Here is a 57,671-nt window from a genome sequence, read left to right as displayed (position 1 = left end):
ACCCTATTGAAGCACGGAGTTTTTGCAAATCATATGTTTTAACATTTATTCCATCTATACATATTTCACCTTGATCCACATCATATAGACGTGGTAACAGTTTCGCTAAGGTAGATTTACCACTTCCAGTTGATCCAATAATCCCTACTTTTTCACCTTTTTGTATGTTAAACGAAATATCTTTTAAAACGTATTCATTATTTTTCGTATAGCTATAACTAACATTTTTAAATTCGATATTCCCCTCGATTTTCTCAGGTTCGATTGCATTCGCTTCGCTTATTATATCAACCTCGGTATTTAACACTTGCTGTACACGATCCGCAGATGGAAAAGCTCTCGCAATTTGAATAAATACCATGCTAATCGACATAAGTGACATTAAAATGATATTCAAGTAATTAATAAATGCCAAAATCGCTCCTACTTGAAGCGTTCCATTGAATACTTTTTCTCCACCAATCCATAATGTTGCGACAATCCCGCCACTTACAACTAGCATAATGATTGGCATCATTAAAGAAATAAGCTGCACAGCTCGAATATTTATCTTCGTTAAATTTGTATTTACACTTCCAAATTGAGCGATTTCATATTTTTGTCTTACATACGCTTTTATAACACGTACACCAGATAAATTTTCTTGTAACTTTGTATTCACTTTGTCCAATGCCTCTTGCACCTTTTTAAATGTACCACTTGCTTTACTTGCAATTAAAATAATCGCAAGTAATAAAATCGGAACAACTACAAGTAATATTGGAAATAACTCTCTTGCTGTTACAAAAACAATAATTATACTTCCGATAAATAACAGCGGACCACGAACGAGAACACGTAATGTCATCGTCATTGCTGATTGAATGGAAGTGATATCATTCGTCACGATCGTTAATAATTTACCTGTTCCAAATGAATCACGATTATTACTAGAAAATGTTTCTATTTTCGCAAACACATCTTTTCGTATGTCAGTAGCGAAATTAACAGCTGCTTTTGTAGAATACATCATACACCCAAGCCCTCCAACTAAACCGAGTGCTGCTGCTCCTATCATAAGAAGCCCCATTTTTATTACATAATTTAAATCCCGATTTGCAATCCCAACATCAATGATATGTTGCATAATAGTCGGTTGAATTAAGTCCATCGCAACCTCAAGTACCATAAATAGCGGTCCAATAATAGCGAAGAACATGTATGGTTTTAAATACTGTAATAACTTACGAAATGATTTCATACATAGTCTCCTTTTCCCATGAAATTACCACTGAATAATTCATATCCCTCCTTATTTAAGCGATATTTTTTGTAATTTCTTCATTACTTCTATTATATTATGTAAATTAATATTTAACATTATTAAATGATAAGTATTAATGACTTTCTGGTCAATACATATGCTTTATATTATGTAAATACAAAAACCGCATTCTTAATGAAAAGAATACGGTTTTTCATCTATAATTCTTCAATTGTAAAATGTAAAAACTCAGTCTCAAATCCCTTATTTTTAGAAGGACTACACGTGTAAAAACCTATTTTAATAGGCTCATTTCCTATATCCTCCATTAAATGAGCGATTCTTATTTGTTCCCATTGATGTCTCTTTTTCACATATATTGTATAATCACCGCGTTTTCGAATAATTCGAAAACGAAGTTGTTGCTTAGCTGCTTCAGTTGGATAATCTTGCGTTGACCAATCAGAATATCCATTATTCGTTACGACAGCACCTAAGTGAGATGGCCCTTCGGGGATATATTCTAAAGATGTTTTTAGCCAACAGTTCTCCGAAATCATAACAAAAAGACCTGCTTGATCGAATTTTGAATTTGGATTCATACGTAACTGAACTTCAGCTTGAAAGTCTGTCATCATCTCATTATAAAATACATGACCATTCATTACTTCAAAACCATAATGTGTTTTAAGCCAAAAATCAGTTTCTGCTTTCGAACGGACAATAAACGCATGATTATCATTAATTTTATAGTATTCAGGTACATTCATTATAGTGAGTTGCTCAATATGTTCTGGTATATACGATATATTCATAGCTCCTCCATAATAAAGCATTTATATAGACATTTAAAACTCCGCTAATACTGGGAATTTATAACCTTTAAAATCTAACTCTTTATCACTTCGAACCATTAAATACTTGCTAGACTGTACTTCTGTAAACTGTACTTCCTCAACCCCTAATTGATCCGGAGAAAAATAAAATTCGATTTCCGTAAACCTTTCATTGATTTCTCCACATAATTCATCTAAAACCGGAAGTACTGGCGCAAATACTCCAAATAATTTCAACTTTTCATTTTCTACTTCATAAACGATTAGAGCATCTAGTTTCTCTGAATAATACAATTTCTCATTCCATTCCGAATCATACATATTCAAATAAAATGAAGGATGGAAGTTTAAAGTTGAAAAACTATTTGAAAGTCTTTGGCTACTATCAATAGTTTCATGTATTAACTGTCTATTCTCTATATTATAGTAATCTAACTTTTTAAGTAGTGAATCGTTATTATTAATATTTTTATCATATGGTATAGTCATCAAATATTCCTGCACAACTTTAAATCCAAATGCTGTATATAGTTCAGGGTTTTCCGTAAACAATAATGCACATTCACATTTCTTATCGATTTCTTCTATCATTTTACCCATTAATTGTGTCATTAACCCTTGTCTACGAAAATTAGGGTGTGTCATTACTGATTGAATACCCGCTGCATTTATTTTTTCACCATTAATTAATAATGGGAGTGAAAATGCCGCAACATTTGCAATCACTTTATCTTCTTGTAAAAATGATAAAGCTTTATATGTATCATCCCAATATCCTTTATCCGAAAAATCATTCAATGTTTGAGTTGTAATTCCAAACACTTCTTCAAATAAAGGAAATAACTGCTCTCTTTTCGGTTCTTCTATTAGAAGACTTGCCAATTTTTCAACATTCCCCATGTTGTACCTCCAAATGTTAAATTCCATTAAATTAGATATACTTATATGACCTACTCTTAAAAATAGAGGTCTTACCAATCAATATACTATCATAAAACATAAAAAAAAAGTCTAATTAATTTTATGTTTCGACTATTTGAAAATAAGTCGAATAAAAAAATATTAAGATTTTCGGATATTAATTAGTTTATTTTATAAAAATAGCGCTTTCTAATTAGCTTTTACTAATAGAAATACACTATTTATAATAAAATATTTTTATTCTTTTATCCCTTCAAGTCTTTCCTTCGTATTAATTTCTTCTCCACTTATACGCTTTTCAAAAGACTTTCTCCAACTATTTGAAAGTGCATTTACTTCTAATATCCTTTTTACCCCTTCAATATTTTGTTTTTCCTTATGCATGATACGGTTAGCGAATGCTACTGAAACACCTTTTGGATCAGACTGTAGTCTTTTTAAGGTGTCGACTGATGATACCCATCCTTCTTTTAATACACGAAAATAAAATCCTGTATATCCTGTTTCTTGAAAATATAGTGGTAACTTTGGAATATTATATTTTTTTGCTAATTTAAAACAAGGTTGCCTTGGTTGTGTTACCTGTACGATTGCCTGTCCTAGCTCAAACGTATCACCAATACAAACATCCTCTTCGCTCATACCACTAACTGTTATATTTTCTCCGAAAGCCCCATATACAAGATCTTGATTCAATTCTTTTTCCCAGTATGGATAGTGATCACCAGTATAAACACAAACTGCTTTATCTACTCCTCCATGATGAACTAAGTCAGCTTGTCCATCCCCATTAAATTTTACAAAGGATAAATATACCGGTTCCTTTACTTGTTTCTTATTTATGCCTGTATGAATTACCTTTCCACCGTATGTAACCTCTTTTGGTAATCCTATATTTAAAGATAATAATTGATATTCATTAGCCATTCTATTTCCTCCTTTACAGGTGTTACATGTATTTTCTCTCGATTAATTTTTACAACCCTCTCTGCTATATAAAGATGATTATAAAACCTTTAAAATCATTGTTCAATTCAATTATTTATATAATAATGATAGGTATAACCTATTATTATACTTGAGGTGATTCCAATCGAATTACGACAACTTGAATACTTTTTAGCTGTTTCAAAAGAATTACATTTCACAAAAGCAGCTGAGAAATTAAATATTTCACAGCCTTCACTAAGTCAACAAATACGTGCATTAGAGCATGAAGTAGGAATGCCACTTTTCGATCGAATTGGTAAAAAAATATCTTTAACTGAAGCAGGGAAGATTTTATTATCACATAGTAAAACCATTTTTCATGAAGTCGAACAAGCTCGTTCAGCTATTCAAGATCTAAACGGATTACAGCAAGGTTCCTTAAGAATAGGGGCTTTGTTAACCGTCGTAAATTATTTACTACCAACAGCGATTTTAAATTTTAATAATTTATATCCCAATATAGAGCTTTCTGTATTAGGGCTTCGCACAGGAGATATTCGTGAAAAATTATTACAAAACGAACTAGATATTGGAATTACATTTCTCCCGGTGCAAGATAAAGAGATTATCTCCATTCCTCTATACAAAAGCGATCTTATATTAGTCGTGCCCACTGGTCATCGATTAGCTGAACGTAATCATGTATCTATTGCTGAATTACAGAACTACCCTTTAATTCTTTTACCTAAAAATTTCTTTTTAACCGAACTAATTACATCTCATTGTCAAAAATTCAACTTTAAACCAAGGCCAATTTTAGAAATTAGTACGATGGAATCTTTAATCCAGATGGTTTCTAAAGGAATGGGAATTACAGTGTTACCCAAACCATATATAGACTTTTTACAAAATAAAAACATTCAAGCTATTAAAATAGAAACCCCTACTCCAACAATTGAAATAGGGCTAATTTATAGAAAAGATAAATATATGTGTGCTGCAACTCGAGAATTTATTGAGCAACTAAAAATCACAGTACGTTCTTTCCAAAACTAAACAAAAGAGATTATCCTATGAAACCGTTTCACAACGATCTAGTAGAATAATCTCTTTTCAAAACAAAGTAAACATTATATTTAACTCTTATAAACTTTAATGTACCTTTTTAGATATTGGAATATATTTTGTAAAATATGCACCAACTAGCAATAATACAATTGAAAATAACCAAGTAAAAGCACCGCCAAAATGAAACCAATATGCAAACATATTTAAGATTGCAAGTGAAAAGAAGCAAATAGAAGTTAACGCACTTTTCAATCCTTTTATCCCAGATTTTTTTCTCTTTTGATAAGCAATATACATCGCAATAATAAGAAAAAAGATAAGAACAAATGGTAACATAACTTTTAGCATTTGTAATCCCTCCAGTATAAACGCGCTCTTTACATCACCATCTTATCCCATTTATCTTTTAGGTATCAATTCATTCTTATCTTCCTTCCAAAAGTCAGTATAAGTTTTATTTTTAAAGTTCACGTTCATCTCAGAAAACGGCATACTTCCTCCAACTTTCAATGAGTACCAGTCGTTTAAAAGTGGTGAACCGAAACAAATCTTCATTGTACGATCATGTAAATCGAATAATACAGAATGTAAAGTTCCAAACCATTCTTCATAGTTATGTACAGTTAGTCCATCAGGATATTCTTCTTCTACTAACTCTTTTAAAGACTCTATGCTCACTTGTTCATATCTATTTAAATGCTCATGTAAAACGTGATATCTCTTTGTAGATTGTTCTAATTTCCTATTATTTAATTTCTGAATTGATGAACTAACTGCATGGTTTGTTGATACAATAAAAGCTTGGTTGTCACCATCAATCGTTGTTGTGGATTTATGACCGTCAAATATTTCAATATGTACTGCGTTTAAAGGATCAGCTACTATTAAATTAATATTACTAGCAATTGGTATTTCTTCTATTAGTAACTTAGCTTTCTGCACATTTTTACATTTCTCCAACAACAGTCGAATTACTGCAAAACACTGTAAACCATTTACCATTGGCTTTCTTAAACCTGCAATGTTTCCTACTGGTTGACCACATGCTGAAAATGTAACAGATAATCCATGTTCGTTAACCCCTTCTGTTCGACCAAAATATTGAGTAGAAAAACCACTATGTGCATACGCACCTTCAACATGCGTCGAGCAAAAACGCATATCATCTATTACTGGTGACAAATCATAATTCCTTAATACATATGTGTGCTCTAAATCGGTCTTTTTAGGTAATACTGCACAATGACTACAACCTGCTTTCAATAGTGTTTGATAGTAATACATCATATTTTTTGAAGGAATTTTTAACACTTCACAAAACCCTTCAATTTCTTCATTTATGCCTGGACAATGTTTGTTTAGTATATTTCTCGATTCTGTCCAATGGTTATTAGATATTACATTTTCTTCGTGTATAAATTGCGGGATGAGATATGGATTTTGTTTCACGAATTCCCCTTGTTGCTTTCCAATCTCATAATAACTTCCTTTTAATGATGAAAAATACCCCTTTACTTGATACATCAAATCCCCCTCACATTGGATATATCCATATCATACCAAATGGATTCCATTCATCCTTGATGTTTTTTACTATCTTTCTTTAACACCATCCCATATTAATATCTCCACTAATAATTATTTACTAGACAATTAAAGTTTTGTTAATATTGCTGTAATAGCTTTATTTCAAAATAAAGTAGTTTGGATATCAAATGAGCAAAATACTTTGTTAAACCCACTTATAAGCAATCATCTAATTCATGAAATCAAAAAACTTATTTATCAAAATAAAAGGAGAATTTATGTATGAGTAGTTGCAAACCAATTGATAAATTAACTATTGAGGACCTAAAACAAAACCCCATTTGGGAATGGGCAATAGATGAAGAGGAAAACGAAGAACATGACGAAACATGGGTAAAACCAGCGGCAACTACTAATTTTACAGAAGAATTAAACGGTTCAATCGTACTAGGCGAATTATTCTTACATAATGGTGAAAAATTCCCTATGATGTGTGAAATTGATATTGAAGGTGACGAGGCCGTAATTCGTTCTGTTGTTTATTATAAGGAAGCAAAAAATGAGTATATTGCTATAGAAGATATTGTGAAAGCGGTCGAAATGCCGTTATCGATTATTATTAATCTTACAATTCATGCAGAATCCAAAACCTTACGCTTCACTGTACATAAAGTAGATATTTATAAAAATTCAATAACGACTAATTTTAATTAAAGTTGGCCGAAATAAAGAAAACAATTATGAAATAAAAACTGGGGAATCATTAACGATTCCCCAGTTTTTTAAACTATATTAAAGTACCCCCTTTTCCACTAAAGTCTCTGCGATTTGAACTGAATTCCAAGCCGCACCTTTTAATAGGTTATCGGAAACAATCCAGAGGTGGAATCCGTTTGGCGTATCAGGATCTTTACGTATTCTTCCGACAAATGTATCTATTTTCCCTTCTGCATATAATGGCATTGGATACAGCTGTTCACTAGGGTTATCCTGCAAAATAACACCTGGTGCATCCATTAGTATTTCCTTGATTTCCGCAACGCTTGCTTCTTTTTTCAGTTCTATATAAACCGATTCTGAATGCCCCGATACAACTGGAACACGTACACAAGTAGCTGCCATTTTCAGGTTTTCATCTTCTAATATTTTCTTCGTTTCTTGAATCATTTTGACTTCTTCAAAAGTAAAATCATTGTCTGTAAATATATCTACTTGAGGCAGTACATTAAATGCTATTGGATAATGTTTTTTATCTTTTTTCACCGGTAATATATTACTTTTCACTTCTTCACCAGCAAGTATAGACTTAGCCTGCTCTTGTAATTCATGAATCGCATGAATGCCAGAACCCGATACAGCTTGATATGTTGAAACGATAATTCTTTCTAAACCGAATGATTTTCGAATCGGCTGAAGTGCTGTTACCATCTGTAATGCTGAACAATTTGGAACTGCAATGATACCTTTATGCTGTTTTAAAGTGTGCGCATTCACTTCCGGAACAACGAGCGGTACATCTTGCGCCATTCGGTACTCACTTGTGTTATCAATTACAATCGCACCACTAGAAACTGCATGAGTTACAAATTGTCTAGATACTTCTCCCCCAGCGCTAAAAAAGGCAATATCTACACCTTCAAAGCTAGTTGTTTTTGCCTCTTGTATAATTATCTCTCGTCCTTTGAATCTTACTTTCTTACCAGCGGATCGTTTTGACGAAAGCAATGTAACTTCAACTATATTAAACTTCATTTCATTCTCTAACAGTTCAATAATTTTTTGCCCTACCGCACCTGTAGCCCCAACAACAGCTACATGATAGCCCTTTTTGATCATCTTTTCTCCTCCAATATCACTTGAATGAATATTTCTACAATTTCATTTTATACAGAATTTAATCATTTGGAAAATTAAAATACATGATATAATCATTCACAAATCATGATAATAAAAGAGGGATCGCTTATGGAAATGAGACATGTTAAAACATTTTGCGCCATTGTGAAGTATGGTAATTTTTCTAAAGCTGCGCATGCGCTAGGTTATGCGCAATCTACTGTTACAGCACATATGAAAGCTTTAGAGAACGATTTACATATTCCTCTTTTCGATCGGTTAGGGAAAAAAGTGCTACTCACAAAAGCAGGTCATCAATTTCATCCTTATGCATTAGAATTACTTTCAATATATGAAAAAGCGCAAGAAATCCCCCAAAATACAGATTATTTAGAAGGTACATTAAGTATTACATCTAATGAATCATTAGCGGTATACCGATTACCAAAGTTATTACGTACTTACAAACAGAAAAATCCGAAAGTAAATATCGTACTTGAAACAAACACAAATGAACAAGCATTGCAAAAATTACGTGAAGGAGAAACAGACGTTGTCTTCATAATTGGAGAAAGTATAGAACATAATGATTTTATTACGCGAACTTTTAGTAATGAAACATTTGGATGGATTTTACCAGCTTATTCTGCTGCACATACAAATCCATTCCAGTTATTACAGGACACCCAGTTCATTTTTACAGAACAAAGCTGCGGCTATAGGCCAATGGTAGATTGTTTTTTACGTCAAAGCAGGAATATTCCAGATAAAACATTTGAAACTTCCAATGTTGAAGTCATTAAACAATCCGTCATGTGTGAGTTAGGCATTTCAATTCTTCCTTATATCGTTGTACAAGAAAGTTGCCAAAAAGAACAACTATGTTTTCAGCCTATCGAAACTCCATCCGTTATTCAAAGTCATGTAATCTATCATAAATCTAGATGGATTTCCCCGGTATTACAGTCGTTTCTTTCCTTACTTGAACGAGATTAAGAAATTAAGAAATACATATAAAAAGAGTAATTGCCTAATAAGCAATTACTCTCTTTCATTAATTAGTATATTATTTATTAGTCTGTCCCCCACCTGCAATTAATTTACTACCTGAATATGTACCTTTGTTCATAAACACTTGATTAATTAATTCTTTTTGCTCAGCTTCCGACATTACTCCTTTTCCTTCTCCTAAATTCCCACTTTGTAATTTCCAAATCTTATTGTGATCCCCATCAACCTTTTCATATTTTCCTTGTTTCCATCTTTCTAAAATTTCTACATATGTACTTCCCTGCACAAGATCATTACTCTTTACAATATCAATTAAGCTTTCAATCCGCTCTTGTGTAATAAAAATATAACCCCACTTTTGATCAGCTTTCGCTTTTTGATGTGCCATTTCATGTAATGCTGTCTGTATGTTCTCATCTGTCCACTTAAAATTTTTATTAAAACCACTATTTGGCAATGAATAATTGCCATTTTCTAAAATCTTTGCATCTTCTGCTTTTACGTTACTATCAGCTAATACTTCTACTGCTGGAGCAGCTGGTGATGCCTTTTTCGCAGCTGGTTTACTATTATTCAAATAATGCAGCATACCATATGTTAAACCTACTCCGATTACCGCCATACCAGCTATAACACCTATTATTTTCAAAAATGTTTTCATCTCGCTTGTTTCCTCCCAAATATCTCTGTTCTGACTACCTAATTATTTCTTATATAAAAACTGTTACTTCATTCAAAATATCGCATCCCCTATCATATTATTTATATATACTTGCTCATATTGTATTTCTTTTCCTTTAAAATTGAAAGATTATTCTGTTAAATAATGAAAATATTCTACAAATTTTCCCTTTATATTTATAAAGAAACAAAAAAACAACGAGCGCGTTCTACAACACTCGTTGTTTTTACTTTATGCACGATTTTCTTTTAACCACTTCGTAATAGCATCTAACCTCGAAACATCAAAACGTCTTTCTTCACACACGTTCAAATTTTTTGAGTTTCTCACTATTTCTAATTCATTATTTCTTACACTTTTCGCCTCAATTAATTTACAATACTCATCTGTAACAGTATTTAAATTTTCATAATAACGCTGAAACGATTTTGATATATGTAAATGTTTTTCAAAGTTTCTTCTTCTTTTCGTCTCATCAGATACTTTCCGCTTTCTAAGTTCTTCATCGTTCGTATATAAATAAAAATATTGATCCGGAAAACCAATTTCCCTATTTATCATCTTTTCTTTATAAAAATTTTCTATTAAAGATAATGGCTGATTAAATATATCAAAATGAAAGCACCAATTATAACTAAGTGGTTGATATATATCCCCATCGAGTATTACTAATTCATATTGCTCTGACTTCTGAACAGCTATATTCCAGCGCTCAACTTGTTTTTCAAAATACCATGTTCTATGTTCATTTTTTGGCCTTTCAAATAAAGAATTCACTTCAGGTATTATATAAGCACCATAATTCTTTTCTAATTCACGGCACGTGGTACTTTTACCAACAGCGCTTGCTCCCTCAAATGCTATTATCCCCATAGTTTCCCCCTCTTTCATTAACTAAAATTTCGTTGTTTCGCTTTTCTTCCCCATAACTTTCTCCATAAAACAATTGAAGCGATAGTGAGCATGATTGTTGTAATGATACTACCTTCAATTCCGAACGTGCCTCCATGCAATGTTTCTGGTCCATTTGTTATAGACTTAAAAATTGGAGTAGAATATATAGTTGTGCCACTAACTGCAAAGCCATATACATTATATTGAGCCCAGTTCCAAATTGAGTGCCATGCACATATTCCCCACAGACCATCTTCTTTCAATACGTATAAAGCTGCGAAAACACCCACTAATATTATATTCGATATAGATAATATTGTAATTCCCGGATTAAGTAGATGAAGAAATCCAAATAAAAATGAAGTTACAATTATTCCAACCCATATACGACTTCTAACAGAAAGAACCGGGAATAACCAACCTCGTACAATAATTTCTTCCGTTGCCCCTTGTATTAAAAATGCAACTAGAGATCCTACTATTCCTACTATTACTGTTGAGGTAATATGTTGTACTTGCAATTTCATACTCCCCATTAATAATAGTAGAATAACTGGCGTTGAAATAAATACAAACCCTATTAACGCACCTTTTAAATACTTTCTCATCCATTTCTCTTTCCAAAAGCCAATGGATGAAAAAGGTCTTTTTTCTACAAAACGAACCCATATAAATAAAATAAATATAGCTCCGCCAAACGTTAACACCATTCTAACATTGTCATAAATACCTTTCATGAATATCGTTTCAGCTTTTGGTAAAAATAACATAAATAACATAAAAAGTTCGCCTAAAGTCAAAAATATAATGGCTAATATTACAGCAAAGACTGGATGCACCTTTTTTCTCCCTGCTTTTGCTGCTTCAATTATTATAAATGAATTATTTTTCACTTTCTTTTCTCCTTTTATAATATTTAACTACCAACAGTTAACAACCATATTTTACCATAAAAAATGCAATATTAATATTTACTCTAAGTTTTTCTTACATGATTTTGCATAAATCCAAATTAGGAATAATATATAAATAAAAGAGGTGCCTTTGTGCCTTTACTATTATCACCCAGATTACTCAGTGGTATTACCAGCACTTGCTATTTCCCACCATTTGTTGTAAGATAGTAATTAAGGTCAATTTAACACTATATTTTCTTTGCATATTATCAAGTATCAATCAGGGACATTTTGTACTCCTTATGGGTTTTTGATAATATGTGAACTTTTATTTTCATTCAAATAAGGCCGATCATATTGTAATTTTTCTACTTTTAGGAGGCATTACCATGACATTAACAGGTAAAGTAAAATGGTTTAACAGCGAAAAAGGTTTCGGTTTCATCGAAGTTGCAGACGGTAACGACGTATTCGTTCACTTCTCAGCTATCACTGGCGACGGCTTCAAGTCTCTTGACGAAGGTCAAGAAGTTAGCTTCGAAGTTGAAGAAGGTAACCGCGGACCTCAAGCTAAAAACGTTGTAAAGCTATAATTCAAACAATAAAAAGGTTGTTACCAGCAAGGTTAACAACCTTTTTAATATATAACTAAAATTTTTTACATAAAAGGAGTGGTTACATGTATCGCAATCGAAAGAACGATGTAGCAGAAGTACCACCAGAACAAACCCCTGTTTGGGAATGTGAATCAGAGGATTGTTTAGGATGGATGAGAAAGAACTTTTCATTTGAAGAAGAGCCTAAATGCCCTTTATGTAAAAGTAGCATGAAAAGCGGAGAACGTTTATTGCCTAAATTAGGTTAATTTATAATAAAAAAAAACCTCTTTTAATTAAGAGGTTTTTTTTTATTATAAATTTATGTCTTCAATATCAGTTCGCACTATAGAATACAATAATGCATCGTGTTGCTTATTTCCTTGATGAATATATCCGCGCAATAGACCTTCCTTTTGAAAGCCGATTTTAGATAACATTCTACAAGAAGTAACATTTTCAGGATATGTAATAGCTCCAATTCTAAACAAACCCAAATCTTTAAACCCATAATCAATAATTTCTCGAGCCGCTTCTGACGCATAACCATTTCCCCAATAACGAGGATGCAGGTCATATCCAATCTCAGATCGTTTACTCCATAATTGTAAATTGTTTAGTCCAATTGTTCCTATTAAAACGTTCGTTTCTTTTAACACAATTCCCCATCGTATTGCCTTTTTCTCAAAGTAATTTTTCGAAAAAGATTCGATCATACGTGAAGCTTGTCCAAACTCCGTAAAAGAATTCATACCGTAATAACACGTTACTTCATCCAATGAAAAGATTTCATATATTTTTTGACAATAAGATTGTTCTATTTCAACTAAACGTAAGCGTTCTGTTTCTAATATAGGAAATGCCATAGGATCACTCCTTTCTCTCTACTCATTCATTATATCAGAAAAAATATTTATAATTACTAAAGTCCTTATTGTTCCATAAATCAAACATTTCTAATGACGCATTCCCTCTTTATTCTATATACACGAATTGGATACCTTCTGATTACTACTCAAACATGACGCTATAATTTCCATAAATCGAATTTCAAATTATCAAGAACTGTAAAAAAAATTGTTTCTTCATTTTCTCCTTCCAAACAACCACCCTACCCCATACATTTATGGTAAAATATAGTTAATATATTATTTTATTGTGGAGGTGTAAATTTCCTATGTATATATTCATCGGCTTATCCCTCTTACTCATATTACTTATTTTTTTATTCGCAAAAAAATTCACACCAAACTCTTTCATGATGACTAACTTTAAAGGCAATAGCTTTAAGACATTTTCAATCGGTATTTTAATCGCTGCCATACTCTCACTTTCATATGGAACTTATCATGCAGTAACATATCAACCTAGTTATTTAGATATTAAATTAAAAAATCAAAACTACACTGTTTTCGGTAATGTAGGCGAATTCGGTTATTTCTCCGAAGAATTATTAAAAAAAGATACTGAAGTTCAACTATATTTCGTCTCTTGGAAAAAAATGCAGTTAAAAAATCCGGTAATACTTATAGAATATCCTTCAGGAAAACAAGAAACATGGAAGCCAAATATCGTATTAATACCGATAAGTAAATTACAAGAAAAACATGATATAAAAGATATTTATCAACTATCACCGTATTCATTTAAAGAATCTGGAGAAATAACATTAACAATAAAAGAAAACAATGTAAAAAACAATAAAATTTCCATTCAAATAAAATAAATAAAAACTGTTCCTTCATTTTGCTGAAGGAACAGTTTTTATTTATTCTACAGTATTATTTATTTAATGTAGCCATTATTTCATTGGCAATATTCTTTCCATTTCCAATACACGCACCAATTCCAACACCGTAATATGAGGCACCAGCTAAATATACATTTGGATAAAGATTTGTCATTTTTTCTTGCAATGCTTGAACCGCTTGATTATGTTCTAAATGATATTTCGGCATTAAATCTTTCCAATTTGTAACTTCAACTACTTCTGGTTCACCTTTAATTCCGAGACTCTTTTCAATATCATATAAAGCTACTCGTACTAATTCTTCTTCATTGTAATCCTTGATTGTTTCATATACCGGATTGGTACTCTTATAAAACATTCTAACTAATAATTTTTGTTTACCCGATGTATGTTTCCACTTTCGACTTGTCCATGTACAAGCATCACAATGTAAATCACTGTTTTCCGTTACAATAAACCCCGTACCGTCAGCTGGTAGTTGTTCATCTAGTATGTCAAATCCTAAATAAATACTAATAAGAGATGAGTTTTTAAATGTATTAAACTGCTCATTTAACTCATTAGACTGTAATAAAGTTTGTGCTATATCATGTGGAGCTGCTAAAACAACATAATCAGCTTGTATTGTTTCATGATTTGCAAAAGAAATCTCATATCGATCTTCTTGTTTACTTACAGCCGTCGTTATAGCACCTTTTTTTACGACAGTTTCAGTCAGCACTTCTTCTAAGCGATTAATTATCGTAGATAGTCCACCTTTAAATGATACGAATTTTTTATTTCCTGCTGATTGAAATTGTGTTTTATTCTCTTCAAAACCTTTAATAATACTTCCATACTTATTTTTATAATCCAGTAAATATGGTAATGTAGATGCCATTGTAAGCTCATTCAATTTACCAGAATATACACCTGAAAGCACGGGAGCAATTTGTCTTTCCACTAACTCTTTCCCTAAGAAACTTTCTAAAAATAGAGCAAGTGATGTATCTTTCGTAAACTCTTTATTTTTCGTTATAAAATCTTTTAAAGCTACGATTTTCCCCTTCGTTGAGACTAGCGTACTGCTAAACAACGACCGGGCGCTCATCGGTATCCCAAATATAGTATCAGAAGGAATCGGATGTAACATGTTTTCAGAATATATGTAAGAAATACCCGTTTCATTATATACCATTTCATCTTCTAAATTTAAATCTTTTACAAGTGGCATAACATATTCATTACGAGCAACGATTGAATCCGCTCCTGACTCCATAATGAAATCCTTTTCTTCCACACTATGGATTTTACCACCTAAATACTCTTCTTTCTCAATAAGAATTAAATTTAAAGCGATATTATAATCCTTTTTTAATTTTTCTAAATAAAACATAGTAGAAAGTCCCGTTATACCTCCACCGATAACAACAACTGTTTTCATATGTGCTGCGCTCCTAACCGATACAATTAATAATTCCTTTTTATTATAACCAAAAGTCCTTATATTCGACTAGCAAGTTGTGCATTCTGTAAGAAATTAGACAATATATTTGAATATATTGTCTAATTACCTAATAAAAAGAACTATAACATTTACAAACCCCGTCATAGTTCTCTTTATTTTAAAAACATAAAGTAATTGATTAATTTATCTAGTTCTTGACTCAATGCCAATACTTTTTCATGTTGAATTCCATAATCCGATACTAAATATAAAAGTTCTTCTTTTTTTATTTCAATTACTTTTTCCAATTTCGCTAGTTCCATGTCGTTTTACATCTCTCCAAAAATAAAATGTATGTATTTCAGTATAGCCTACTTACATAATTAGTAAAAGTAAAATACGCATGTAAAATCTTACATATTTGAAAAAATAATATACTACTAACAAAAAAAGAAACTAGATTAAACATCCTTTTACAGATCATTAACATTCATTAAGAATTAATAACATAACGGAATTTTTCTAATGTGATATCTTTATAATTTGGAGCTCTCTGTATATGATTAAAATAACTATATGAGAATTTAAATACATGACCAAAATCCCAATCGAATTCACTATAGTCTTTTATCCAAAATATATTTTCAGTTGGTAAAATATTTGCACGTTTAGATTGAATTAAAGGTAATCGATCTATAGGTGAGTGTAAAGTTATTTCCGTATTCAGCTTGAGCTTTTGGCTAGCTCTTAGTACGTATACTAGTTTTAACAGCGGACGTATCCCTCGTTGAAATATATCTATATGTCCTAAATCGTACATTATATTAATTGCGTGGGAGTATGTAAGCAAATGCCCAATTAAATCATGATGTGATTCCGCTCGATAAATACTATTAAATTTCGATAACTCATTTAAAATGAACTGAGATACTTGTGTTGGATTACTCAATTCACTTTGTATCTCCTCTTCAAAACTTAATTGTTTTACTTCTTTCGTCGTATAACCAATCCACGATCTACCCGGAATTGTTTTTCGAAATGATAAAATAAGAGTAGTAATCCCTTCAATTGCTTGATTATCACCCCATTTTTGTAGCTCTTTCATAGCTAATAAACTTAATGACGCATAAATGACGTTATGCCCCACCCAATGAAGCTCATCAATCGTTTGTTCTAAAGATTTTATAATCATATTTTCCGCAATTTTAAAATCTATTTCTTTTTTATCATCAATCATCTCACCAATTTTTTTCTTGTTCAGCATCATCCTTGTTTGCGAATACATATTACGAGCTGTTTCTTCATCAATATTATTATCTTTCATAAAAAAATAACTAGCAATTGCAGCTGCTCCAAAATGTGCATGCCAAATATCATTTGTTTCTTTTTTACATTGAGAAATAATTGAAAGACCGCCTTTTAAAATACTTTTGTTTTCCATTGTTTTCCATTGTTTTCCATTGTTTTCCATTTTTTCCTCTCCTAATAAAAATCACTATATTTTCATCCTAAAGATGGTGTCAGGACAAATAAAATGTGATTCGATTCATCACTTTTATTCAAAAATCGATGCTTCACATTCGGTGGAATACGTACAACATCGCCTTCTTCTAAAAAATATTCTTTTCCCTCCAATTCCACATACACTTCCCCTTTCATAATAACAGCAATCTCTTCCTTATCTTCATGGGAATAATGGCTTTCTGTTGTATTTGCTTGTTTATTTAAATCCATCATTAACATTTCAATACGTGCTTTCATAAAATCAGGTGTTAATACATCATATACAATGTGATCATTGTTTTCCCGATATACTTTTTTTCGATCTTTTTTCTTAGAAATGAGCGAATCTGTATCAATATCGTTAATAAAAAGTGTAAACAGCGGTACATTTAATGCTTTTGCAATTAATTCCAAAACATTTAAAGAAGGATTAGCATGTCCTCTTTCAATTTGGCTAATTAGTGATGTACTAATCCCCGCATAATCAGCGAAATCACGAATTGTCATATTATTTTTCTTACGATAACTTAATACTGTTTGTCCAAGCCTATCATGTATCATAGTAAAACTTCCTTTCGTCCATCATAATGCATGTTTCGTTGTCTTTGTGCTGACATACTAAACAAAGGCAAATAACCCTTCCCTATTATCTCCGGGACTTATATACTTACTTTTGTACATTATATCGCATTAAGTTTATTATAATAAACATTCTATCGGAGGGACAAACTTTGAAATCAACTATTCTTTCATATTGCATCTTATTTTTTGGTGTATTCGCCTTATCAACTTCAGCAATTTTTGTAAAATTGGCAGATGCTCCTGCGACAATCATTGCTTTTTACCGATTATTCTTTGCCACACTAATTCTGTTACCGTTATTACTATTTAATAAAAATAGTCGAAATGAGCTAAAAACTTTAACGAAAAAACAATGGGCACTTGGATTCGTATCTGGGCTATTTTTAGCTGCACATTATGTACTATGGTTTGAATCATTACAATATACTTCTGTAGCAAGCTCTACAGTTATCGTAACGTTACAACCTTTGTTCTCAATGATTGGTGGTTATTTTTTATTTAAGGAGAGATTTACGAAAGGAGCAGTTATTGGTTGCCTCATCGCTATTTCAGGTAGTATCATCATTGGCTGGCAAGATTTCCAAATTAGTGGAGAAGCTTTATATGGAGATATTTTAGCATTTATTGCTGCCGGTATCATTACTGCTTATTTTTTCATTAGCCAACACGTTCGTAAAGATTTGTCACTTATACCCTATTCAGTAATTAGTTATGGAAGTAGTGCTGGCTTTCTTGGCATATTTGCTTTCACGCAACAAGAATCTTTCATCCATTACTCTACACAAACTTGGTTGTGCTTTATTGGATTAGCTTTCATTGCTACAATTTTAGGACAAACCATTTTTAATTGGTTATTAAAATGGATGAGTGCTACTGTAATTTCAATGAGTATTTTAGGTGAAACAATTGGCACTTGTATACTAGCGTACTTTATATTACATGAGACCATTTCTTTACAACAAGGACTAGGAATTACCGTTATTTTTATTGGTTTAGTATTATTTTTATTGCAGCCAAGTTCTAATAAAAAAGCATGACAGTATACTGTCATGCTTTTAACTATTCATTATGTACAATTAAACCATTCGGTCTAAAACGACTCATCATAATTTCATTAATAAACTTTCCATGAGCTTTCAAATTCCCTATCTTTACTCCCTCTTCTACAAATCCAAATTTTTCATATAAAGCTTTTGCTTTTGGATTCGTTTCTAACACACCTAGTTCTACTCTCTCTAACATTAACCAATTATCAGCCAGATCAAGCATCTTCGTAAGAAGTGCTCTCCCAATTCCTTTATTATGATATTCACTGTCTACTCCAATGAATAAATCGCCTGAATGAGATCTTCGGCCCGGACTTTGTGTTAAACCTACAAACCCAACAACTTCTCCATCATATTCTGCAACAAATTCAAATTGATTTGGTGCTAAATTTCGAATTCTATTTTCCATAGCTTCTACACGCATGCTAGGTAAGAAAACCATATACGGTAAAACGTCATCCTGTATACATATACGATGAATTGCTCTAGCATCTTGTATTTCTACTGCTCTAACGTTGATTCCCATCTTTCTCTCCTCCATATAAATAACAATATATTTGTGTGTATTCTAGAAACGTTCACGAATGACCTTCTCGCCCGTATTTCTTTATGTCATTTTTACATAATTATTTCGATATAATACTTAATTTCCAAAAATATTAACGACTATATGGATTTGGTTAACTTTTCACCTTGTTATATAAATCAAGCAAATTTTCAATCAGAATACCATTTAGTTTCATGCCGACTATATCACAATTTTCTATTTCAATATTTTTCAGATTACTATTACTTATAGTGCTACCTTCCAAATCACATTTATCGAATACAATAGGTTCCTTCTCATCTCCGAGACTTGTATTTTTAAATTGCACTCCACCTAAAGTCACCAAATTAAATTTACTGCCAGAAAGATTTAAATCTGCATATGATGACCTTCTAAAATTTATATTTCTAAACTTGGATTGACTTACATTACAATTACTCATATTCATATTCATTATATTGCTACCAACAAATGAACTGTTTTTTAAATTCACTTGATAATACTCTGTATTTGCTAAATTACAGTTTTCGTATTGACTATTTTTCATATCTTTATTTGTAACTACACTCGCTTTGTTTGAGCTTGTTTTTATTCTTTTCACGTAACAATACTCATCTTCCGATTCAAAAATCATTTGGTAACCCATCTTTTTATAAAAGTGATGATTGTTAATTTGTCTACTAGATGTTTCGAGATCCCAAATCTTTATGTTCGGATATTCCTTTTCTATTAATTTCATAACATGTGATCCAATTCCTTTTCCTTGATAAACAGGATCTACAAAAATACGATCAATTCGACCGTACGACTTACCAGAAATCGTAACTATTATCCCTCCGATTATTTCTTTATCCATTACAACTTTGAAAGAATCCAATTCTTCAATGGAATATTCCATCATTTCAACTGAAGAATATCCTGGCGGTTGAATGTTATAATCAATGACATCATCTTGGCCGTATAGCCATTGTTTTGCTTCTGCATCAAATGTTCTTTTCATTATTTCTGTTAATTTCTCAGCATCTAAAATTGTAGCTTTTTCTATAGATATTTTCGTCATTTTCGTTTTCCCCTTCATTATTACAAACCAACCATTTTTGTGAATGGCATAATTATCAATTCACTTTATTACCCCCTATTAAAACATTTATATCCTTATTTTTTTAAAAACAAAGAAAATTAACACTAATCACCCTCTTTACTATTAAACTACAAATCACCCTATATTTTCCACGATTACTTAATATTAATGAATAATAAAAAGAGACCATGTAATATAAACATGTTCTCTTCTTTTATTCATTTTCAATTTTATCCCGCTATTTGCCGGGCAGTAGGACCCCCACCTCAAAATTCAGCGAAAGCAAAGAAGTTAGGTGGGGGTCGGGCTAATAATCAGCGGGGGCTGACACCCCACTGATTAAAGTTTCACTTTATATAATTAAAAATTAGATATTACTTAAGCCACTCGTTGCAAGTATTACTTAACTGCTGTAAATCTTCTATAAATTGACTCGCATCATATCCATCACAAACCGAATGATGTACTTGTAATGAAACTGGTAGCATAACCTTGTTTCCATCGTTAAAATATTTCCCACAAGTTATAATTGGCAATAGAAAATTTTCATCATTATTAATATTAAGATTAAATCCAGTAAAACTAGTCCAAGGTATGCTAGAAATCGGAAATACATTAGGCGGAATATTTTCTTTCGTGAAAAGACCATGAACACTAGCATAGCATCTCATATCGTCTTCATAATTATTATAAAAAGTGCGGAAATCACTTGAATAATCCGTCCATATACTTGAAAAAGACTTATCATCTTTATGAAAGATTGTATAACTCGGTATCATTTCCTCCCAATAGCCTACAACTCCTTCATCGTTAAAACATGTTCGAAATTTTTTATGATTATTTACTACTCTAGAAATTAAATATATAAAAACGGGATAAAATTTTATTCCCTTTTGATATACTTCCCCTAATAACATCGTGATATCAACATTCACAGTCATACTAAATGTACATTTCAACTTTAAATAATGCTCAAAATGCTGCTCTCTATTCCAATCTTCTCTATCAATTACATGAAACTTCATTCTAATAGCCTCCTAAAATTTTCTTTTTATTTTAGAAGGCTAATTCCCTTGCTTTCACCATAATTGTTCACTCCTAACAGTTTATACATTTGACCCTAATTATTTATTTAATTATATAACATATGTAAGAATCAATTCACATATTTCTGGAAATCCATCCACATACTATAGATAAATCAAATGAAATTTGGAGGATACATACATGAATGACAAAAATATGAATAAAAAAGAAAATGTTACTGAAAATACTACATCTATTCAAAATAATAATACTGCAAACCTTACTATTGAAGAACAAGCAATGAACGGCTTATACGGAATGCCCGAAACAACAATTGAAGATGCTGATCACGCTGCAGCTGATGATTTGACTTCAAAAAATTAATTAACTACATTGAAAAAAGCCAAGGGAAATATCCTTGGCTTTTTTCACTATGCATCCACCTTTTGTATTTCTTCACTCTTTCTTGAAAGTTTACCTGGCCAAAAAGCAAATCGACCTAAAACTACTGTAATCGCGGGTACAAGTAACGGTCTTACGATAAACGTATCTAGTAATACGCCAATTGCAGTTACAATACCAAATTGAACTAATACTTGAATTGGAAGTGTACCTAACACAGCAAAAGTTCCTGCTAAAATTAAACCTGCCGATGTAATAACACTACCTGTTTGTATTACACCATTTTTTACTGCATCCAAGTGATTTTGTGTCTTTCTGTTTTTCCATATTTCTGAAACCATAAAGATATTATAATCTTCACCTAAAGCAACTAAAAATACGAATGCGTACAACGGTATCGCACCTTGAATGGCCGGCGCTCCCATACCGTAATGAAGTAATATCCATCCTGCTCCTAACGCTGAGAAGAATGATAGGACAACAGTTACAATTAAATAAATCGTCGCAACAACCGATCGTAAATAGACAAGTAATAGTAAAGCGATAATGCTAATCATTACTGGAATAATTACTGATTCATCACGTTCCGTAATTTGCTTTGTATCATATAATGAAGCTGTTTCTCCACCAATCCACAATTGCTCTTCAGCATTACTAATCCCAGCATCTTTTAATACTTTTTCTACACTGTTTTTCAATTTAGGAATTTGATCTAACGCTTCAATTGAGTATGGATTTTCCGCTAAAGAAACTTCATACATTTGTATTTGCTTATTTTCTTTTCCCTCTTTTGGCTCTTTCACTGTATTTACGAAAGAAAATTTCTCTAGTTCTTGTTTAATAGGAAGCTCTTTGCCTTTCGTATCAACAACAACTTTTATTGGTGCTAGTTCACCAGCTGAGAAATGATCACTAATTAACGTAAACCCTTCACGAGAAGGCATATCCTTTGGAAACGACTCTAATAAGTCATATGTGTATTGAATACGTGGTACGAATGAAGCCAATCCACCTAATACAAATACAGTTAGCATAATTATTGTCCATGGTCTTCGTACTACAATATCTCCAAGTTTTTTACTAAAGGAGCCTTTTGATTTTTTAACTTTTACAGCCCTCTTTTTCTTTCTTGCAAACTCCTCATTCATTGAAGTTGTTCTCGGTATAAACGGGAAAAATGCAATTCTACCGAAAATTAATAATAGTGCTGGTAAAATTGTTAAAGCCGCGATTCCCATTATAAATACAGCAACACTAAATGGTACTGCAAATCGATGAAAGGCACCATAATGAGCAAGTAATAATGTTCCTAATCCAAGTACGACAGTTAACGCACTCATTATAATTGCACCGCCAGAAGCTTTAATCGCAAGTTGCAATGCTTTATACTTACTTTCTTCTTCTAACAAGTACTCTCTATATCTCGAAATTAAAAATAGACAATAGTCCGTTCCAGCGCCAAACAATAATACTGTCATAATTGATATCGCTTGGGCATCTACTTTAATCCATCCGTGATCAGCTAAAAAACCGAGTGTAGGACTAATAATACCGTATGCAAAGCCAACAACAAGTATAGGTAAAATCGCTAAAATTGGTGAACGATACAGTAAAATTAACAAAACTAACACTAGTAGTACAGTAGCCACTAACAATTTCACATCTGCTTGACTAAATAAACTAACTGCATCCGTTTGAATACCTACAGGTCCTGATAATCGAACATGTAAACCAGATTCACTTATTTTTTGTTTAAATGGATCTTCATCCACCTTACTATTCACTATTTTTCTAAACTCTTCAAGATTTCCTTTTAATATATCCGTACCAGCAGATTTATTAAAAAATACCGGTGTAACAAATGATGTACCATCTTTTGACGCACTTTTTAATAATACTTGCTCTGGGATTGTATCAAATGGTGGTAACGTTGATTGTTCTTTTAAAGGACTAGATTTTAACTCTTTATAAACATCTTGTATGAGTTTATAATCCTGTGACTGTAATCCACCATCTCTATACCATACTACTAACAATGGATTCCCTGCATTATTCGGAAACTCTTTTTTCATAAGCGCTTCCGCTTGCTGTGACATAGCTGTTTCAGGTAAATTTTTCGGATTCGGTTCTTTCGTACTGTTTACTTGTGGTAACGTAAATGAAAGTAATAATGTAATAAGAACCCACACCGATAAAGTGATCCACTGCGTATTTCTCCCTGCTACAAGCCTCCCTAACATATGTAACGGGTGCTTTTTCATAAAAACCCACCTTCCTTTTTTCCTCCATTATTAATTATATATACTGGTCGGTTAATTAATCAAGAATGATTGAAAATTATGTTATAATTATCTCAATCATAAATGTCAGGAGCGAATGTATTTGGAACAAAAACAACGTCCTCTCGGAAGGCCGCGTCAAAATAAAAATACAAAATCTACAAAAGAAACCATTTTAGAAGTAGCAACCCGCTTATTTCTTACACAAAATTATCAAGTCGTTTCTATGGATGAGGTCGCAAAAGTTTGTGGTGTTACGAAAGCAACTGTCTACTATTACTATTCAACAAAAGCCGATTTATTTACCGCTACTATGATCGAAATGATGGTACGTATACGTGAGAATATGTCTCAAATACTCTCTACAAACAAAACTTTAGAAGAAAGATTATTAGACTTCGCTAAAGTTTACTTACACGCAACGATGGATATTGATATGAAAAATTTTATGAAAGATGCAAAACTGTCGTTATCTGAAGAACAATTGAAACAATTAAAAAATGCTGAAGATAATATGTATGAAGTACTAGAAAAAGCACTCGATAATGCGATGCACATCGGAGAAATTCCGAAAGGAAACGCTAAACTTGCGGCTCATGCTTTCGTATCTTTATTATCTATTGGGAATTTTAAAGATGAAAATCACAATCCTATTCTTGCAAATATAGATGAATTAGCACAAGAAATCGTTTCTTTTTATTGGAACGGATTAGGTCATTCATATTAAACTAATTTGCTTTAATAAAAGAGCATGTTTGAATTTTTTCAAACATGCTTTTTTATCATTTAAGTGTTTTATTTATATACCAACAATTAGACTACACTTTAGCATCCATTATTAAAAAATTATTATCTTTACCTTTTACAAATTTTGAAGTTGAACATTTATATTCTCCTTACTTAATCCCCCATGGTAACAAACTACAGATTCAATATCTAGATTTAAATACTTCTTCAAAGACTGCCGTGCTTCCATAATATTTAAAGTTGTTGGGGCATGAACTCCTCCTAACACTCCATTCACACTATACATCGAGTCTCCAGCGACAAGAATTTTACTTTGTTTCAAATATAAACTAATATGCCCCGGAGTATGCCCTGGAGTATGGAGAATTAGTATTCCACCGCAATACGGAAGTTCTTGCCCGTCAATCACAGTGTCACTCACTTTTCCTTTTGGTCGGTTCTCTATATTTCCGTCCTTCAATAAAGGTAAATCCCCCTCGATATATGGCTTATCTAGTTCGTGCGCATAAACTTTAATATTACTTCGACAGCGCTGCAACAACTCCGGAAGACTACCTATATGATCAATATCCTGATGCGTCAAAATCACGACTTTTAACTTATCAAATGATACCCCAACCTTTTCCATCTCTACTTGTATATCTTCAATTTGTCCTGGGAAACCCGTATCTATTAATACTGCCATTTCATCATTCCATAAAAGAATTGGATGAATAACAAATTCTTGAAATTCAAGTTGTAACATTTCTATCCCTTTAGCAATCTCCATACAGCCATTCTCCTTTATGTTGAAGTTTGAAAATATGTACGAGTAAACTGAAAATATAAAGTGAAACTTTAATCAGTGGGGGTTTTACTACCCGGCAAATAGCGGGATAAAGCACCTCTATCTTATAATATGTTTTGTCATCCCAATAGAGAATGCTTCAAACCCTATAGATTCATAGTAAGATTGCAACTTTTCTACACACATAAGTTGTGGAATAACCTTGTTTTGTTCACAGTGCTGGATTAATCGTTTCACTATTTCTTTTCCGATGCCACTAGACTGATATTTTGGCAATACACCAACTCCACAAATAATGCCTGTTATGACTCCATCTGATATGACACGCCCCATCCCTACCAACCTCTTATCATCAAAAACATAAATTGCATACCAACTTTGCTTACACATTCGTTCTAACTCGTTAACCGTTAATTTAAGAGAATTCCATCCTAAAGATTCGTATAAGGATAATAATCCATTAAAATCTGTAGGATGTTCACTTGTGTAGCGTATACTATTTTCCATGTAAATACTCCCTATTCTCTGGCTTGTTTATATTTCATAAAATTCCTTTTACACAAATCTGATCGATGTAAAAATAACTAGAACAAACTTCAATAAGAAAGATAGAATTCCTTCTCAATATAAAATAAAAAGAAGTTATCTCACTTAAGATAACTTCTTTTTATATAAGACTCTCATTATATTATTAACCAAAAAATATACAACTGCATACGATTAGCACAAACAAAACTAATAAACCATTTGAGAAATAACCCATTGAATACTACCCCTTTATTAAATTATGTAAAAGATTTTATCATAAAATGATTTACAACTTAATAACTGAAAAAGACATTGTATTCATTAGTTATATATGTTTAGTAATATTTTATTTTCGGTTATATTCTCGTTCCCTGAAAGTGCTTATCATACTCTTCTACTTCAGTTCATATAAGTTCAAAATATTAAATAATAAGTAAAAAAGACCTCAACCTTACGAGATCTTTTTTACTTATTTTCCAAATACACTAATTGATTCTTCCTCAATTACAAGTAAACAATTAGCATATTACATGATTTAATATCCCAATAGCCAATTCAACTCTATTAATTCGGTTCGACCTTAATATCCCCCTTTTATTCCAAAAACTCAATAATCGTTTCACATACTTTATCCATCTCCTCGATATCTGGGAAATGTCCACTATTTTCAAATATAACAAGTTTACCATTTTTCAATTGTCTCGTTATTCTATAACTCATTCCTACACCCGTGTTATAGTCATGCGCTCCAACTATGACACACGTATCAATTTCTAAACCTTTAATACGCTCAATAAGCGGTAAAGATGCTTTTGTTCCAAAAATAACTTTGCTCATCTTCCCTGTATTACTTAACTGACTTTCCTCCCAAAGACTCCGATTTAGCTTTGCAAATTCTTCATTTTTAAACAATAGTCGATCTACATTTTCTGTATCAACTATACTCCAAACTTGATTATATTTTTCTTTTAGCGCAATTTTCGACTTACTTATTTTCAATATTTGTTCTTTCATTTCCCCTTTCGTTACTTGTAGAAAACCTTCTATCTGCACAGTATACATATCATTTAAATCATCTAACGATGGTGCTTGTAATACCATTTTTTCAACATTTTTCGAATATTTCAAAGCATACTCTAAACAAAGTTGTCCACCAAAAGAATATCCTAACAAATTTATCTTCTCTACATGTAATTGCTTTCTTAATTCCTCTAAATCTTCGACTAGAGTATTGATTGAGTACTCACTGTCATCTTGTGGTGCCTCACTTCGTCCGCAACCTCTTTGTTCGTAATAAACTACAGTCATATTTCCTTCTAACTTCAAACCAAGCGCTCTTTCGAATACATAATGATTACCACCTGGACCACCATGTACTATAATAAGAGGGACTGTATTATGAGCTGTCCCTGCAACTTTACACCAATGCATAATCCCATTGATTTTCAAATAGTGTATACCATCTTGCAACATTAACTGATTCATTTATCCTCTCTCCTCATCGCTCACTTATTACTATCTAAATGTATAAGTTCTGACCATTTACACTTTTCCCCTTTATATTCTTTAGACACTATCCTCATTTATATGAATAGCTTTCTTATTCAAAAATAGATTTTTAAAAATTCCTACTCCCACAATTAATAAACCTATACCAACTAATTTATTTACTTGTAATGGAACACTCTCCATTCCAAATAATCCGAATGTATCAATGCATAACGCAACGACCAATTGAGTAATAAGACTAATTAGCACCGTATATGCTGGGCCTAAGCTCTTTATTGCACCCATTATACAAATAATTAACCCGATACCAAACAGTCCACTTACATAAAACAAATAATTTGTAGTATACACTTTAATGTTAATACTGTTTTCTGTAATGATATAAAATAGAATAGAACTAATGAGACCTATTCCAAGGACACATGTAGTTGTTAACCACTGTCCTACATTTTCATTTACTTTTGCATTAAAAACAGATTGTACGCTAATTAATATTCCTGCTAATATAGCTAAACTAAATCCAATCAAAATCTTCCTCTCCCTTTCATTGCTCATATATATTATCTTTAGCGACTTCCTTCATTCTAGAAAAATCTTTAATTACAATAACTCCATTACTCTTTTCAATTAGTTTTTCATTATAAAATCTTTGTAATACCCGAATTACGTGCCTATAACTTACCCCTATAAAATCTGTAATACTCGTTACTGAAGTTGCATCCAAATCCCCTTTATACATATTCCCGTTACTATCTGTTGAAATTGAAAGCAAATAACTAGCTACACGTACTTCTACAGGATAAAGTAAATTAAGAGCAGTAAAACGAGTCGATATTTTTAACGTGTTGGCAATGTTTTCAAGCAAGAACTTCATAAATATAGGATCATGTAATAACTTGTTTCTAATAACCGTATTAGAAATAGAGATTGCTACAACATCTGAACAAGCCTCAACGACATTATGTGCTTTGCTATTTTGAATTAATTCAATATCACCAACAATGGCCAATGGATTGATAAAGCGAAGGATTAGTTTCTTCCCTTCAGGTGTAATCGTGTAAACTTTTACTTTACCTTTAACAACAAAATATAAACGATCCATTTCGTCATCTATATTGCAAATAAGCTCGCCTTTTTCAAAGTGATTTAATTGAAAATAAGCTGTATCTATTTCTGAAAAAATCTCGAGCGTTTTATTGGTTCTCAAATAATGCGTAATTAAACCTGATTTATCCTCCATATTCATTTCTCCTTTCATTTACATATTAAATACAACAATACCTATAATCATTACTATTGTTCCCACAATATGATATCTCTCCATCTGTATCTTTTTTATATGAAACAGTCCTTTCATTTCAATAACTGTTGCCGCTAACAATTGAGCAACCATTAGTGTGCCAGCTGTCAATGTAACTCCTAGTGAATATATCGCCATCGTTTCTGCACAAATAATGAATCCGCCAAATGCACCCGCTGCTAAATATACTTTTTTCACACTCTTTAAATCTGTTACTTTCTCTTCTTTCTTTAACAAAAATACAGTTGTTGCAATAAGGAATCCAATTAAATGGATTATAATACTTGTCGACCATATACCGATATGTGAACTAAGTTTCGCATTAAAGGTTCCTTGAAGTGTTATAAATATCCCCGCAAAAACAGCAAATATAATACCTTTCAAAAAATCATCTCCTCATCTTTTATTTCTGACTTAATTAAAAACCATTATCCTATAATCGCAAAAGGACAAATGTCACATCACTATGAAAATAACTTGGAATGAACAAAAAACACACCTCAAAAATGCGAGGTGTGTTCATTTTAATTATTTATATATAAAGTTTTATAAATTTAAATTACGCTACATTAAAAGATTTCTTTTTCATAACAAACTTTGCAAATAAGAAACGTACAAGCGGTCCCATAATAATTAATTGTAATGGATATGCCATTATGAAATTTTTAATAAAAATCGAAAAATAAATTGAAACAAATGAATCTCCTTGTAGTCCACCATGTAAATGCATCATAGCCATACCAAAAAATGACATAAAGAACACCATTCCAATTACCATAGTTGTCGCCATTGCAACGATAATATTTATTTTCTTAGATTTATCAAATGGCAACATGAATACAATTTTTTTCGCACAAGGTCCAACTATACACATTTCAATTAATAGCGCAATAATAAAGCCAATTAATAGTTCTAATGCAATCTCTTTAATATAAATTGATCCTCCTGTTTCATTCATTAGTAAATTGTAAAACGTCATTACGATAACCATTCCAAGGCACATCATCATGCCAAATTGGAGGTTTTCCTTTCTTGTTGTTGGCAAATTTCATCATCCTCTCTCTTTGAGTCTTTGTCATTATATCGACATTGGAACCCCCTTCGTAAGTGAACATTTTGTGAACAAATTTAAAACGTTTTCATGTATTTTCTTTACTTTCAACTCAAATTCTCACTTTTACTTATAAAGGTTTTATATATTTCAATGTTGAATTACTAAATTTAACATTGCATTACATTATTACTAGGAGGATAACCATGAATGAAGCAGAATTTTACGCATATCACATCGTAACAAGGAAAAAAATGCATATCGGACAAATGATTCCTTTTAACAAAAATCAACACAATACTCTATATCACTTCTTTTTTGAAAGAGAACAATTAAATGCTAATGGTGAAGATGGCATACAAATTTTAAATAATCACTATAAAAATGACGAATTACATATAAATAATGAAAATGCTAAAGTAGTTATGAGTTATATGGATCAAACAATTAGAGCAGTTAGAGAAACAATTGTAGAAATGGTTAGACTACAAGAATTCCCTGAATACCCTTCCAGATTATCTTGTTTATACGATGCTAAAAGCTATGAGGATGCTTTGAAATGGAGAGCGCTATTTGATTCTTACAATCGAGAAGTTTTGCAGATTGTTAAACTACGAGTAATCGGAAGTTCTTTTGAAGGTGACGGGAATCTTTTACCGAAAGAAGATGGTATTCCTTTTTCTCAAAAAATCGAACAAGCTAGAGAGTATTGGAAAGGAAATATTAGAAATGAGCTTCCTGAGCTACTGATTAATGGAGAAATTGAAGTGGTGGAAATTATTGATGACTTCTCCTCAATTCATATTTAATTTCTAACTAAATCATATAGGATGGAGATTACAATGAAGAAAAAAGTGTACTTCAATCATGATGGCGGCGTAGATGATTTAATTTCATTATTTTTATTACTTCAAATGGAAAACGTTGAACTTACCGGTGTATCTGTTATCCCAGCAGACTGCTATTTAGAACCCGCAATGTCTGCCAGTCGTAAAATTATCGATCGTTTCGGCAAAGGTAATATTGCCGTAGCCGCTTCAAACTCTCGCGGGCAAAACCCGTTTCCGAAAGACTGGCGGATGCATGCATTTTATGTAGATGCTTTACCAATTTTAAATGAGTCTGGAAAAGTTGTAACACCCGTGGTGGCAAAGCCTGCACATCACCATTTAATAGAAACACTTCTACAAACGGAAGGAAAAACAACTTTATTATTTACCGGGCCCCTAACTGACCTTGCTCGTGCATTATATGAAACTCCGATCATCGAAGATAAAATTGAACGTCTCGTTTGGATGGGTGGTACATTTCTTACAGCAGGCAATGTACATGAACCAGAGCATGATGGAACAGCTGAGTGGAATTCGTTTTGGGACCCTGAAGCAGTGGCTCGTGTATGGGATGCAAAAATTAAAATCGACTTAGTGACACTAGAAAGTACAAACCAAGTTCCGTTAACTATAAACATACGTGAACAATGGGCAAAAGAACGAAAGTATATTGGTATGGATTTCCTTGGTCAATGCTATGCAATGGTTCCCCCTCTCGTTCACTTCTCAACGAACTCTACCTACTATTTATGGGATGTACTAACTACCGCGCTTGTCGGAAACACTAACCTTGCAAAAACTGAAACAATTAATAGTATTGTTCATACATACGGACCAAGCCAAGGACGTACAGAGGAAACTGCTGATGGACGACCTGTAAATGTCGTTTACGATGTAAAACACGATGTTTTCTTTGAATATATTACTAAATTAGCTAAAAAAGCTGCTACTTGAAACCTCAATAACACGAAAAAAATTTATTAAGAATGATATACTTTAATTAATATAACATGAGGTGATAAGATGGATTATGAGTTACTAAAAGAACGAATAGAAATTATAACTTCTAGAATTAAATACATAGGTGGTGAAGTTCAAGAAGTTTGTATAGATGAACCATCTTCCCTTGAACAAATAATCCAAGTAGAAGAAAAACTGGATATTAAACTACCAAATAGCTTCAAAAAAGTACTTTTAGAGTTCTCAGGAAATTTTAGCTTACGCTGGTTTTTACCTGACGATGTAGAGCTACCAAATGAATTTACTGATATTTTTTTGCGGAACACCCCACTGGAGTTTAGAAAGTCTTTCTAAATTCGAAAAAGAACGTAAAGACTTGGTTGACGAGTTTTTTTCAAATTTAGATGATGAATATGATGTAGTTTGGCACAACAAATTAGCATTTTGTGAAGTGGGAAATGGAGATTATTTAGCATTTGATATGAAAGATGATATAGATGCTCCAATAATTTACCTAAGCCACGACGATGGAGAAGGACATGGGTATAAGATTGCGAATAATTTCATTGAATTCATTGAGAATTGGTCAAGAGTAGCTTTTGTAGGATGCGAAGATTGGCAGTGGTTACCTTTCACTACCAGTTTTGAAAGTGGTATAAATCCAGATGATGAACCAGCCAAAAAATTTAGAAATTGCTTGGGACTTAATATTTAAAAGAGTATTGAATTAAATTTCAATACTCTTTTTGTGCAATTTAATTATATTTGATTAATGTAGTGTCTTACAGATTATTCATTTCATAACCATTGACAAAATACGTTATTGTTTCTAACTCATCTTCATTTAATTCTCTATCTAGTTCTTGTTTGTACGCTGCCTTTATCTTCTCTTCATCGCCCTTATGAGCTTCTGTATAAGTTCCTACTGCTTTTAACATGCGAATCTCTTGTAAAAACTCCTCTCGATTTATCGCTTCCCCATGAGAAAGAATATATGTCTCAGCATCAAATTTTTCTAATTCATCTATTAATGCAAACGTTCTTTTCGTCGTATAGTTCCACTTCGAGGAAAAAATATCTGCATATATACAGTCCCCTAAAAACAATATCTTTTCTTCTTTTATGTACATAACAACTGAATCATGTGCATGATCTCCGCCCACATGTTTTAACACGCATGTCACCTCACCAAGATCTAATTCCATTTGATCCTGGAACGTTAAGGCCGCAGGAATAATGTTAATATTTCTCGCTTTTTCTTCAAACTCTTTCTTGATGCAATCCGCACAAAATTCAATTTCAGTACCCTCTTTTACGCGTGCATCCAACGCTTCATCTGTCCATTCATAAGATACTATTGTCTGCATTTCTTTTTTCGTTTCAGCGTGCGAAATAGTTAATGCATTCCGTAATACAAATAATCCAAAAACATGATCCCAATGCCAATGCGTTAGTGCTACAAAATCAGGATTTGATACATTTTGTTCTTTTAACATTTCTAAAAATAATTGTGCATGTTCTTCTGAATTCCCTGCATCGATCATTAACGTTTTTTCTTTTCCAACAACCATTCCTAATATAGGTCTATCAGTTTCAGAAACAGGTGTCATATACCAAAATGAGTTTCCTATTTTTTTAATTTGTTGCATAACCAATTCCCCTTTTCATTTCCTCACTTAAGTTTAATATATAGATTATAACGAATCACTACTTTTTTCTCTATACTCAAACACAATTACTTGGACTAATCTAACTTTTCTTTTCGTAAGCTAAAAATAAGGGAATAGAATCGGAGTGTGATACTATGGAACGTTTATGGATCCCAATGATTGTAACATTTTTTTCGTTCGGTGGATTGCTATTAGGCGGTGCTGTTGGAGTAGCAACACGCCAACTCATTGAAGAAAAGATGCATCGTTTATACGCATTATGTGGCGGTATTTTGTTTGGGTTATTGTCACTTGAAATTATTCCTGAAACATTTTCAAGCTATGAAATGATTGGACCTATACTTGGTATAGCTATCGGTATTTTAGTTATGGGCTTATTAGATAACTATTGTCACCATCCAATGATACATAAAAAAGATCAACAAGCATGGCAAACCTTTCTTTTTCTCTCTTTCGCTATATTTATTCATAATATACCGAGTGGATTTGCGTTAGGTACAGCTTTTATAAATCATAATGACTCTGCCATTCCCTTTTTAATAGCAATCGTCGTTCACCATATTCCAGAAGGATTAGCTTTAATTATTCCATTTCTTTTTACAAAACATAAATATATTTCCTTTTTATTAACAACTTTATTACTTTCTCTTATTCTCGGTACTGGCACAGTTTTTGGCATTTTGATGGAAGGAAAAGCTCTTCACCTGCAAGGCCTCATTATGGGAAGTGCTATTGGTTCACTTGGATATGTCACAATTCATGAAATGCTTTGGAAAGCTAAGAAACAGCTCTCTTTCCTTACATTTCTAATGTGGGCAACTAGTGGTTTTTTACTAATAACAGTGTTCACTTTATTCGCTGGTCATCATTAAAGTTGCTAAAGTGAAACTTTTGTTCCTCCCACACTGATTCTTGGATTACAAATAACCAGATAAATTTTCTTATTTGTATATTTTTCCTATTTTTCCAAAACATAATGTTATCTACCTATTATAAGGAGGAACAATTATGTTTGGGAAAACAGCCGGTGAAGCATTAGTTGATTTATTAATTGACTGGGGAGTAGAACACATATACGGCATGCCTGGAGATTCCATTAATTCTATCATTGAAGCTTTAAGAAAAAAACAAGATAAAATTAAATTCATTCAAGTTCGCCATGAAGAAGCTGGTGCATTAGCAGCGGCTGCCTATGCGAAATTAACAGGAAAACTTGGCGTTTGTATGGCAATTGCAGGACCTGGTGCTATTCATTTATTAAATGGTTTATATGATGCGAAACTCGATAAAGCCCCTGTTCTAGCAATTTCAGGTCAAGTAGAAACCGATTTACTTGGAACGGACTTTTTCCAAGAAGTAAATTTAGAAAGAATGTTTGATGATGTTGCGGTTTATAACCAGCGTATTATGTCAGCAGAGCAACTACCTGCCGTAGTGAATCAAGCAATTCGAATGGCTTATACGAAAAAAGGTGTATCCGTTCTTACAATTCCAGATGATGTCCCTAAATTCGAAGTAAAAAATGGTGCCCGTGTTACAAATACTTCTTTTACTTTGCCTGAGTTGTTTCCACAAAAAAACGATTTAGATGCAGCGAAACTCGCAATAAATGAAGCGAAAAGGCCTGTGATTTTAGCTGGAAAAGGAACAAAACATGCGAGAGAATCTTTACTTGCATTGGCAGAACATATTGGTGCTCCAATCGTACTTACATTACCAGCTAAAGGAATTATTCCTGATGAACACCCTCTTTGTATTGGTGGATTAGGATTAATTGGAACGAAACCTTCTTATGAAGCAATGAAGCATGCAGATACTTTAATTATGGTCGGTACTTCTTATCCGTTCACCGGCTTCTTACCTGAAAAAGCAAAAACAATTCATATCGATACAGATCCTGCCCAAATCGGGAAACGTTATGCGACAGATATTGGTTTAGCTGGTGATGCTGATAAAACATTACGATGGTTAATTGAAAATGTTGAAGAACACACAGACCATTCCTTCTTAGAACATCACCAAGAAATGATGAAAAAGTGGGAAGAAAAATTACACGATCAAGAAGAAGACTCTTCCATTCCAATTAAACCACAACGCGTTATGCATGCTCTGCAGCAAGTAGCACAGGATGACGCAATTCTATCAGTCGATGTCGGAAATGTAACAGTATGGACCGCAAGACACTTCCGTATGACAAACCAGCAATTTGTCATTTCTAGCTGGCTCGCAACACTTGGTTGCGGTTTACCTGGTGCTCTTGCTGGAAAAATTGCATTCCCGGATAAACAAGTATTTGCAGTTTGTGGTGATGGCGGATTTGGAATGACGATGAATGACTTCGTAACAGCTGTAAAATATAAATTGCCAATCGTTGTCGTCGTATTAAACAATAATAAAATTGCGATGATTAAATTCGAGCAAGAAGTTATGGGTAATATCGAATTCGAAACAGATTTAACGAACCCTGATTTTGCAAAATATGCAGAGGCGTGTGGAGGTATTGGATACCGTGTTGAGAATTTAGATGAACTCCTTCCCGCTTTCGAAAATGCAGTAAAACAAAATAAACCGTGTATTATTGATGTAGTTGTAGATGCTAACGAAGCACCAATGCCAGCAAAAATCACATTTGGTCAAGCCGCTGGTTATACGAAGCATATGATAAAAGAATTATTTGAAGAAGGTAAGATTGATTTACCTCCACTTTAAACGAAAAAAGATAGCTGAAAACAATTTGTCTTCAGCTATCTTTTTTATTTTTGTATCTCTCTATAAAAAGAAAAGTCATTCATAGTTGGTTGTACTTGTTTCTCTACTTGTAATTCTTTACTTTCCCTCTCTAGCTTTCTCACATTTCCTAACTTAATCGCATCTTGCATGCTATTACTAATTAGATTTCCAGCTAAAATTGTCATACTATAAAAAGCAATCGGTATAAGTACAATCCATGTATGAGTAGTTAAATGACGGAAGTTTTGACCAATTAGGCCGGTCCATTCTTTTGTTACACTATCTGCCTCTGTACCAAAGATAATTGTTCCACCAAAAAATAACTCTAACAAGCCAAGATGCAAGAGAAGTAATAAAGTACTCACAAATTGTTGAGCAACAAGTAAAAAAAATGATGGTAATACGTGTGGCCATACGTGATTTTTCACTCTATGCCATTTACTGCCCCCAAGCACAGTTGCTGCCATCATAAATTCTTCTCTTTTTATCCGACGGACTTCCTGCGCTGTATATAACATAATTGTTGGTACCGCTAAACACGTAAGGATAACCATTTGAAATATTACCCTTAAATGAAACGGCTCTGGTACTGTCCCATTTTCAAACACTAAAACTTCCTTTAACACAAAAAAAGAAATCATAACCATAGGTACAATGCTGAACGGATCAAAAAAAGATGCTATAACTGGAAAAGAACGTTTGCTATACATACCAAGAAGCAAACCAATACCTCCTCCAACTATAACTCGTAGAATCGCTATAATTACGCTCGCACCAACTGTCCATTTCGCTCCTTCTATTATTAGCTGGAAAAGATCGCGTCCTTTCTCATCACTACCGAACCAAAATTTATTCGACGGTGAAAATGGAGCAGCCTCTAGTTCTCCTTTTTCGTTATACATCATCGTAAGTTCACGGATATTCCCATCGAAAAATAAAGTATTTCCAATACTAACAATCATAAGTACGCTTAAAAAAGTAACACCAAACCAAAATCTCACATCTCTTTTTACAACTTGCCACATGCTAAACACGCTCCTTTATTACATTTTGTAAAAACGTATGTAATAAACGAAATAGTATAAAAAGCGGTACGTATAATATAATTAAACTTACTGTAAATATTTCTAATTTCGAATTTTCTTTTACAAAAACAAACATACCGTACGTATTAAATATCCATTCAATAATATATAAATTTGATAACATAAATAAAATATTTGTTTTTGCATAATAGATTGTTGTTAACAAAACATTTCTTGAAATATGATTTGTTAAAATATGTCGTAAACTAAGCCCTTTACTTTTAGCAAATATACTATAATCTTTCTCTAATTCTTCTCTGAAACGTAATAGTAGTAGCTTAATAAATAATAGTGTTGTAGGCAAAGTTAGACATATTATTGGCAATAGGCGAGCCCTTTCCTCCCCAATCCCCGCTAGTTTTACTGGCATAAAGCCTGTCTTTTGAAAGATTATTACGACTAGAAGTTGCGATAATAAAATTATTAAAATATCTGGGATGCTTTCAAGTACAACAAAAATCCCATTCCACATTCGTTGCTTTGATTGAGACCGTTGTAATACCCACACAACGAGAACATACGCAATAAGTAATGACAGTAAAAATGCCGAAATAAATACAAACATTGTCTCTAAATAATGAATCCATATTTGCGGAAATAATTTCCTCGAATCTCGAAATCCATATGTAATTTCCCAAGGTTGGAGTAACTTTCCTCCAATAAACACAATCGTGTTCCAAAAACCAATTAAATCAATTTGTAATCCCTTAAATAATCGAGGGAGCGCACCTAAACAGATTATACATAGAATTGCAGCGAATAATTGTAAACAAGTAATCCCACACCACTTAGCAGTTCGCATCAACATAACTATTACCCCTTTAAAAAAGAATATTCAGAAAAAACAAACATCTTCAACCATACCTTGAATTCGCTTTTTCCCACTTAGTAAAATAGCTTGGAATAAACACGTAACAAAAAATAATCAACCAAACACGATAAATCCCAAAAGTAATTTTTTTAAAGTTTCATTTTGGTATATATACCTAATCCCTTCTTTAAACTCTGTTATTAACATCTTCAAATTAACTTCTTTCCATTTTGTTCTACCATTTGGTAAACGAACTTTTTCTGGAATGGAGATCGTTTGAATCAAAATACCACTCGTAATAAAAGTAAGTGTATTTACTAAAATGCTCCCATAAATTCCAAAAGTCCAGTACACCATCGTTGCAATTCCTACACCAAACAAAGCATACAAACTATTTACCATTTGATTAATACCCGCTGCTGCACCGTATTGCTCTGATTCAACTACTCCCTGTATCATCGATTGTTCTGATGGAGAGAAAAATTGTATACATGCATTTTCCAAAAATAAAAATATAAAGACAAGTATAATCATCCCGTAATAAAGCGAAATTAGGATTCCAATATTACAGAGCGAACAACATATGTTACTTACTGTACATATACGTTGTCTATCAAAACGATTCACTACTGTCCCTACTAATAGAAAAAAGATTAATGCAGGTAATGCAATCATAATTTGTGTCATCGTTGCGTAAACTGGTTGTTTTCCGTATTGATCTAGCAAATAAAACATTAAAGAAATTCCAGCAATCATAGAACCGAGTCGCTCTAAAATATTTGCTAGAAAAAAACGTGCATACACTTTGTTGCGAAATAACTGTAGCATTTCTTTCATACTTCGTATCCTTTCTCTCGACAAAATAGTACTGTTTTAGTCATTTATTGGAAGTTACATTATATTTTTCGACCATTATCCAATCTTTTCCTTCTTAATAAAAAACATAAAAAAAGAGCCCTTATTCTCAACACAAGGACTCTTTTCATAAACTATTTAGCTACCTCTTCTTTCGGCATTACCATACCTTTATAAAGTTGAACAGTTATCCAGTAATAAATGAAATAAATGACTAAGAAAATTCCTATTGGCACCCACACTTTTACAAACGGGTCAACTAATATAAAGCTGAATAAGTTAAGCCCTACTAAAACGTGAGAAATGCCAATGATCGCTGGGAAGATAAATAAATATGAAATTTCTTTATATATACTTTTCGTTAACATGCTACGTCTTACACCGATTTTTCGTAACATTTCATAACGGCGTACATCACGAGAAGCACCTGTTAATATTTTGAACATAAGGGAACTCGCCATCATTGCTAAAAAGGCAATTCCGAGGAAAAATCCCATAAACATTGTTCCGCTCATGAAGCTGTTCATAAACTGATAAATTGTCATTTTCGTAAATAAGTCTACCTTTTCACCTGTTACTTTTTCAATTTGTGCTTTTTGTCTCTTGTCTATTTCGATCAATAACAGTTTATATTTTTTCATATCATCTACTTTTGCTAATGTTACAGTGTGTTCTGTTCCTTGAATTCCTTTATAATGCTCTTCGTCTGCAATTCTTACTGGTTTTCCGTTAAATTGATTATGCGTAATTTGTATCTCTCTTACAACTGCGTCTTCCCAATCCTTTGGCATACGAGGGAATTTTACTAATTCAGGAGCCTCTAAAGCTGAATATATAGGTTCTGTTAAAGGTTCAGTCACACGTTTACGAACAGGTTCTTTTAACGTTTTTGTATCAAAATGGTCTGAAACAAGTGGTGGTTTCGCAGTTAAGTCGTTACGTAAATAATAAACCGCTTCTCCATCTACTTTATATTTGTACTTGCTTTCTTCAACAATTTCCATTTCTTTCAAGGCAGCTTTGTCTTGATCATTCGGATCATGAATTACAACATCATATACACGAGAAAAGTCTGTCATAATACCTACATTTTTTTGGAAAGCCATACCTGCCGTCATCGCACCTGCCCCTAATGCAATTAACATCGCTACAGTACCTAATACTCTCGATAAACTATTTACTCGAAAGCGTAGCTGTGCATATGTAAAACTATTTAGACCAGTTTCATTTCGTTTTTTATTCCCCTTAATTTTCATCACAAAAAATGGGAGTAATGAACTAAAGATAAAATATGTTCCAAGTGTTGTAACGATGGTTGCTATAATAAAACCTAATTCAGCATATATTTTTACATTGATCATAAAATAGTACCCTATACTTACTAGTAATACACCAAGTACTGTCATTATAATAATGCGAGTTTTACTTTTCTTCACTTCATCTAGTGTTTCATCTTCACGAATTAACTCTAGTTCAGTTTTACGTAACAATCGGACACTGTTCATTAAGCCAGTAATGAAAAATAGTATTAAGAAGAAAATAGCTGTAACTAAAATTGCTGGTGTGTATACAGATGCATAACTACCTTTTGCTGAAATTTCCATTCCATTCATTAAAAAGTTTCCTGCTACACTTGCAAGTAACATCCCTACTAAAATACCGATAATAATACTGACAATCCCCATACCGAATGTTTCAATAAATAATAACTGTGCTACTTTTTTCTTTTTTGCACCAAGCATCATGTACATACCGAGTTCTTTTCTTCTTAATGTGAGTAAGAAAGAGTTGGCATATATAATATAAAATACAGTAATGAAAGATAATAGTATTGCACCTACCCAGAATACGAGTCTAATACTACTAATAAGACTATTATCCTTCGTAAATTCACTATTCATCGCCATCGTTTGGAACATGTAAAAAATACTAATGCTAATAACGAGACCAATAAGTAAAACCATATAATCTTTTAACATCTTTTTCATACTATGACGTGATAATTTAAATAACATAGTTTCGCCCCCTACTTAGACTCAGCAGCTGAGCCCATATGAGCGAGCACACCTAAAATGTCTTGATAGAAATTCTCTCTAGTGCCTTGACGATTTAATTCTTTATAAAGAAGACCATCTTGAATAAATAAAATACGCTCACAATAACTTGCACTAAATGCATCGTGTGTAACCATCAAAATACTTACATTGTGATTTTCATGTAAATCTTGCATCGCTTCTAATAAACTTTTTGCGTTTTTACTATCAAGCGCACCTGTCGGTTCATCTGCTAATACAATTGCTGGATTATGTACTAAAGCTCTGGCCGCCGCTGTTCTTTGCTTTTGTCCTCCAGAAACAGCCGTCGGATATTTTGTTAAAATTTCGGTGATGCCTAATTTCTTCGCAACGTCATTTACCTTTCCAGTAATCTCACTTGACGGTACGCCTTGCAAAGAAAGTGGTAAAGCTATATTTTCATAAATTGATAAGTTTTCTAGAAGATTAAAATCTTGAAAAATGAAACCTAATTTTTGAGAGCGAAAATCAGATAACGCATTGCCCTTCATAGAAGTAATATTTGTACCAGCTATCGTCACACTACCACCTGTCGCTTGGTCAAGTGTACTTATCACATTAAGTAAAGTCGTTTTTCCAGACCCAGAAGGTCCCATGATCCCGACAAATTCTCCTTCTTTAATACTTAACGATACACCCCTTAATGCTTTTGACTGATTCTCATTTCTTTTCCCATACGTTTTTTCTACACTTTCTACAGTAACTACATTTGTTGACATCTCTTTCACTCCATCCCTTTTGTATAAAATTAATTTCTCACATATTTCTTATTATTTTGTCATGTGAATCCTTAAGAATTTTTTAATTATTCATTTAAGAAGAGTTACACCTGTAACATGAACCTTTTTCCTACTTCATATTCTCATTTTTCTACAACTCGTTCCCTCGATTTCGCTTACATTTACCTTACATTTTTGTAAGATAAAAAAGAAAACACACTAATTTCTAATAGTGTGTTTTCTTTACAATCAATATTTTCTATTCTTTATTTCTTCTTCAATACTTGCCACAAATACATCTAGCGCAATAACTTCTGACTTCTCTTCCCCATATTTACGTACATTTACAGCTCCGTTTTCCATTTCCTTATCCCCAATAACAAGAACATACGGTACTTTTTGCATTTGTGCTTCTCTTATTTTATATCCTAATTTTTCATCTCGTGCATCTTGTTCAACACGAACTCCAGCTTGTGCTAATTTATGTGCAATCTCATTGGCATATTGTTCATGTACTGCATTTGAAACTGGAATTACTTTCACTTGAACTGGTGCCACCCATGCCGGGAACGCACCTCCAAAGTGCTCAATTAATATTGCTAAGAAGCGATCTAATGACCCTAAAACTGCCCTGTGAATAACAACTGGTCTTTTCTTTTCATTATTTTCATCTATATAATTTAAATCAAATTTCTCTGGCATTTGGAAATCAAGCTGGATTGTTCCGCACTGGTGACTTCTATTTAAAGCATCTTTAATATGAAAATCAATTTTCGGCCCGTAAAATGCGCCATCACCTTCATTTAGTCTATATTTATAATTTAGCGATTGTAATACATTTTCTAATGCCGCTTCTGCTTGCTCCCATAATTTATCATCACCCATTGAATCTTCTGGACGAGTAGAAAGCTCTACTTCATACTCGAATCCAAAAGTTTTATATACGTAATCAATTTGCGCCATTACGGATTTGATTTCATCTTCAATTTGTTTTGGAGTTACAAATAAATGTGCATCATCTTGGCAGAAAGTACGTACTCTTAATAATCCGTTTAACGCACCACTAAATTCATGACGATGTACTTGACCAAATTCACACATACGAATCGGTAATTCACGATAAGAATGCAATTTATTTTTAAACATAAGCATGTGTCCTGGACAGTTCATCGGTTTTAATGCAAAACTTTTATTATCTACTTCAGAGAAATACATATTATCTTTATAATGTCCCCAGTGCCCTGATCTCTCCCATACTTCTTGGTTCATCATGAACGGAGTGCGTACTTCTTGATAATTGTACTCTTTTTGAATTTCTCTTAAAAATGCTTCCAATTCGTTACGAATCATTTGTCCTTTCGGTAAATAAAACGGCATTCCCGGAGCCTCTTCAGAAAACATAAATAACTCAAGCTCACTGCCTAACTTACGATGATTTCTTTTTGCTGCTTCTTCAACGAAATGTAAATACTCTTCTAATTCTTTTTGAGAAGAGAATGCAACACCATATATGCGCTGAAGCACTTGGTTATTACTATCACCTCGCCAATATGCACCGGAAACGTGAGTTAATTGAAATGCTTTCAAATAACCTGTAGATGGTAAATGTGGTCCTCTACATAAATCTACAAATTTACCTTGTTTATATAGTGTTACACTTTCCCCACTAGGAATTGCTTCTAAAAGTTCTAATTTCAAGCGGTCGTTCATTTCTTGAAACAGTTTAGCTGCTTCTTCTCGAGAAACCTCAACTCGTTCTATCTTTATATTTTCATTTATGATCTTTTTCATTTCTTTTTCGATTCTCCGTAAATCTTCTATGTTTACACTTCTTGGAAGATCCATATCATAATAAAATCCATTTTCAATAACAGGTCCTACTCCAAGATTTATATCACCATACAATCTTTTTACAGCTTGCGCTAAAATATGTGCCGCGGAGTGTCTTGCAATTTCTACCCCTTCATTTGAATCTATAGTAATGATTTCCACTTCCGCATTTTCTTCAATATTTCGGCGTAAATCATATAATCCATCATTTACTTTCCCCGCGACTGCTTTCTTTTTCAAACTACTGCTAATGGATCCAGCAATTTCTTCTAAAGTAATTCCATTTACAAATTCTTTAACGCTACCATCTGGAAATTTAATTTCAATCATTTGTTCTTTCATTTTTCATCTCTCCATTTCATAATAAAAAGCACACTCATCCCTAAAATAGGGACGAGCGTGCTTTTACCCGTGGTTCCACCCAGATTCCCATTGTAAATATACAATGGCTTCGTTTACGGTAACGTCGTTTACACGGCACTAGATACTTCATTTCCCTAGTGCAGCTCTAAGGTGGTAAGTTATTTTTCTGCGTTAGGAAGTTCTCAGCTTTCCTTCCTTCTCTGTATAACCGGGGAAAATAACTCGTGTCCTTTTCTTCGCTTATTATGAAATTGAATGCAAAAAAGCATATTCATCCCTAAATATAGGGACGAATATGCTTATATCCGTGGTTCCACCCAGATTCCCATCACAAAAAACATAATGGCTTCTTTTGCGATAACGTCGCATACACGGCACTAGATACTTCATTTCCCTAGTGCAGCTCTAAGGTGGTAAGTTATTTTTCTGCGTTAGGAAGTTCTCAGCTTTCCTTCCTTCTCTGTATAACCGGGGAAAATAACTCGTGTCCTTTTCTTTGCTTTTTGTAAAACATCCATTTATTGTTATTTAATATATCTTATTCATTTTATTTTTGCAAGTGTTTAAAAAAATTATTTATTTAATTTAAAAAAGTGAAACCAATTTTTTTGGTTTCACTTCACAATTTTACCAATCTTGTGGTTCGTAATTTAAGTCTGCAAATAGACGTCTTTTCTCTTTCTTCGTTAAATCTCTCCACTGCCCAACTGGTAAATTATTCAATTCGATATTCATAATTCTCGTACGTTTTAACGTGTATACTTGATAACCTAAAGCTTCACACATACGGCGAATTTGACGATTTAGCCCTTGTGTTAAAATAATTTGGAACTCATATTTTGATAACTGTGTAACCTCACAAGGAAGCGTTTTTGTTCCTAAAATTTTAACACCCGCTGCCATTTTCTCTAAGAAATCAGGTGTAATTGGCTTATCTACTGAAACGATATATTCTTTCTCATGTTTGTTTTCAGCACGTAAAATTTCATTAACAATATCACCATCATTCGTTAACAAAATTAAACCGTCTGAGTCTTTATCAAGACGTCCAATGTGACTAATTCGTAAAGGATGGTTCACTAAATCGATAATATTACCTTTTACTGATTTTTCACTCGTACATGTAATACCTACTGGTTTATTTAAAGCGATATATACGTGATCTCGAGCAATTCGAAGCTGCTCTCCATTTACTCGTACATCATCACCTGGGTTCACTTGGTCACCAATTTTTGCAACCTTACCGTTAATAATTACTCTTCTCTCATTAATTAGTTTATCCGCTCCACGTCGAGACGCTTTTCCAGCTTCACTAATAAATTTATTGATACGCAAATTAGGCACATCCTTTTCTAAAAAAAATTTCAAGCTCACACTGCTTCTACCGTACAATACAAAAGGGTAAGCCTCCTATTATAACTTAAATATATTAACATGAAAGGGTATATAACGTCTTCTATTAATTACTTGTTTATAAGAAAATATCTTTATTATACATTCATTTATGCACTTTTTCAGCGTTTAATATACAAGCCATTCTTCCTTACATACAGCTTGTTTTCCTTTTATCTCTTCATGAATATTAGCTAATTTATATAAACCTGGGAAAATCTCTTCCACATAATGTTGATGCGTCTTTTCATCTTTCCAATACGTTAACACTATGTAACGATTTTCATTTTTTAAAGACTTCCCAACTACTCCACCTAACATTCCTTTTGCTTTTTCCATTCCTTTATTCCAAATTGTTTCTTGCTTCTGTAAAAAATGATTTTCCTTTTCCACCTTTACATCACATATAACAATTCTTACGAATGATCCTTCTGTAACAACGTCTTTCAAATGCGTATCAGTTATATCATACAACGTTTGAAATAATTCAATTTCACATGAAAGAAACGTATCCTCTTGATTACTATTTAAATAAATTGTATCGTGAGCACCATTCATAAATGATTGATATGTACTTCTATCTTCCCATAAAGTAAATACACATGCCTCATCTTCATACCATCCACCAAATTGTCCATGAAACCCATCTAGGTGCCGTATATCACGCCATTTTCCTTGCGCATTTGAAAACAATTCCTTTTTCTCTTCTTCCACCTTACAGTAGATTGTTTTTAGTAGCATTTTTAATTCCCCCTTATGATCCAATCCATTTCCCACTCGCCATACTTTCTATTTTTCCATATACACAAACATTAATTTTTTGTTATCAACTCCATTACTTAATCAAAATTTGATGCCCTCCGTAAATATTGTAAGTTGATTACGAGAATACTTACCGTGTAAAAATACATCTAAAATATAAAAATTAAAATCTCTTACTTTGTTTTCTTATCCCAGTTATAGTTTACATAATATAATTATGTATTACTATTTATATCATTCAATAAAATATACTATTTTATTCTATACGCATACTATTTTAAATTCAAACAATTCAGAATTAAAATCCAAAAAAGATAGAAAGTAAACAATCCTACATTATCATCTACTCCCTATCTCTCTTATCATCAATTATTTTTCAAATAAATAATACGTAATTTCTCCTGGATAATGTAATACAGTTACCTTCCGCTCCTCTTTTTTTAAACTAACAGTATGCCCGTTTTCCCCTAAGTTCTCCCATCCATTTGCCTTTGTAATAGGCATTACACTTATATATTGATAGTCCTCTTCATTATCATCGTTAATATGGATTGCTGACATTGGCACTGGAAAATCTTTAATTTTAGATTCTTTGTCTACATATATGAGTGCAAATAAACCAACTAATAACATAGCCATTGAAATACTTAAAACCAGTTTTCTTCTATTCATTTTCACTAAAAACCCTCTTTTCTCGCATATAACTTTCATCATTTTACTAAATTTAATTATTCACGTATAGAAAAGACATAATTTAAATTATTTCTAACCTATTTTCTCTACTTTAAACAACATTATTGTTATATATTATAATTATAAGTTTTTAAATTTTGGAGGCGTTACATATTGCAGAAATTACTTTTTACTAAATGGACAGTTGTTATTTCTATTTTCATCATTTTTGGTACAATTTTCTACGTTACTAATGTTAATAATAACAGCGAAAAAGCAACTGTAGAAACAGCGGAGACAAAAACTTTCAAAACGAAATTACAACCTAAAATTAATGAATTGACTACTCATTATAATGACATCATCGAAAAAGATTGGTTACCTGCCTGGGAAGAGATTAACACGAATGGAGATTCAGTAGATCGAAATAAACTATTAGTTACAATGAGTGCTGTTTCCAAACAGTACGAAACAATTATGAACGAAATAGACACGCTTAAAATTGAAGAAAACATAACAGATATAGATATACAAAAACAACTACTTCAATTCACAACTCAGTTTAAATCCGCATCAAATTTCATGAAAAATGCAGCAAATTTAATTATAGACGGAGCAAATAACTCTACTCCAACCAATGAAACTATTGAAAAAACAAAACAAGCTTTAGGACTTGCGGATCAACATATTGTCATCGCTTTATCTACTTTAAATGAAGTTGAAGATAAATTAGGACTTACAAAAAAATAAAACTATTTACTATTTTAAAATAAAAAATGATTGCAATTCACAATTTGTATGTCTATAATGTTTTTATTGATTTACAATCAATGTGTTTATAAATTTTATAATTCGGATGAACCATTCAGGAGAAGGTCTATTGATCTACCGACGGGGCAAAAAGTTGTTATACCAACTTTGAAACTCTCAGGTCTTGGTTACAAGTAGAACTGCATGGGGACGAATCTCTGGAGAGACTCCCTCTCGCTTTCATAGAGCGCGGAGGAAAACGAGCACCGAAGGAGCAAATCCGCTACTTTAGCGGATAATCTCTCAGGTAAAAGGACAGAGACAAGCGAAAGAAAAAGCCGATTGTATCGGTTTATTTTTCTATCCCTTGTTTCTCCAGAGACCATTTCATTTACTTGAAGTGGTTTTTATTTTTTCTAAAAAAGGAGAATAAAGATGGAGACAGTAAGTAAAGTATTAGAACAACTGAATCAATACGTGTGGGGATTACCAACTTTGTTGCTACTCGTTGGAACAGGTATCATTCTCACAGTGCGTTTAAAAGGTTTACAGTTTAGTAAACTATTATACGCTCACAAACTAGCATTTAAAAAATCAGAAGATGCCTCTTCTTCTGGAGATATTAGTCACTTCCAAGCACTTATGACAGCTATGGCCGCAACGATTGGTATGGGAAATATAGCCGGTGTTGCAACAGCTGTTACAATTGGTGGTCCTGGTGCAATATTTTGGATGTGGATTACCGCTTTATTCGGTATGGCAACAAAGTATGCAGAGGCAATACTTGCAGTGAAATACCGTGTTAGTAATGAAAATGGTGAATATTCAGGTGGACCAATGTATTATTTAGAGCGTGGTTTAGGTAAGAAATGGCTTGCTATATTATTCGCTATATTTGGTACAACTGCTTCTTTCGGTATTGGTAATATGGTGCAATCTAATTCAGTTGCAGAGGCAATGCGAATTAATTTCTCTTTCCCTCCTGCTTTAACTGGTATAGTAATGTCATTTTTAATCGCAATTGTTATTTTAGGCGGTGTAAAAAAAATCGGGAAAGTGACGGGATATGTCGTTCCTATTAAAGCTTTCTTTTATATAATTGCTGGTCTTATCATTATTTTCTATCACTACGACCAAATTCCAGAAGCATTTTCACTTATTTTTTCTGGTGCATTTAATGGTACAGCAGCTGCTGGTGGTTTTATCGGGGCAACAGTTGCATCAGCTATCCAAATCGGAATGGCGCGTGGTGTATTTGCGAACGAAGCTGGTTTAGGGAGTGCACCAATTGCTGCTGCGGCTGCAAAAACTGATTCGCCTGCAAAGCAAGCTTTAGTTTCAATGACTGGTACTTTTCTAGATACGTTTATTGTATGTACAATTACAGGACTAGTATTAATCACTACAGGCGCTTGGAAATCTGGTAAAACTGGCGTTGAAGCTACAACACTTGCATTCCAATCTGTATTTGGTACTGCTGGTAGTATGATTCTCGGTATCGCAATTATTTTATTTGCCTACTCTACTATTTTAGGTTGGTCGTATTATGGAGAAAAATGTGTAGCTTATTTATTCGGAGAAAGTGCAGTTAAATATTATAAAGCAATCTTTATTGTCATGATTGCAATTGGTGCTAATTTAAAGCTAGGAATCGTATGGACATTTGCTGATATTGCAAATGGACTTATGGCAATTCCAAACTTGATTGGTCTAATTGGATTAAGTAGTATTGTTGTTGCTGAAACGAATCGTTTTTTACAAGCAGAGAAATTGAAAGAAAATAATAAAAAACAGGCAAGTTAATCTATGAAAAAAGGAATGACTCATACATGATGAGCATTCCTTTTTTCATCCCCTCTTTTACTCAATTACTATCATTAAAAATATATTTATATCAATATTTACTCCTTTTTATTCCTCCAAAAGTTTTTCACATAAATGTCATAAATCGTATGGTCTAACTATATAGTTGAAAAGGAATGCGACATTAAAGTGTCGCTGAAAAACTCATCCAAGAAAAGGGAGGAAAAATCTTTTGAAAAACAAAATCATTGTTTTCCTATCTGTTTTATCATTTATTATTGGTGGTTTCTTCTTTAACACGAATACTTCAAGTGCTGAAACATCATCTACTGATTACGTTCCTAACCAATTAATCGTTAAGTTCAAACAAAATGCATCTTTAAGTAATGTGCAATCTTTTCATAAATCTGTCGGAGCTAATGTCTTATCTAAAGATGATAAGTTAGGTTTTGAAGTCGTACAATTTTCAAAAGGTACTGTAAAAGAAAAAATAAAGAGTTATAAAAATAATCCAGATGTGGAATATGCAGAACCGAATTATTACGTTCACGCCTTTTGGACTCCAAACGACCCATATTTTAATAATCAATATGGATTACAAAAGATTCAAGCTCCACAAGCTTGGGATAGCCAACGAAGTGATCCTGGTGTAAAAGTAGCTATTATTGATACAGGAGTTCAAGGCTCACACCCTGATTTGGCTTCGAAAGTAATTTACGGGCATGACTATGTTGATAACGACAATACATCTGATGATGGTAATGGTCATGGTACACATTGTGCTGGAATTACTGGAGCACTTACGAATAACAGCGTCGGAATTGCTGGTGTTGCCCCACAAACTTCAATTTATGCTGTCCGCGTATTAGATAATCAAGGAAGTGGTACTCTTGATGCTGTAGCGCAAGGTATTCGAGAAGCTGCTGATTCGGGTGCAAAAGTAATTAGTTTAAGTTTAGGAGCTCCAAATGGTGGTACTGCATTACAACAAGCCGTTCAATATGCATGGAATAAAGGCTCTGTTATAGTTGCAGCTGCTGGAAATGCTGGAAATACAAAAGCTAATTACCCTGCTTATTACAGCGAAGTAATTGCAGTTGCTTCTACAGATCAATCAGATAGAAAATCTTCATTCTCTACTTATGGTAGCTGGGTAGATGTTGCAGCACCAGGTTCAAATATATATTCAACATATAAAGGAAGTACGTATCAATCATTAAGTGGTACATCTATGGCAACACCTCATGTTGCAGGAGTCGCAGCTCTTTTAGCAAATCAAGGATATAGCAATACACAAATCCGCCAAATTATTGAGTCTACTACTGATAAAATTAGTGGTACAGGTACGTACTGGAAAAACGGTAGAGTCAATGCATATAAGGCTGTACAATACGCTAAGCAATTACAAGAAAATAAAGCTTCTTAATAAATAAAGTAAAATTTTAATCAGTCGATCTACCATTAATGCCGGATAAAATAGAAGGAGAGACTTCTACAATTAAAGCCTCTCCTTTTTACAAACTATATTACTCTCCCTGCTTTTTAACCATATGTAAATACAGTACAAAATCCATCATTGTCGACGAATGACCAAGTTGACGGATCATCGCTGTTATATTTCCTCTATGATATGTACCATGATTTACGACATGTTGCACTAATTCTAAAATCGAAGTTTCTAATTTCCCTACATATGGATTCTCAATAACAAATACAGCATTCACATCTTGTATTGTAATTAAAAAATCTTTATATTGATTTGCCATGTTTTCAAACATTTTTTCTAATTCATGTAACGATTTAGTTTCAATTTGTTTTCGTAAATCTTCTCGGTCTTGTATTGCTTCATTCATACTTTTACCATGCAATATATGTAACCACACTTGATCTGTAATATAAATATGCACAAAAGTATCCTTAATGGATGGGAATACACTCTGTATCTGCTCATTAAAAATCGTCTCATAGTTTGGTAACCCTTTTAATCGATTGAATAATCTAGTATTAGCCCAAGCATGATAATTACACTGTTTTAATATATAATCTTTCAATTTATATTACCTCCTTATTGTATGAAACGAATGGTTTGTTTCTTCATTTCTGATTCTCTATCAGCCTTTGCAATCCCTTTTTCTTTCATTTCATGCTTATTTATCGTTTTATATTTTACATACGTATAAAATTCCGTTTGAAATGGAAATGGTGTAATCCGAATCGTTTCCTCGTCCACCCATTCAGCTTGAATAAGTTTCTCCTCTTTACTATTAAACATTTCTGTTCCTTCAAAACCATCTTTAAATAAGTCAATTTCATCTTTCTTTTTGACACCAGGCTTATTCATACATACGTATAAAGAAAGTTCATCACAAAACTTTAATAATCTATAATGTTTATCGAACATCGCAAACTGTTCCTTTGTTAACGTTTTCAAGATTCTTTTTTGTCGTTCTAATTCATGTTTATAAAATGACATCATCTCTTCATCTTCCTCGTTTAGTGGAAATGATAAAAAATGTTTACTACAAAGCAATGCCCCGTATGGATTAGAATTTTCAATTTCATTCAAACCAATCGTATAAAAAACAAAACGTAATGGGCTTGGACAATCCATAAATGTATATGGAATATTTTTAGCATCATTCAAAATTGGTACTTTATCAAGCTCTATCCATCCTCTGTCATGCTCATATATTGCATCAACTGTTTCTTTTAAATATGTTTTATCTTCAAAAAAGTCTTCTTTTATATGTTTTGCAATCTCTCCAGCTAAAAAACCATGATCATGTTGACGAATTAAAATGCTTTCCTTCTCATTTTTTTCACGAAAAATCATTCGTATACTCCCCCTCATCCTCATATTAAAGCTTTTTATATGCATCGATTCTTAATTAATCCCTAAATAATAGAAGGGATTCAGTCTCTTGCAACGAAATTAACATAATTATATAGTATTCTTTCTAATCATAGTGATAGCTTTATCTTTACTATCTATTATACTAAAACATTCATTCCAAAAATTTTTTTATGAGGTGAAAACATGAACAAAACAGAATTAATTAAAAACGTAGCTCAATCAGCTGATATTTCTCAAAAGGACGCTTCTGCAGCTGTACAATCCGTATTTGACACAATTGCTAATGCATTACAATCTGGAGATAAAGTTCAACTAATCGGGTTTGGAACTTTTGAAGTGCGCGAAAGATCTGCTCGTACAGGACGTAATCCGCAAACTGGCGAAGAAATTCAAATCGCTGCTGGTAAAGTTCCTGCATTTAAAGCAGGTAAAGAATTAAAAGAAGCTGTTAAATAAACAAGAAACCAGCCATTTTATAGGCTGGTTTCTTGTTTTTATTTAAGCAATTGCTTTATATTCTCTGCATGATACACTTCACAAATATAAAATACACATTTGCATTTACTTACAATTTGATACTTTCTAGTTGGATACACATTCGCTGTAACAGAACATCCATCAAACAATTCAATAATATTTCCAGATGGCTGATATCCTTCATATAATACATTTCTTCTTACTTCCATCTTTTCTATAAGCTTTTCAACAGGAATATTTCCACTCTCTAATTCACTCTTTATTGCGTCCGGTAAAAACGAAGTGTCTGCAAAAATTAGATTTTCAGATAACACCTTGCCTTTATAACTAACATTAGATACACGGTAAAGAAATGTTCCATCTTTATCAAAGAAATTCTTTGCTTCTTTCGGAATGTACTGTCTACCAAGTGCCTCTTGTTCAAGAACATCAAACTGAACTGTATCATTTAAAAGCTTTTCTAAAGCATGAATGGATGATGTATCTCCAGAAAATAAAATATTTTTAATTGCTTGTATGTTATAAGTGAATTCATTCTTTCTATTTTCCGCTACTAACATGAGGAACACCTCTTCTATAATTTTTTTATTTAAGATTTAAAAGTGCTGCCGCATCTAATTGCGTAATTTCAGTTACTTCCTTACTGAATATTGCAACAGAGGCCCTATAATCTAAACTAGGCTTTACATCTTCCATCATTGTATTACTTGCTAACTCTTGTCTATCCTTAAAAACCAACAAGTTTGGAGGATCATTTGGAGCTGATACTGTAATATGTACTGGCGGAATCATTAGTCCTTCACCTGTCGCTTTCAGCACCGCTTCTTTTCGAGTCCAATATGTTAAAAATCCTTCTATTTTCTGTTCATTTGGCAGTTTCATAACTTGCGCTATTTCAATGTCTGTTAATACACCTTCTGCCATTTTCATAACATCTACATTTGGATTCATTTGTTCTACATCTATGCCAACAGGTGCAGATTTTGTAAAAGCAACGACAACCCACTCACCTGAATGTGAAACGGATAATTGCGGCATACCTTCTGGTAATTGTGGTCTTCCATGCTGCAATTTACATACTGAGCACATTCGATCAATGGGTACTTGGACTGGTGACATAGAAAGTATCTTACCGAGAACTAATCTACTTATTACGCAACCTATTATAAAACGAGCTCGATCTGCCGAATGGTGATACGAATTTGCTTTCTCTCGCTCTATATCATTTAGTAAATTGTAATGCCATGATTGTAAATCTGAAATTCTTGCCCACCATATTTGACAATCATTCTCATTCAAAGTTGGAATAGAATCTACAACTTTACTTTCTATCATGTAAACTCTCCTTTATTCAAAGAATATCAATTTTCATAAGAAAGCATGCGTATATTGTTATTCATTGACAAGTACTTTCTCTTTTTCTGATACAGATAATGTTTTTTCTTTCTTCTTTGACATTACCTCTTTATCGGAAATACGTAAAGAAAATAGTAGTGCTATGAGCAAAAATATTGCTGATCCAATTAGTGCTGCTTGATATGGTAAAAAATCGAATTGAACGTTATTACTTCCAAAACCAGCTAGTATACTAGCTAAAACAGCTACTCCTATTGCTGAACCTAGTCGATTTTGCACATTGAATATAGTAGTAGCTCTCCCCATAGAAGGCGGCGTGATATTGTTAAAGGCAGAAAATTGAACCGCACCGACAGATTGACCTAAGAAAATACCGATACCAAACAATAATGCGCGGATTTGCCACGGATTCGTATCGTGATTTACAAAACTCAATAAAACAAATATAACCGCCGTACATATTAATCCAATAGAAATTACCTTTCGAGCTCCTAATTTCTTATATGACCATGGCACAATTTGTGAAGAAATCATTAATCCAATCGCCTCTGGAAATGTCGTAAGTCCTGATTCTAGCGCGGAAACTCCTATCACATTTTGATACATAAGTGGAAAAACAAATAACATTCCTAATAAACCGGCTGATGAAAATAATGATATAAGGCTCATCTTTCTAAAGACTGGTTCTTTTAATAAGCGTAAATCTAACATCGGTTGCTTTACTTTCAGTTCTACGATTATAAACAACGTAATGAATACACCCCCAGCTACCCCGGTACTCATAATTTCTGGAGAAATCCATCCTTTTGACGGTCCCTGGCTGAGTGCATATATGAGCATCGCAAATCCTGGTGCTGATAAAATAAAGCCGAGCGAATCAAAGCGACCAGCTGATTTTTCAACATGCTCTGCTAAAAATAGAAGTCCAAAGAGCAATGCAACGATTCCAAACGGTAGATTAATATAAAATACCCAACGCCAAGACATTTGATCTACAAAGAAACCACCGATGATAGGACCAACTGCTGGTGCTACAGCAATTGGCAGTACAATGAACCGGGAAATCTTCGGTCTTTCCTCTGGTGAAAATGTTCGGAATAACATCGCCATTCCGACCGGTGTTAAAAGCCCTCCACCAGCACCTTGAATGATACGGAAAATATTCAATGAAGTAATATCGTTAGCCATTCCGCATAAAGCAGAGGCAATTGTAAATACGAAAAGAGCAATTAAAAATACTCTTTTCGTACCAAAACGATCTCCTAACCAACCAGAAATCGGAAGGAAAACAGCTAAACTAACTAAATACCCAACATTCACCGTCCCCATTGCAGATGCAGGTACTTGTAGTTCCCTACTTATCGTTTGCAGTGCTACATTTACAATCGTTGCGTCCATCGCAGCCATAAACATCGCAGTTATATAAACGATACTTACAACTACTTTTGGATTTAGTTTTTCTTTCATTATCGTTTTCCTACTAATGTTTTTTCGCGAACTTGATTACCTTGTGGATTCAAATCTTTCCAGTTATATTCAACATATTCTAAGCAGCTCTGCCTACTAGCTTCTTCATATACGACATTCCAGCCAATAGGTACATCGAGAAAAGCAGGCCAGAGAGAATACTGGCCCTCCTCATTTATTAATACTTTATATGTGTAATTATCATTTTCAAATGGATTCGTCATACTCTACTTACCCCTTTCTTATTCTGCAAATATTTCGCTAATACTTGCCCAATTTCCGTAAGTGGACCTGGCTGACATAGATCTTTATGTCTACAATCAATATCGTGCTGCACAATTTGCCCGTCTAAATAATTTAGCCACGTATTTGGAGAAATAGGATCAAACCAGTCTGGTATAACAGTAGATCTAAAGAATAAGATATCTCCGTTATAAACTTTCGGTACATATTTCCCTAACAACCCTACTGAATTTACATATGTTTCTTTCAAGTTCAATATAGTCTCTTCTTCAAGACTTGCTAATGCACTTCCATCTTTACGAAGGATTTCAACTGCACTTTCCATTGTAAGTGGTTTACCATCCATGTTATCTGGATCATATCCGCCTAAAGCAAGTAATGCAATTAACGCTTCCTCTTCAGTAGGCGCTTCCGTATTTGGTAAGAAGTGTCCAGGATAAGAATCAAGCATAACGAGTAATTCTACTTCTTCCCCTTCATTTTGTAGTTGCGCCGCCATTGCATGCACAACATTTCCTCCAAGCGACCAACCTAATAAACGATATGGTCCATAAGGCTGTACTTCACGAACATGTTTCAAGTAATCCGCCGCCATCTCCTCTAAACTTTTTGGAAGTTCTTCATTTTTAGCAATACCACGTGCTTGTACACCATAGATTGGATAATCTGTTCCTAAAGATTTCATAAGTCCTGCATAGCACCAACTTAATCCACCTGCTGGATGTACACAAAATAGTGGTAATTGATCCCCGCTTGCTCGTAATGGAAGCAACACATCAAGTGCACTTTGACCATTCCCCATCTCAAGTCTTTCAGCTAACCCTGCAACAGTCGGTGCTGCAAATAAAGTACCAATGTTTAGTTCCACTCCAAGCGCCTCTTTCATGCGGCTCATAAGCTGCACTGCAAGGAGTGAATGACCACCAAGATCAAAGAATCCGTCATCAATTCCAATTTGAGGTACACTTAGCACTTCTGTAAACAAGTCACATAACATTTCTTCTTGCGGTGTTCTTGGACCACGACTAGAAGATGATGCGATAAATTCTGGAGCTGGCAATGCCTTTCTATCTAATTTACCGTTTGGAGTTAAAGGTAACTCATTTACTACTACAAAAGCGTATGGAACCATATAATCTGGTAAACTACCACTAGCAAACTGACGCATTTCATTCGTATCAATTGCTTCATTATTTGATGCAACGATATAAGAAACTAACCGTTTATCCCCTGGTTGATCTTCACGTACAATAACGGCTACTTGCTCAACTTTAGGGTGCTTCATTATGACTGCTTCTATTTCTCCTAATTCAATTCGGAATCCACGAATTTTGATTTGATGATCTGCACGTCCTATATAATCTAGCGTCCCATCATTACGCCAGCGAGCTAAGTCTCCTGTACGATACATTCTTGTACCTGGCTTGCTAAATGGATCTGCGATAAAGCGTTCAGCCGTTAATCCTGCTCTTCCTAAATATCCACGCGCAAGTCCTGCACCTGCAACATACATTTCTCCAACTACTCCAGGTGGGACTGGTTGTAAATAGTTGTCTAACACATACACTTTAAGGTCAGGTATACTGCACCCAATTAAACTATTTGCTCGTAAAGAGACGATAGTTTCATCTAATTCAATATAACTAACATGCACTGTCGTCTCCGTAATACCGTACATATTAATAAGCTTTGGTGCGTTATGAGGATGTCGACTATACCAATCTTCTAAGCGACTTAGCTCAAGTGCTTCTCCTCCAAAAACAACATATCGTAAAGATAATTTTTGGCCGATCTCTTCATTTTCACGATCTGCTTGCATCAATTGATAGAACGCTGATGGAGTTTGGTTTAAAACCGTAACCTTTTCTTTAACAAGAAGCTGTAAAAATTCTTTCGGCGAGCGACTTACAGTATGTGGAACTACAACTAAACGCCCTCCGTATAATAAAGGTCCCCAAATTTC

At 33.1% G+C, this 57,671-nt stretch carries 59 protein-coding genes, 2 pseudogenes, 1 riboswitch and 2 other annotated features (2 of these 64 running past the window's edge); of the genes and pseudogenes, 18 read left to right on the top strand and 43 right to left on the bottom strand.

Annotated elements, in window-relative coordinates:
- From ACTFRU_RS22880 to ACTFRU_RS22865, 4 genes are all read right to left on the bottom strand, one after another.
- Positions 1-1,240 carry the 5' portion of an ABC transporter ATP-binding protein gene (locus ACTFRU_RS22880; RefSeq protein WP_139850033.1) on the bottom strand. Its footprint begins 515 nt before the window's first position, so only the first 1,240 of its 1,755 coding nucleotides appear in the window; the start codon lies at positions 1,238-1,240; its stop codon lies beyond the left edge, outside the window.
- Positions 1,241-1,461: 221 nt separating this feature from the next.
- Positions 1,462-2,058 (bottom strand): DUF1349 domain-containing protein, encoded by a 597-nt coding sequence (locus tag ACTFRU_RS22875; protein ID WP_001027672.1) that lies wholly within the window; start codon positions 2,056-2,058, stop codon positions 1,462-1,464.
- Positions 2,059-2,091: 33 nt separating this feature from the next.
- Positions 2,092-2,979: a GNAT family N-acetyltransferase gene (locus ACTFRU_RS22870; protein WP_000528674.1), complete on the bottom strand. Its 888-nt coding sequence runs from the start codon at positions 2,977-2,979 to the stop codon at positions 2,092-2,094.
- Between the two features lie 258 nt (positions 2,980-3,237).
- Positions 3,238-3,927, bottom strand: a complete 690-nt coding sequence (locus ACTFRU_RS22865) for an MOSC domain-containing protein (protein WP_001262998.1) — start codon at positions 3,925-3,927, stop codon at positions 3,238-3,240.
- Positions 3,928-4,083: 156 nt separating this feature from the next.
- Between ACTFRU_RS22865 and ACTFRU_RS22860 the strand changes: the two genes are divergently transcribed.
- Positions 4,084-4,986 (top strand): LysR family transcriptional regulator, encoded by a 903-nt coding sequence (locus tag ACTFRU_RS22860; RefSeq protein WP_139850037.1) that lies wholly within the window; start codon positions 4,084-4,086, stop codon positions 4,984-4,986.
- A gap of 96 nt (positions 4,987-5,082) precedes the next feature.
- On the opposite strand, the gene ACTFRU_RS22855 is transcribed toward ACTFRU_RS22860, so the two are convergent.
- Positions 5,083-5,346 (bottom strand): hypothetical protein, encoded by a 264-nt coding sequence (locus ACTFRU_RS22855; RefSeq protein WP_016122487.1) that lies wholly within the window; start codon positions 5,344-5,346, stop codon positions 5,083-5,085.
- A 51-nt stretch (positions 5,347-5,397) separates the two neighbouring features.
- Positions 5,398-6,522: a C45 family autoproteolytic acyltransferase/hydolase gene (locus tag ACTFRU_RS22850; RefSeq protein ID WP_088363958.1), complete on the bottom strand. Its 1,125-nt coding sequence runs from the start codon at positions 6,520-6,522 to the stop codon at positions 5,398-5,400.
- A 285-nt stretch (positions 6,523-6,807) separates the two neighbouring features.
- Between ACTFRU_RS22850 and ACTFRU_RS22845 the strand changes: the two genes are divergently transcribed.
- Positions 6,808-7,239 (top strand): hypothetical protein, encoded by a 432-nt coding sequence (locus ACTFRU_RS22845; protein ID WP_048558433.1) that lies wholly within the window; start codon positions 6,808-6,810, stop codon positions 7,237-7,239.
- Positions 7,240-7,317: 78 nt separating this feature from the next.
- On the opposite strand, the gene ACTFRU_RS22840 is transcribed toward ACTFRU_RS22845, so the two are convergent.
- Positions 7,318-8,361: an aspartate-semialdehyde dehydrogenase gene (locus ACTFRU_RS22840; protein ID WP_088363957.1), complete on the bottom strand. Its 1,044-nt coding sequence runs from the start codon at positions 8,359-8,361 to the stop codon at positions 7,318-7,320.
- Positions 8,362-8,490: 129 nt separating this feature from the next.
- Between ACTFRU_RS22840 and ACTFRU_RS22835 the strand changes: the two genes are divergently transcribed.
- A complete protein-coding gene (locus tag ACTFRU_RS22835) occupies positions 8,491-9,357 on the top strand; it encodes a LysR family transcriptional regulator (RefSeq protein WP_088363956.1) in 867 nt (288 codons plus the stop codon).
- 70 nt (positions 9,358-9,427) lie between these two features.
- On the opposite strand, the gene ACTFRU_RS22830 is transcribed toward ACTFRU_RS22835, so the two are convergent.
- The 3 genes from ACTFRU_RS22830 to ACTFRU_RS22820 form a co-directional block, all read right to left on the bottom strand.
- Positions 9,428-10,033 carry a PRK06770 family protein gene (locus ACTFRU_RS22830; RefSeq protein WP_000846978.1) on the bottom strand — a complete coding sequence of 202 codons (606 nt, stop codon included), beginning with the start codon at positions 10,031-10,033 and terminating at the stop codon, positions 9,428-9,430.
- Positions 10,034-10,285: 252 nt separating this feature from the next.
- Positions 10,286-10,945 carry an AAA family ATPase gene (locus ACTFRU_RS22825; protein WP_139850045.1) on the bottom strand — a complete coding sequence of 220 codons (660 nt, stop codon included), beginning with the start codon at positions 10,943-10,945 and terminating at the stop codon, positions 10,286-10,288.
- A complete protein-coding gene (locus ACTFRU_RS22820; protein ID WP_440037881.1) occupies positions 10,945-11,841 on the bottom strand; it encodes a CPBP family intramembrane glutamic endopeptidase in 897 nt (298 codons plus the stop codon). The genes ACTFRU_RS22825 and ACTFRU_RS22820 overlap by 1 nt, the downstream gene beginning before the upstream one ends.
- 392 nt (positions 11,842-12,233) lie before the next feature.
- Between ACTFRU_RS22820 and cspD the strand changes: the two genes are divergently transcribed.
- Both cspD and ACTFRU_RS22810 read left to right on the top strand, forming a co-directional pair.
- Entirely contained in the window at positions 12,234-12,437 is a 204-nt protein-coding gene (cspD, locus tag ACTFRU_RS22815; RefSeq protein ID WP_000176366.1) for a cold-shock protein CspD, read from the top strand.
- Between the two features lie 86 nt (positions 12,438-12,523).
- On the top strand, positions 12,524-12,709 hold the full coding sequence (locus ACTFRU_RS22810) for a cold-shock protein (RefSeq protein ID WP_000286203.1): 186 nt from the start codon (positions 12,524-12,526) through the stop codon (positions 12,707-12,709).
- Between the two features lie 45 nt (positions 12,710-12,754).
- Here the strand turns inward: ACTFRU_RS22810 and ACTFRU_RS22805 are convergent, their stop codons facing one another.
- Positions 12,755-13,306 (bottom strand): GNAT family N-acetyltransferase, encoded by a 552-nt coding sequence (locus tag ACTFRU_RS22805; RefSeq protein ID WP_000885398.1) that lies wholly within the window; start codon positions 13,304-13,306, stop codon positions 12,755-12,757.
- A gap of 311 nt (positions 13,307-13,617) precedes the next feature.
- Between ACTFRU_RS22805 and ACTFRU_RS22800 the strand changes: the two genes are divergently transcribed.
- Positions 13,618-14,166 (top strand): hypothetical protein, encoded by a 549-nt coding sequence (locus tag ACTFRU_RS22800; RefSeq protein ID WP_000275232.1) that lies wholly within the window; start codon positions 13,618-13,620, stop codon positions 14,164-14,166.
- 55 nt (positions 14,167-14,221) lie between these two features.
- Here the strand turns inward: ACTFRU_RS22800 and ACTFRU_RS22795 are convergent, their stop codons facing one another.
- The 4 genes from ACTFRU_RS22795 to ACTFRU_RS22780 form a co-directional block, all read right to left on the bottom strand.
- Positions 14,222-15,613, bottom strand: a complete 1,392-nt coding sequence (locus ACTFRU_RS22795; RefSeq protein WP_000860337.1) for a protoporphyrinogen oxidase — start codon at positions 15,611-15,613, stop codon at positions 14,222-14,224.
- Between the two features lie 176 nt (positions 15,614-15,789).
- Positions 15,790-15,939, bottom strand: coding sequence for an aspartyl-phosphate phosphatase Spo0E family protein (locus ACTFRU_RS22790; RefSeq protein WP_000417698.1), 150 nt, complete (start codon positions 15,937-15,939; stop codon positions 15,790-15,792).
- 170 nt (positions 15,940-16,109) lie between these two features.
- Positions 16,110-17,057 carry a hypothetical protein gene (locus tag ACTFRU_RS22785; RefSeq protein WP_086389117.1) on the bottom strand — a complete coding sequence of 316 codons (948 nt, stop codon included), beginning with the start codon at positions 17,055-17,057 and terminating at the stop codon, positions 16,110-16,112.
- Positions 17,058-17,119: 62 nt separating this feature from the next.
- Positions 17,120-17,680, bottom strand: coding sequence for a helix-turn-helix domain-containing protein (locus ACTFRU_RS22780; RefSeq protein WP_000581028.1), 561 nt, complete (start codon positions 17,678-17,680; stop codon positions 17,120-17,122).
- Between the two features lie 170 nt (positions 17,681-17,850).
- Here ACTFRU_RS22780 and ACTFRU_RS22775 point away from each other — a divergent pair, with 170 nt between their 5' ends.
- Positions 17,851-18,738, top strand: a complete 888-nt coding sequence (locus ACTFRU_RS22775) for a DMT family transporter (protein ID WP_000843092.1) — start codon at positions 17,851-17,853, stop codon at positions 18,736-18,738.
- A gap of 22 nt (positions 18,739-18,760) precedes the next feature.
- Here ACTFRU_RS22775 and ACTFRU_RS22770 read toward each other — a convergent pair whose 3' ends face one another.
- From ACTFRU_RS22770 to catA, 3 genes are all read right to left on the bottom strand, one after another.
- Positions 18,761-19,273, bottom strand: coding sequence for a GNAT family N-acetyltransferase (locus tag ACTFRU_RS22770; protein ID WP_000512619.1), 513 nt, complete (start codon positions 19,271-19,273; stop codon positions 18,761-18,763).
- A gap of 154 nt (positions 19,274-19,427) precedes the next feature.
- Positions 19,428-20,372 carry a GNAT family N-acetyltransferase gene (locus ACTFRU_RS22765; protein ID WP_043924656.1) on the bottom strand — a complete coding sequence of 315 codons (945 nt, stop codon included), beginning with the start codon at positions 20,370-20,372 and terminating at the stop codon, positions 19,428-19,430.
- Positions 20,373-20,749: 377 nt separating this feature from the next.
- Complete coding sequence (gene catA, locus ACTFRU_RS22760) at positions 20,750-21,400, bottom strand: type A chloramphenicol O-acetyltransferase (RefSeq protein ID WP_000668526.1); 651 nt, start codon at positions 21,398-21,400, stop codon at positions 20,750-20,752.
- Positions 21,401-21,602: 202 nt separating this feature from the next.
- On the opposite strand from catA, the gene ACTFRU_RS22755 reads away from it, so the two are divergent.
- A complete protein-coding gene (locus ACTFRU_RS22755) occupies positions 21,603-21,785 on the top strand; it encodes a DUF4021 domain-containing protein (RefSeq protein ID WP_006918627.1) in 183 nt (60 codons plus the stop codon).
- Between the two features lie 47 nt (positions 21,786-21,832).
- Here the strand turns inward: ACTFRU_RS22755 and ACTFRU_RS22750 are convergent, their stop codons facing one another.
- Positions 21,833-24,064, bottom strand: coding sequence for an MMPL family transporter (locus ACTFRU_RS22750; protein WP_152122076.1), 2,232 nt, complete (start codon positions 24,062-24,064; stop codon positions 21,833-21,835).
- A gap of 121 nt (positions 24,065-24,185) precedes the next feature.
- On the opposite strand from ACTFRU_RS22750, the gene ACTFRU_RS22745 reads away from it, so the two are divergent.
- Positions 24,186-24,809 carry a TetR/AcrR family transcriptional regulator gene (locus ACTFRU_RS22745; protein WP_440037880.1) on the top strand — a complete coding sequence of 208 codons (624 nt, stop codon included), beginning with the start codon at positions 24,186-24,188 and terminating at the stop codon, positions 24,807-24,809.
- Positions 24,810-24,944: 135 nt separating this feature from the next.
- Here ACTFRU_RS22745 and ACTFRU_RS22740 read toward each other — a convergent pair whose 3' ends face one another.
- The 7 genes from ACTFRU_RS22740 to ACTFRU_RS22710 all read right to left on the bottom strand — a co-directional run bounded on the left by ACTFRU_RS22740 (position 24,945) and on the right by ACTFRU_RS22710 (position 29,998).
- Complete coding sequence (locus ACTFRU_RS22740) at positions 24,945-25,598, bottom strand: MBL fold metallo-hydrolase (RefSeq protein ID WP_025709635.1); 654 nt, start codon at positions 25,596-25,598, stop codon at positions 24,945-24,947.
- A gap of 117 nt (positions 25,599-25,715) precedes the next feature.
- On the bottom strand, positions 25,716-26,123 hold the full coding sequence (locus tag ACTFRU_RS22735) for a GNAT family N-acetyltransferase (protein WP_000431735.1): 408 nt from the start codon (positions 26,121-26,123) through the stop codon (positions 25,716-25,718).
- Between the two features lie 615 nt (positions 26,124-26,738).
- Positions 26,739-27,629 carry an alpha/beta fold hydrolase gene (locus ACTFRU_RS22730; protein WP_044307223.1) on the bottom strand — a complete coding sequence of 297 codons (891 nt, stop codon included), beginning with the start codon at positions 27,627-27,629 and terminating at the stop codon, positions 26,739-26,741.
- Between the two features lie 81 nt (positions 27,630-27,710).
- The gene (locus ACTFRU_RS22725) at positions 27,711-28,181 is read right to left on the bottom strand and encodes a DMT family transporter (RefSeq protein WP_000579025.1); all 471 of its coding nucleotides are present in this window, start codon (positions 28,179-28,181) and stop codon (positions 27,711-27,713) included.
- A gap of 16 nt (positions 28,182-28,197) precedes the next feature.
- Positions 28,198-28,893: a Crp/Fnr family transcriptional regulator gene (locus ACTFRU_RS22720; protein ID WP_375366580.1), complete on the bottom strand. Its 696-nt coding sequence runs from the start codon at positions 28,891-28,893 to the stop codon at positions 28,198-28,200.
- Positions 28,894-28,911: 18 nt separating this feature from the next.
- Complete coding sequence (locus ACTFRU_RS22715) at positions 28,912-29,337, bottom strand: DMT family transporter (RefSeq protein WP_375366581.1); 426 nt, start codon at positions 29,335-29,337, stop codon at positions 28,912-28,914.
- A 175-nt stretch (positions 29,338-29,512) separates the two neighbouring features.
- Positions 29,513-29,998, bottom strand: coding sequence for a hypothetical protein (locus tag ACTFRU_RS22710; protein ID WP_006918614.1), 486 nt, complete (start codon positions 29,996-29,998; stop codon positions 29,513-29,515).
- A 212-nt stretch (positions 29,999-30,210) separates the two neighbouring features.
- Here ACTFRU_RS22710 and ACTFRU_RS22705 point away from each other — a divergent pair, with 212 nt between their 5' ends.
- The 3 genes and pseudogenes from ACTFRU_RS22705 to ACTFRU_RS22695 all read left to right on the top strand — a co-directional run bounded on the left by ACTFRU_RS22705 (position 30,211) and on the right by ACTFRU_RS22695 (position 32,509).
- Complete coding sequence (locus tag ACTFRU_RS22705; protein WP_440037879.1) at positions 30,211-30,813, top strand: DUF2441 domain-containing protein; 603 nt, start codon at positions 30,211-30,213, stop codon at positions 30,811-30,813.
- 21 nt (positions 30,814-30,834) lie between these two features.
- Positions 30,835-31,788 carry a nucleoside hydrolase gene (locus ACTFRU_RS22700; RefSeq protein ID WP_085964407.1) on the top strand — a complete coding sequence of 318 codons (954 nt, stop codon included), beginning with the start codon at positions 30,835-30,837 and terminating at the stop codon, positions 31,786-31,788.
- A gap of 69 nt (positions 31,789-31,857) precedes the next feature.
- Positions 31,858-32,509 (top strand): annotated as a pseudogene (locus tag ACTFRU_RS22695) (SMI1/KNR4 family protein).
- 67 nt (positions 32,510-32,576) lie between these two features.
- Here ACTFRU_RS22695 and ACTFRU_RS22690 read toward each other — a convergent pair.
- Complete coding sequence (locus ACTFRU_RS22690) at positions 32,577-33,443, bottom strand: MBL fold metallo-hydrolase (RefSeq protein WP_440022418.1); 867 nt, start codon at positions 33,441-33,443, stop codon at positions 32,577-32,579.
- Positions 33,444-33,598: 155 nt separating this feature from the next.
- On the opposite strand from ACTFRU_RS22690, the gene ACTFRU_RS22685 reads away from it, so the two are divergent.
- Together ACTFRU_RS22685 and ACTFRU_RS22680 are read left to right on the top strand one after the other, a co-directional pair.
- Positions 33,599-34,336: a ZIP family metal transporter gene (locus tag ACTFRU_RS22685; RefSeq protein WP_000440615.1), complete on the top strand. Its 738-nt coding sequence runs from the start codon at positions 33,599-33,601 to the stop codon at positions 34,334-34,336.
- A gap of 136 nt (positions 34,337-34,472) precedes the next feature.
- Positions 34,473-36,173, top strand: coding sequence for a pyruvate oxidase (locus ACTFRU_RS22680; protein WP_016122466.1), 1,701 nt, complete (start codon positions 34,473-34,475; stop codon positions 36,171-36,173).
- Positions 36,174-36,217: 44 nt separating this feature from the next.
- Here ACTFRU_RS22680 and ACTFRU_RS22675 read toward each other — a convergent pair whose 3' ends face one another.
- The 9 genes and pseudogenes from ACTFRU_RS22675 to ACTFRU_RS22635 all read right to left on the bottom strand — a co-directional run bounded on the left by ACTFRU_RS22675 (position 36,218) and on the right by ACTFRU_RS22635 (position 46,800).
- A complete protein-coding gene (locus ACTFRU_RS22675; protein ID WP_000267878.1) occupies positions 36,218-37,219 on the bottom strand; it encodes an ABC transporter permease subunit in 1,002 nt (333 codons plus the stop codon).
- 1 nt (position 37,220) lies between these two features.
- Entirely contained in the window at positions 37,221-38,087 is an 867-nt protein-coding gene (locus tag ACTFRU_RS22670) for an ABC transporter permease subunit (protein ID WP_000929104.1), read from the bottom strand.
- 120 nt (positions 38,088-38,207) lie between these two features.
- Positions 38,208-38,936: pseudogene (locus ACTFRU_RS22665) on the bottom strand (MFS transporter); the annotation flags it as partial.
- Positions 38,937-39,079: 143 nt separating this feature from the next.
- Complete coding sequence (locus ACTFRU_RS22660; protein ID WP_006918597.1) at positions 39,080-40,960, bottom strand: FtsX-like permease family protein; 1,881 nt, start codon at positions 40,958-40,960, stop codon at positions 39,080-39,082.
- Positions 40,961-40,971: 11 nt separating this feature from the next.
- Complete coding sequence (locus ACTFRU_RS22655; protein WP_000106426.1) at positions 40,972-41,739, bottom strand: ABC transporter ATP-binding protein; 768 nt, start codon at positions 41,737-41,739, stop codon at positions 40,972-40,974.
- Positions 41,740-41,988: 249 nt separating this feature from the next.
- On the bottom strand, positions 41,989-43,911 hold the full coding sequence (gene thrS, locus ACTFRU_RS22650; RefSeq protein ID WP_440037878.1) for a threonine--tRNA ligase: 1,923 nt from the start codon (positions 43,909-43,911) through the stop codon (positions 41,989-41,991).
- Between the two features lie 44 nt (positions 43,912-43,955).
- Positions 43,956-44,178: a binding site (T-box leader), on the bottom strand.
- Between the two features lie 36 nt (positions 44,179-44,214).
- Positions 44,215-44,438 (bottom strand) — a binding site (T-box leader).
- Between the two features lie 121 nt (positions 44,439-44,559).
- Positions 44,560-45,267, bottom strand: coding sequence for a 23S rRNA pseudouridine(2604) synthase RluF (gene rluF / locus ACTFRU_RS22645; RefSeq protein ID WP_001222171.1), 708 nt, complete (start codon positions 45,265-45,267; stop codon positions 44,560-44,562).
- Positions 45,268-45,453: 186 nt separating this feature from the next.
- Positions 45,454-46,065, bottom strand: a complete 612-nt coding sequence (locus ACTFRU_RS22640) for a DUF4937 domain-containing protein (protein WP_440037877.1) — start codon at positions 46,063-46,065, stop codon at positions 45,454-45,456.
- Positions 46,066-46,455: 390 nt separating this feature from the next.
- A complete protein-coding gene (locus tag ACTFRU_RS22635) occupies positions 46,456-46,800 on the bottom strand; it encodes a hypothetical protein (protein WP_330939507.1) in 345 nt (114 codons plus the stop codon).
- 132 nt (positions 46,801-46,932) lie between these two features.
- On the opposite strand from ACTFRU_RS22635, the gene ACTFRU_RS22630 reads away from it, so the two are divergent.
- The 3 genes from ACTFRU_RS22630 (at position 46,933) to ACTFRU_RS22620 (ending at position 50,737) form a co-directional block, all read left to right on the top strand.
- Entirely contained in the window at positions 46,933-47,508 is a 576-nt protein-coding gene (locus tag ACTFRU_RS22630) for a hypothetical protein (protein ID WP_001170892.1), read from the top strand.
- Between the two features lie 208 nt (positions 47,509-47,716).
- Positions 47,717-47,837: riboswitch (glycine riboswitch) on the top strand.
- Positions 47,838-47,943: 106 nt separating this feature from the next.
- Positions 47,944-49,311 (top strand): alanine/glycine:cation symporter family protein, encoded by a 1,368-nt coding sequence (locus tag ACTFRU_RS22625; RefSeq protein WP_000451035.1) that lies wholly within the window; start codon positions 47,944-47,946, stop codon positions 49,309-49,311.
- A gap of 232 nt (positions 49,312-49,543) precedes the next feature.
- Positions 49,544-50,737 carry a S8 family peptidase gene (locus ACTFRU_RS22620; protein ID WP_000790937.1) on the top strand — a complete coding sequence of 398 codons (1,194 nt, stop codon included), beginning with the start codon at positions 49,544-49,546 and terminating at the stop codon, positions 50,735-50,737.
- A gap of 100 nt (positions 50,738-50,837) precedes the next feature.
- Here ACTFRU_RS22620 and ACTFRU_RS22615 read toward each other — a convergent pair whose 3' ends face one another.
- On the bottom strand, positions 50,838-51,362 hold the full coding sequence (locus ACTFRU_RS22615; RefSeq protein ID WP_440037876.1) for a DinB family protein: 525 nt from the start codon (positions 51,360-51,362) through the stop codon (positions 50,838-50,840).
- Between the two features lie 14 nt (positions 51,363-51,376).
- Positions 51,377-52,144: a DUF3891 family protein gene (locus ACTFRU_RS22610; protein ID WP_000577283.1), complete on the bottom strand. Its 768-nt coding sequence runs from the start codon at positions 52,142-52,144 to the stop codon at positions 51,377-51,379.
- 204 nt (positions 52,145-52,348) lie between these two features.
- On the opposite strand from ACTFRU_RS22610, the gene ACTFRU_RS22605 reads away from it, so the two are divergent.
- Positions 52,349-52,621 carry an HU family DNA-binding protein gene (locus ACTFRU_RS22605; RefSeq protein ID WP_001043905.1) on the top strand — a complete coding sequence of 91 codons (273 nt, stop codon included), beginning with the start codon at positions 52,349-52,351 and terminating at the stop codon, positions 52,619-52,621.
- Positions 52,622-52,659: 38 nt separating this feature from the next.
- On the opposite strand, the gene ACTFRU_RS22600 is transcribed toward ACTFRU_RS22605, so the two are convergent.
- The 5 genes in view from ACTFRU_RS22600 to ACTFRU_RS22580 are tightly spaced (at most 57 nt apart) and all read right to left on the bottom strand, a layout consistent with a single transcriptional unit that may run on beyond the window.
- On the bottom strand, positions 52,660-53,202 hold the full coding sequence (locus ACTFRU_RS22600; RefSeq protein ID WP_330939505.1) for a cold-shock protein: 543 nt from the start codon (positions 53,200-53,202) through the stop codon (positions 52,660-52,662).
- A 25-nt stretch (positions 53,203-53,227) separates the two neighbouring features.
- Complete coding sequence (sfp, locus tag ACTFRU_RS22595; protein WP_113303221.1) at positions 53,228-53,977, bottom strand: 4'-phosphopantetheinyl transferase Sfp; 750 nt, start codon at positions 53,975-53,977, stop codon at positions 53,228-53,230.
- A 57-nt stretch (positions 53,978-54,034) separates the two neighbouring features.
- Positions 54,035-55,465 carry an MDR family MFS transporter gene (locus ACTFRU_RS22590; RefSeq protein WP_006918579.1) on the bottom strand — a complete coding sequence of 477 codons (1,431 nt, stop codon included), beginning with the start codon at positions 55,463-55,465 and terminating at the stop codon, positions 54,035-54,037.
- Positions 55,465-55,689 carry an MbtH family protein gene (locus tag ACTFRU_RS22585; RefSeq protein WP_000184059.1) on the bottom strand — a complete coding sequence of 75 codons (225 nt, stop codon included), beginning with the start codon at positions 55,687-55,689 and terminating at the stop codon, positions 55,465-55,467. The genes ACTFRU_RS22590 and ACTFRU_RS22585 overlap by 1 nt, the downstream gene beginning before the upstream one ends.
- Positions 55,686-57,671, bottom strand: partial view of an amino acid adenylation domain-containing protein gene (locus tag ACTFRU_RS22580; RefSeq protein WP_440037875.1) — the 3' portion only. It continues 5,172 nt past the right edge of the window; the window shows 1,986 of its 7,158 coding nt (coding positions 5,173-7,158); the start codon falls outside the window, past its right edge — the gene reads right to left on this strand; the stop codon is at positions 55,686-55,688. Before ACTFRU_RS22580 ends, ACTFRU_RS22585 begins: the two co-directional genes overlap by 4 nt.

Source organism: Bacillus cereus group sp. MYBK220-1 (assembly GCF_051916445.1).
Lineage (GTDB): Bacteria > Bacillota > Bacilli > Bacillales > Bacillaceae_G > Bacillus_A > Bacillus_A cereus.
Note: the sequence above shows the minus strand (reverse complement) of the source record. Positions and strands in the feature narration are given on the sequence as shown.

Bases quoted from the DNA above. Each gene is read 5' to 3' on its own strand.
- ACTFRU_RS22875 (WP_001027672.1), bottom strand. From the start codon at position 2,058: ATGAATATATCGTATATACCAGAACATATTGAGCAACTCACTATAATG.
- ACTFRU_RS22870 (WP_000528674.1), bottom strand. From the start codon at position 2,979: ATGGGGAATGTTGAAAAATTGGCAAGTCTTCTAATAGAAGAACCGAAA.
- ACTFRU_RS22865 (WP_001262998.1), bottom strand. From the start codon at position 3,927: ATGGCTAATGAATATCAATTATTATCTTTAAATATAGGATTACCAAAA.
- ACTFRU_RS22855 (WP_016122487.1), bottom strand. From the start codon at position 5,346: ATGCTAAAAGTTATGTTACCATTTGTTCTTATCTTTTTTCTTATTATT.
- ACTFRU_RS22850 (WP_088363958.1), bottom strand. From the start codon at position 6,522: ATGTATCAAGTAAAGGGGTATTTTTCATCATTAAAAGGAAGTTATTAT.
- ACTFRU_RS22845 (WP_048558433.1), top strand. From the start codon at position 6,808: ATGAGTAGTTGCAAACCAATTGATAAATTAACTATTGAGGACCTAAAA.
- ACTFRU_RS22840 (WP_088363957.1), bottom strand. From the start codon at position 8,361: ATGATCAAAAAGGGCTATCATGTAGCTGTTGTTGGGGCTACAGGTGCG.
- ACTFRU_RS22835 (WP_088363956.1), top strand. From the start codon at position 8,491: ATGGAAATGAGACATGTTAAAACATTTTGCGCCATTGTGAAGTATGGT.
- ACTFRU_RS22830 (WP_000846978.1), bottom strand. From the start codon at position 10,033: ATGAAAACATTTTTGAAAATAATAGGTGTTATAGCTGGTATGGCGGTA.
- ACTFRU_RS22825 (WP_139850045.1), bottom strand. From the start codon at position 10,945: ATGAAAGAGGGGGAAACTATGGGGATAATAGCATTTGAGGGAGCAAGC.
- cspD (WP_000176366.1), top strand. From the start codon at position 12,234: ATGACATTAACAGGTAAAGTAAAATGGTTTAACAGCGAAAAAGGTTTC.
- ACTFRU_RS22810 (WP_000286203.1), top strand. From the start codon at position 12,524: ATGTATCGCAATCGAAAGAACGATGTAGCAGAAGTACCACCAGAACAA.
- ACTFRU_RS22805 (WP_000885398.1), bottom strand. From the start codon at position 13,306: ATGGCATTTCCTATATTAGAAACAGAACGCTTACGTTTAGTTGAAATA.
- ACTFRU_RS22800 (WP_000275232.1), top strand. From the start codon at position 13,618: ATGTATATATTCATCGGCTTATCCCTCTTACTCATATTACTTATTTTT.
- ACTFRU_RS22795 (WP_000860337.1), bottom strand. From the start codon at position 15,613: ATGAAAACAGTTGTTGTTATCGGTGGAGGTATAACGGGACTTTCTACT.
- ACTFRU_RS22790 (WP_000417698.1), bottom strand. From the start codon at position 15,939: ATGGAACTAGCGAAATTGGAAAAAGTAATTGAAATAAAAAAAGAAGAA.
- ACTFRU_RS22785 (WP_086389117.1), bottom strand. From the start codon at position 17,057: ATGGAAAACAAAAGTATTTTAAAAGGCGGTCTTTCAATTATTTCTCAA.
- ACTFRU_RS22780 (WP_000581028.1), bottom strand. From the start codon at position 17,680: ATGATACATGATAGGCTTGGACAAACAGTATTAAGTTATCGTAAGAAA.
- ACTFRU_RS22770 (WP_000512619.1), bottom strand. From the start codon at position 19,273: ATGGGAATCAACGTTAGAGCAGTAGAAATACAAGATGCTAGAGCAATT.
- ACTFRU_RS22765 (WP_043924656.1), bottom strand. From the start codon at position 20,372: ATGAAGGGGAAAACGAAAATGACGAAAATATCTATAGAAAAAGCTACA.
- catA (WP_000668526.1), bottom strand. From the start codon at position 21,400: ATGAAGTTTCATGTAATTGATAGAGAAGATTGGAATAGAGAGCAGCAT.
- ACTFRU_RS22755 (WP_006918627.1), top strand. From the start codon at position 21,603: ATGAATGACAAAAATATGAATAAAAAAGAAAATGTTACTGAAAATACT.
- ACTFRU_RS22750 (WP_152122076.1), bottom strand. From the start codon at position 24,064: ATGAAAAAGCACCCGTTACATATGTTAGGGAGGCTTGTAGCAGGGAGA.
- ACTFRU_RS22740 (WP_025709635.1), bottom strand. From the start codon at position 25,598: ATGGAGATTGCTAAAGGGATAGAAATGTTACAACTTGAATTTCAAGAA.
- ACTFRU_RS22735 (WP_000431735.1), bottom strand. From the start codon at position 26,123: ATGGAAAATAGTATACGCTACACAAGTGAACATCCTACAGATTTTAAT.
- ACTFRU_RS22730 (WP_044307223.1), bottom strand. From the start codon at position 27,629: ATGAATCAGTTAATGTTGCAAGATGGTATACACTATTTGAAAATCAAT.
- ACTFRU_RS22720 (WP_375366580.1), bottom strand. From the start codon at position 28,893: ATGGAGGATAAATCAGGTTTAATTACGCATTATTTGAGAACCAATAAA.
- ACTFRU_RS22705 (WP_440037879.1), top strand. From the start codon at position 30,211: ATGAATGAAGCAGAATTTTACGCATATCACATCGTAACAAGGAAAAAA.
- ACTFRU_RS22700 (WP_085964407.1), top strand. From the start codon at position 30,835: ATGGAGATTACAATGAAGAAAAAAGTGTACTTCAATCATGATGGCGGC.
- ACTFRU_RS22690 (WP_440022418.1), bottom strand. From the start codon at position 33,443: ATGCAACAAATTAAAAAAATAGGAAACTCATTTTGGTATATGACACCT.
- ACTFRU_RS22685 (WP_000440615.1), top strand. From the start codon at position 33,599: ATGGAACGTTTATGGATCCCAATGATTGTAACATTTTTTTCGTTCGGT.
- ACTFRU_RS22680 (WP_016122466.1), top strand. From the start codon at position 34,473: ATGTTTGGGAAAACAGCCGGTGAAGCATTAGTTGATTTATTAATTGAC.
- ACTFRU_RS22675 (WP_000267878.1), bottom strand. From the start codon at position 37,219: ATGTGGCAAGTTGTAAAAAGAGATGTGAGATTTTGGTTTGGTGTTACT.
- ACTFRU_RS22670 (WP_000929104.1), bottom strand. From the start codon at position 38,087: ATGTTGATGCGAACTGCTAAGTGGTGTGGGATTACTTGTTTACAATTA.
- ACTFRU_RS22660 (WP_006918597.1), bottom strand. From the start codon at position 40,960: ATGTTATTTAAATTATCACGTCATAGTATGAAAAAGATGTTAAAAGAT.
- ACTFRU_RS22655 (WP_000106426.1), bottom strand. From the start codon at position 41,739: ATGTCAACAAATGTAGTTACTGTAGAAAGTGTAGAAAAAACGTATGGG.
- thrS (WP_440037878.1), bottom strand. From the start codon at position 43,911: ATGAAAGAACAAATGATTGAAATTAAATTTCCAGATGGTAGCGTTAAA.
- ACTFRU_RS22640 (WP_440037877.1), bottom strand. From the start codon at position 46,065: ATGCTACTAAAAACAATCTACTGTAAGGTGGAAGAAGAGAAAAAGGAA.
- ACTFRU_RS22635 (WP_330939507.1), bottom strand. From the start codon at position 46,800: ATGATGAAAGTTATATGCGAGAAAAGAGGGTTTTTAGTGAAAATGAAT.
- ACTFRU_RS22625 (WP_000451035.1), top strand. From the start codon at position 47,944: ATGGAGACAGTAAGTAAAGTATTAGAACAACTGAATCAATACGTGTGG.
- ACTFRU_RS22610 (WP_000577283.1), bottom strand. From the start codon at position 52,144: ATGATTTTTCGTGAAAAAAATGAGAAGGAAAGCATTTTAATTCGTCAA.
- ACTFRU_RS22605 (WP_001043905.1), top strand. From the start codon at position 52,349: ATGAACAAAACAGAATTAATTAAAAACGTAGCTCAATCAGCTGATATT.
- ACTFRU_RS22600 (WP_330939505.1), bottom strand. From the start codon at position 53,202: ATGTTAGTAGCGGAAAATAGAAAGAATGAATTCACTTATAACATACAA.
- sfp (WP_113303221.1), bottom strand. From the start codon at position 53,977: ATGATAGAAAGTAAAGTTGTAGATTCTATTCCAACTTTGAATGAGAAT.
- ACTFRU_RS22590 (WP_006918579.1), bottom strand. From the start codon at position 55,465: ATGAAAGAAAAACTAAATCCAAAAGTAGTTGTAAGTATCGTTTATATA.
- ACTFRU_RS22585 (WP_000184059.1), bottom strand. From the start codon at position 55,689: ATGACGAATCCATTTGAAAATGATAATTACACATATAAAGTATTAATA.